Source organism: Pseudomonas sp. GL_135 (assembly GCF_057834665.1).
This window is the reverse complement of sequence record NZ_CM174408.1, coordinates 2013617-2070748: the sequence shown is the minus strand read 5'-3', so window position 1 is coordinate 2070748 and position 57132 is coordinate 2013617. Positions and strand designations below refer to the sequence as shown.

General features: G+C 61.6%; 49 protein-coding genes and 1 pseudogene (2 of these 50 only partly in view). 24 read left to right on the top strand and 26 right to left on the bottom strand.

Annotated elements, in window-relative coordinates:
- Together nagZ and AC3ISG_RS09365 are read right to left on the bottom strand one after the other, a co-directional pair.
- Window positions 1-327, bottom strand: partial view of a beta-N-acetylhexosaminidase gene (gene nagZ / locus AC3ISG_RS09370; protein WP_205902576.1) — the 5' portion only. 675 nt of this gene lie to the left of the window's left edge; 327 of the gene's 1002 nt are visible here — the first part of the coding sequence; its start codon is at window positions 325-327; its stop codon lies beyond the left edge, outside the window.
- A 105-nt stretch (window positions 328-432) separates the two neighbouring features.
- A complete protein-coding gene (locus AC3ISG_RS09365) occupies window positions 433-1143 on the bottom strand; it encodes a TetR/AcrR family transcriptional regulator (protein ID WP_122625375.1) in 711 nt (236 codons plus the stop codon).
- A 230-nt stretch (window positions 1144-1373) separates the two neighbouring features.
- Here AC3ISG_RS09365 and lexA point away from each other — a divergent pair, with 230 nt between their 5' ends.
- On the top strand, window positions 1374-1982 hold the full coding sequence (lexA, locus tag AC3ISG_RS09360) for a transcriptional repressor LexA (RefSeq protein ID WP_065988571.1): 609 nt from the start codon (window positions 1374-1376) through the stop codon (window positions 1980-1982).
- An 11-nt stretch (window positions 1983-1993) separates the two neighbouring features.
- Window positions 1994-2497 carry an SOS-induced cell division inhibitor SulA gene (gene sulA, locus AC3ISG_RS09355; RefSeq protein ID WP_489299078.1) on the top strand — a complete coding sequence of 168 codons (504 nt, stop codon included), beginning with the start codon at window positions 1994-1996 and terminating at the stop codon, window positions 2495-2497.
- 98 nt (window positions 2498-2595) lie between these two features.
- Here sulA and AC3ISG_RS09350 read toward each other — a convergent pair whose 3' ends face one another.
- The 7 genes from AC3ISG_RS09350 to AC3ISG_RS09320 all read right to left on the bottom strand — a co-directional run bounded on the left by AC3ISG_RS09350 (window position 2596) and on the right by AC3ISG_RS09320 (window position 10987).
- Window positions 2596-2832: a hypothetical protein gene (locus tag AC3ISG_RS09350; RefSeq protein WP_037011193.1), complete on the bottom strand. Its 237-nt coding sequence runs from the start codon at window positions 2830-2832 to the stop codon at window positions 2596-2598.
- A 75-nt stretch (window positions 2833-2907) separates the two neighbouring features.
- A complete protein-coding gene (locus AC3ISG_RS09345; RefSeq protein ID WP_122534500.1) occupies window positions 2908-3429 on the bottom strand; it encodes a DUF6586 family protein in 522 nt (173 codons plus the stop codon).
- A gap of 149 nt (window positions 3430-3578) precedes the next feature.
- Window positions 3579-6182 carry a type I DNA topoisomerase gene (gene topA, locus AC3ISG_RS09340; RefSeq protein WP_489299077.1) on the bottom strand — a complete coding sequence of 868 codons (2604 nt, stop codon included), beginning with the start codon at window positions 6180-6182 and terminating at the stop codon, window positions 3579-3581.
- 108 nt (window positions 6183-6290) lie between these two features.
- Window positions 6291-6527, bottom strand: coding sequence for a DUF1653 domain-containing protein (locus AC3ISG_RS09335; protein ID WP_122534789.1), 237 nt, complete (start codon window positions 6525-6527; stop codon window positions 6291-6293).
- 101 nt (window positions 6528-6628) lie between these two features.
- Entirely contained in the window at window positions 6629-7804 is a 1176-nt protein-coding gene (fadA, locus tag AC3ISG_RS09330; protein ID WP_122534498.1) for an acetyl-CoA C-acyltransferase FadA, read from the bottom strand.
- Between the two features lie 23 nt (window positions 7805-7827).
- Window positions 7828-9975 carry a fatty acid oxidation complex subunit alpha FadB gene (fadB, locus tag AC3ISG_RS09325; protein ID WP_122534497.1) on the bottom strand — a complete coding sequence of 716 codons (2148 nt, stop codon included), beginning with the start codon at window positions 9973-9975 and terminating at the stop codon, window positions 7828-7830.
- A 574-nt stretch (window positions 9976-10549) separates the two neighbouring features.
- Entirely contained in the window at window positions 10550-10987 is a 438-nt protein-coding gene (locus AC3ISG_RS09320; protein WP_489299076.1) for a hypothetical protein, read from the bottom strand.
- A 110-nt stretch (window positions 10988-11097) separates the two neighbouring features.
- Here AC3ISG_RS09320 and AC3ISG_RS09315 point away from each other — a divergent pair, with 110 nt between their 5' ends.
- The gene (locus AC3ISG_RS09315) at window positions 11098-11541 is read left to right on the top strand and encodes a universal stress protein (protein ID WP_122534788.1); all 444 of its coding nucleotides are present in this window, start codon (window positions 11098-11100) and stop codon (window positions 11539-11541) included.
- Between the two features lie 69 nt (window positions 11542-11610).
- On the opposite strand, the gene AC3ISG_RS09310 is transcribed toward AC3ISG_RS09315, so the two are convergent.
- The gene (locus AC3ISG_RS09310) at window positions 11611-13521 is read right to left on the bottom strand and encodes an ATP-binding cassette domain-containing protein (RefSeq protein ID WP_122534495.1); all 1911 of its coding nucleotides are present in this window, start codon (window positions 13519-13521) and stop codon (window positions 11611-11613) included.
- Window positions 13522-13735: 214 nt separating this feature from the next.
- Between AC3ISG_RS09310 and AC3ISG_RS09305 the strand changes: the two genes are divergently transcribed.
- Window positions 13736-15664, top strand: a complete 1929-nt coding sequence (locus tag AC3ISG_RS09305) for a transglycosylase SLT domain-containing protein (protein ID WP_489299075.1) — start codon at window positions 13736-13738, stop codon at window positions 15662-15664.
- 170 nt (window positions 15665-15834) lie between these two features.
- Here the strand turns inward: AC3ISG_RS09305 and AC3ISG_RS09300 are convergent, their stop codons facing one another.
- Both AC3ISG_RS09300 and AC3ISG_RS09295 read right to left on the bottom strand, forming a co-directional pair.
- Window positions 15835-16641 (bottom strand): MOSC domain-containing protein, encoded by an 807-nt coding sequence (locus tag AC3ISG_RS09300; RefSeq protein ID WP_489299074.1) that lies wholly within the window; start codon window positions 16639-16641, stop codon window positions 15835-15837.
- A 117-nt stretch (window positions 16642-16758) separates the two neighbouring features.
- Window positions 16759-17685: a chemotaxis protein CheV gene (locus AC3ISG_RS09295; RefSeq protein WP_122534492.1), complete on the bottom strand. Its 927-nt coding sequence runs from the start codon at window positions 17683-17685 to the stop codon at window positions 16759-16761.
- 243 nt (window positions 17686-17928) lie between these two features.
- Here AC3ISG_RS09295 and AC3ISG_RS09290 point away from each other — a divergent pair, with 243 nt between their 5' ends.
- Window positions 17929-18405 carry a hypothetical protein gene (locus tag AC3ISG_RS09290; protein ID WP_489299073.1) on the top strand — a complete coding sequence of 159 codons (477 nt, stop codon included), beginning with the start codon at window positions 17929-17931 and terminating at the stop codon, window positions 18403-18405.
- Between the two features lie 50 nt (window positions 18406-18455).
- Here the strand turns inward: AC3ISG_RS09290 and yegS are convergent, their stop codons facing one another.
- Window positions 18456-19364 carry a lipid kinase YegS gene (gene yegS / locus AC3ISG_RS09285; RefSeq protein WP_489299072.1) on the bottom strand — a complete coding sequence of 303 codons (909 nt, stop codon included), beginning with the start codon at window positions 19362-19364 and terminating at the stop codon, window positions 18456-18458.
- A gap of 455 nt (window positions 19365-19819) precedes the next feature.
- Between yegS and AC3ISG_RS09280 the strand changes: the two genes are divergently transcribed.
- Window positions 19820-21271, top strand: coding sequence for a mannose-1-phosphate guanylyltransferase/mannose-6-phosphate isomerase (locus AC3ISG_RS09280; RefSeq protein ID WP_489299071.1), 1452 nt, complete (start codon window positions 19820-19822; stop codon window positions 21269-21271).
- 967 nt (window positions 21272-22238) lie between these two features.
- On the opposite strand, the gene AC3ISG_RS09275 is transcribed toward AC3ISG_RS09280, so the two are convergent.
- Complete coding sequence (locus tag AC3ISG_RS09275) at window positions 22239-23114, bottom strand: LysR family transcriptional regulator (protein ID WP_489299070.1); 876 nt, start codon at window positions 23112-23114, stop codon at window positions 22239-22241.
- Window positions 23115-23263: 149 nt separating this feature from the next.
- On the opposite strand from AC3ISG_RS09275, the gene AC3ISG_RS09270 reads away from it, so the two are divergent.
- On the top strand, window positions 23264-24793 hold the full coding sequence (locus AC3ISG_RS09270; protein ID WP_489299069.1) for an MFS transporter: 1530 nt from the start codon (window positions 23264-23266) through the stop codon (window positions 24791-24793).
- 25 nt (window positions 24794-24818) lie between these two features.
- On the opposite strand, the gene AC3ISG_RS09265 is transcribed toward AC3ISG_RS09270, so the two are convergent.
- The gene (locus AC3ISG_RS09265) at window positions 24819-25955 is read right to left on the bottom strand and encodes a glycerate kinase (protein ID WP_489299068.1); all 1137 of its coding nucleotides are present in this window, start codon (window positions 25953-25955) and stop codon (window positions 24819-24821) included.
- Window positions 25956-26070: 115 nt separating this feature from the next.
- Window positions 26071-27156: a CdaR family transcriptional regulator gene (locus AC3ISG_RS09260; protein WP_489299067.1), complete on the bottom strand. Its 1086-nt coding sequence runs from the start codon at window positions 27154-27156 to the stop codon at window positions 26071-26073.
- 169 nt (window positions 27157-27325) lie between these two features.
- Here AC3ISG_RS09260 and AC3ISG_RS09255 point away from each other — a divergent pair, with 169 nt between their 5' ends.
- The 3 genes from AC3ISG_RS09255 (at window position 27326) to AC3ISG_RS09245 (ending at window position 29053) form a co-directional block, all read left to right on the top strand.
- Window positions 27326-27583 carry a type II toxin-antitoxin system RelE family toxin gene (locus AC3ISG_RS09255; RefSeq protein ID WP_489299066.1) on the top strand — a complete coding sequence of 86 codons (258 nt, stop codon included), beginning with the start codon at window positions 27326-27328 and terminating at the stop codon, window positions 27581-27583.
- Window positions 27564-27890 (top strand): helix-turn-helix domain-containing protein, encoded by a 327-nt coding sequence (locus AC3ISG_RS09250; RefSeq protein WP_122625390.1) that lies wholly within the window; start codon window positions 27564-27566, stop codon window positions 27888-27890. Before AC3ISG_RS09255 ends, AC3ISG_RS09250 begins: the two co-directional genes overlap by 20 nt.
- Before the next feature lie 83 nt (window positions 27891-27973).
- Window positions 27974-29053, top strand: a complete 1080-nt coding sequence (locus AC3ISG_RS09245; protein ID WP_489299486.1) for an alpha/beta hydrolase — start codon at window positions 27974-27976, stop codon at window positions 29051-29053.
- Between the two features lie 950 nt (window positions 29054-30003).
- Here the strand turns inward: AC3ISG_RS09245 and AC3ISG_RS09240 are convergent.
- Window positions 30004-30717 (bottom strand): FadR/GntR family transcriptional regulator, encoded by a 714-nt coding sequence (locus AC3ISG_RS09240; RefSeq protein WP_122534482.1) that lies wholly within the window; start codon window positions 30715-30717, stop codon window positions 30004-30006.
- Window positions 30718-31061: 344 nt separating this feature from the next.
- Between AC3ISG_RS09240 and AC3ISG_RS09235 the strand changes: the two genes are divergently transcribed.
- From AC3ISG_RS09235 to pncA, 5 genes are all read left to right on the top strand, one after another.
- Window positions 31062-32411 carry an MFS transporter gene (locus AC3ISG_RS09235; protein ID WP_065988596.1) on the top strand — a complete coding sequence of 450 codons (1350 nt, stop codon included), beginning with the start codon at window positions 31062-31064 and terminating at the stop codon, window positions 32409-32411.
- A gap of 79 nt (window positions 32412-32490) precedes the next feature.
- Window positions 32491-33834 (top strand): glucarate dehydratase, encoded by a 1344-nt coding sequence (gene gudD / locus AC3ISG_RS09230; RefSeq protein ID WP_489299065.1) that lies wholly within the window; start codon window positions 32491-32493, stop codon window positions 33832-33834.
- A gap of 182 nt (window positions 33835-34016) precedes the next feature.
- Complete coding sequence (locus AC3ISG_RS09225) at window positions 34017-34670, top strand: DUF1345 domain-containing protein (protein WP_122625392.1); 654 nt, start codon at window positions 34017-34019, stop codon at window positions 34668-34670.
- A gap of 204 nt (window positions 34671-34874) precedes the next feature.
- A complete protein-coding gene (locus tag AC3ISG_RS09220; RefSeq protein ID WP_489299064.1) occupies window positions 34875-35840 on the top strand; it encodes a D-2-hydroxyacid dehydrogenase family protein in 966 nt (321 codons plus the stop codon).
- Between the two features lie 50 nt (window positions 35841-35890).
- The gene (pncA, locus tag AC3ISG_RS09215; protein ID WP_489299063.1) at window positions 35891-36541 is read left to right on the top strand and encodes a bifunctional nicotinamidase/pyrazinamidase; all 651 of its coding nucleotides are present in this window, start codon (window positions 35891-35893) and stop codon (window positions 36539-36541) included.
- Between the two features lie 384 nt (window positions 36542-36925).
- On the opposite strand, the gene AC3ISG_RS09210 is transcribed toward pncA, so the two are convergent.
- Complete coding sequence (locus tag AC3ISG_RS09210) at window positions 36926-37411, bottom strand: GNAT family N-acetyltransferase (protein ID WP_489299062.1); 486 nt, start codon at window positions 37409-37411, stop codon at window positions 36926-36928.
- A gap of 175 nt (window positions 37412-37586) precedes the next feature.
- Here AC3ISG_RS09210 and AC3ISG_RS09205 point away from each other — a divergent pair, with 175 nt between their 5' ends.
- The 3 genes from AC3ISG_RS09205 to AC3ISG_RS09195 all read left to right on the top strand — a co-directional run bounded on the left by AC3ISG_RS09205 (window position 37587) and on the right by AC3ISG_RS09195 (window position 40964).
- A complete protein-coding gene (locus AC3ISG_RS09205) occupies window positions 37587-38510 on the top strand; it encodes a formate/nitrite transporter family protein (RefSeq protein ID WP_489299061.1) in 924 nt (307 codons plus the stop codon).
- A 401-nt stretch (window positions 38511-38911) separates the two neighbouring features.
- A complete protein-coding gene (locus tag AC3ISG_RS09200; protein ID WP_122534474.1) occupies window positions 38912-39595 on the top strand; it encodes a response regulator transcription factor in 684 nt (227 codons plus the stop codon).
- Window positions 39573-40964: a sensor histidine kinase gene (locus AC3ISG_RS09195; RefSeq protein WP_122534473.1), complete on the top strand. Its 1392-nt coding sequence runs from the start codon at window positions 39573-39575 to the stop codon at window positions 40962-40964. Before AC3ISG_RS09200 ends, AC3ISG_RS09195 begins: the two co-directional genes overlap by 23 nt.
- 78 nt (window positions 40965-41042) lie before the next feature.
- Here the strand turns inward: AC3ISG_RS09195 and AC3ISG_RS09190 are convergent, their stop codons facing one another.
- Both AC3ISG_RS09190 and AC3ISG_RS09185 read right to left on the bottom strand, forming a co-directional pair.
- Window positions 41043-41201: a hypothetical protein gene (locus tag AC3ISG_RS09190; RefSeq protein ID WP_163022190.1), complete on the bottom strand. Its 159-nt coding sequence runs from the start codon at window positions 41199-41201 to the stop codon at window positions 41043-41045.
- Entirely contained in the window at window positions 41198-41602 is a 405-nt protein-coding gene (locus AC3ISG_RS09185) for a zeta toxin family protein (RefSeq protein ID WP_489299485.1), read from the bottom strand. The genes AC3ISG_RS09190 and AC3ISG_RS09185 overlap by 4 nt, the downstream gene beginning before the upstream one ends.
- An 881-nt stretch (window positions 41603-42483) precedes the next feature.
- Between AC3ISG_RS09185 and AC3ISG_RS09180 the strand changes: the two are divergent.
- Window positions 42484-42938: pseudogene (locus AC3ISG_RS09180) on the top strand (REP-associated tyrosine transposase); the annotation flags it as partial.
- An 805-nt stretch (window positions 42939-43743) separates the two neighbouring features.
- Here the strand turns inward: AC3ISG_RS09180 and katG are convergent.
- Complete coding sequence (gene katG, locus AC3ISG_RS09175; protein ID WP_489299060.1) at window positions 43744-46014, bottom strand: catalase/peroxidase HPI; 2271 nt, start codon at window positions 46012-46014, stop codon at window positions 43744-43746.
- Between the two features lie 259 nt (window positions 46015-46273).
- Between katG and AC3ISG_RS09170 the strand changes: the two genes are divergently transcribed.
- Window positions 46274-46735: an Hsp20 family protein gene (locus AC3ISG_RS09170; protein WP_122534471.1), complete on the top strand. Its 462-nt coding sequence runs from the start codon at window positions 46274-46276 to the stop codon at window positions 46733-46735.
- Window positions 46736-46767: 32 nt separating this feature from the next.
- On the opposite strand, the gene AC3ISG_RS09165 is transcribed toward AC3ISG_RS09170, so the two are convergent.
- Genes AC3ISG_RS09165 through AC3ISG_RS09155 form a run of 3 tightly spaced genes read right to left on the bottom strand, consistent with a single transcriptional unit; the run spans window position 46768 to window position 49791 of the window.
- Entirely contained in the window at window positions 46768-47622 is an 855-nt protein-coding gene (locus AC3ISG_RS09165) for an amidohydrolase family protein (protein WP_489299059.1), read from the bottom strand.
- Window positions 47623-47677: 55 nt separating this feature from the next.
- Window positions 47678-49003, bottom strand: a complete 1326-nt coding sequence (locus AC3ISG_RS09160) for an MFS transporter (protein WP_489299484.1) — start codon at window positions 49001-49003, stop codon at window positions 47678-47680.
- Window positions 49004-49059: 56 nt separating this feature from the next.
- Complete coding sequence (locus tag AC3ISG_RS09155) at window positions 49060-49791, bottom strand: GntR family transcriptional regulator (RefSeq protein WP_489299058.1); 732 nt, start codon at window positions 49789-49791, stop codon at window positions 49060-49062.
- Window positions 49792-50682: 891 nt separating this feature from the next.
- On the opposite strand from AC3ISG_RS09155, the gene AC3ISG_RS09150 reads away from it, so the two are divergent.
- The gene (locus AC3ISG_RS09150; RefSeq protein ID WP_423573933.1) at window positions 50683-51117 is read left to right on the top strand and encodes a GNAT family N-acetyltransferase; all 435 of its coding nucleotides are present in this window, start codon (window positions 50683-50685) and stop codon (window positions 51115-51117) included.
- Window positions 51118-51134: 17 nt separating this feature from the next.
- Here the strand turns inward: AC3ISG_RS09150 and AC3ISG_RS09145 are convergent, their stop codons facing one another.
- Entirely contained in the window at window positions 51135-52022 is an 888-nt protein-coding gene (locus AC3ISG_RS09145; RefSeq protein WP_489299057.1) for a DMT family transporter, read from the bottom strand.
- Between the two features lie 532 nt (window positions 52023-52554).
- On the opposite strand from AC3ISG_RS09145, the gene AC3ISG_RS09140 reads away from it, so the two are divergent.
- Both AC3ISG_RS09140 and yghU read left to right on the top strand, forming a co-directional pair.
- On the top strand, window positions 52555-54267 hold the full coding sequence (locus AC3ISG_RS09140) for an amidase (protein ID WP_489299056.1): 1713 nt from the start codon (window positions 52555-52557) through the stop codon (window positions 54265-54267).
- Between the two features lie 72 nt (window positions 54268-54339).
- Complete coding sequence (gene yghU / locus AC3ISG_RS09135) at window positions 54340-55179, top strand: glutathione-dependent disulfide-bond oxidoreductase (protein ID WP_489299055.1); 840 nt, start codon at window positions 54340-54342, stop codon at window positions 55177-55179.
- A gap of 156 nt (window positions 55180-55335) precedes the next feature.
- Here yghU and AC3ISG_RS09130 read toward each other — a convergent pair whose 3' ends face one another.
- A complete protein-coding gene (locus AC3ISG_RS09130; RefSeq protein WP_489299054.1) occupies window positions 55336-56202 on the bottom strand; it encodes an aldo/keto reductase family oxidoreductase in 867 nt (288 codons plus the stop codon).
- A gap of 100 nt (window positions 56203-56302) precedes the next feature.
- Between AC3ISG_RS09130 and AC3ISG_RS09125 the strand changes: the two genes are divergently transcribed.
- On the top strand, window positions 56303-57132 hold the 5' portion of the coding sequence (locus AC3ISG_RS09125; RefSeq protein WP_489299053.1) for a LysR family transcriptional regulator. The gene runs 70 nt beyond the window's last position; the window shows 830 of its 900 coding nt (coding positions 1-830); the start codon lies at window positions 56303-56305; the stop codon falls past the right edge of the window.

Below are 57132 nucleotides of genomic sequence, written 5' to 3'. Positions count from 1 at the left end.
CCCCACTGCCAGCACTTCGGTTGCCATCAGCCAGCCACAATGTTCGGCGAGGTTTTCGGCATTGGGATGACCGGCAATGGCGCGCATCGGCGGCAACCGGACAAAACCCTGGCGCAGGCGCTGCACGCGGCCGCCCTCCTGGTCGACAGCCAATAACAACTCGGGACGAATGGCGCGAATGGAGGCACAGAGCTCACGCACTTGCCGTGGGCTCTCTATATTGCGCGCGAAAATGATCAGGCCGCCCACTTCGGGCTGACGCAGAAACTGACGGTCTTCGGAGGTCAGCCAGGTACCGGCGACGTCCACCATCAGGGAGCCTTGCAGGCCAGAACTCATAGGAAGATCCTTCAACAACCAATGCTCAAGCCGGCATGGTGAGGGATCGAAGGATGTGATGCAAATTACGACACCGCCAGCCGGTGACGCGCCTCAGACCTTGGCAGGCACCGGTGTAGAGGTTTTGGTCCGGGGCCTGAGTTGCGCGGTGAGCATGGCGTTATCGGTGACACCCGTCTCGGCGCGCATGCCGGCCGCCAGGAATGGCACCATCAGGCGCATGACCTGCTCGATGGACGTATTGACTCCGAAATCGGTCTCGGCAATGGCGCGCAGGGCCTTGATACCGGACATGCTGAACGCGGCAGCGCCCAACATGAAATGGACCCGCCAGAACAACTCGATGGGAGGAATGCGCGGCGCCGCTTCGTTGACCAGCAGCATGTAACGACGGAACACCTTGCCGTACATGTCTTCGAGATAACGCCGCAAGTGGCCCTGGCTCTGGCTGAATGCAAGGCCCAGCAGGCGCATGAAGATGGACAGGTCATTGTTGCTGCGCGGCTGAACCACCAGCGCCTGCTCAACCAGGATTTCAAGAAGCTCTTCAAGGGTCGGCTTGTGTTCAGGCTTGGCCTGGCGGCGCTCCAGCTCACGGTCGAGACTGACGCAGAACGGCCCGAGGAAGCGGGAGAACACCGCCTGAATGAGGGCCTTCTTGGAACCGAAGTGGTAATTCACCGCGGCCAGATTGACTGACGCCTTGCTGGTGATCAGCCGCAACGAGGTTTCGGCAAAACCCTTCTCGGCAAACAGCTGCTCGGCTGCATCGAGGATTCGTTCAACTGTTTCCGACTGAGCCATGGTTAAACGCCTGACAAACAAGTGTTTGAAACATACGTTTCATACACGGCACTGTCAACCCTGAGGACCCTGCTTTGTGCCCCGGCAGTCACGGGCATTTAACCATATAAACCGGGGCCTGTAGCCATCCATGGATGGGGCGCAATACAGGCGCGGCAAAAAGGCCCATTGCCAAGACCCAAGCACTGTATATAATCCCAGTCACTGTATAAAAAGCCAGAGCGATGCACATGATCAAACTGACGTCACGCCAAGCCGAGATTCTGGACTTCATCAAGCGCTGCCTCGAAGACAACGGCTACCCGCCCACCCGCGCTGAAATCGCTCAGGAGTTGGGGTTCAAGTCGCCCAACGCCGCCGAAGAACACTTGAAAGCACTTGCCCGCAAGGGCGCCATCGAAATGACCCCGGGTGCCTCCCGCGGGATTCGTATTCCGGGCTTCGAAGCCAAACCCGATGACAGCGGTCTGCCAATCATCGGCCGCGTTGCAGCCGGCGCGCCGATCCTGGCCCAGCAGCACATCGAAGAATCCCTCGCCATCAACCCGGCCTTCTTTCATCCGAGTGCAGATTACCTGCTGCGGGTGCACGGGATGAGCATGAAGGACGTCGGGATTCTCGACGGCGACCTGCTGGCCGTTCACACCACCCGCGAAGCACGCAACGGCCAGATCGTTGTGGCGCGCATCGGTGACGAAGTGACGGTTAAACGCTTCAAGCGTGAGGGTAACAAGGTCTGGTTGCTGGCCGAGAACGCCGACTTCGCACCGATCGAAGTGAATCTCAAAGATCAGGATCTTGTCATTGAAGGCTTGAGCGTCGGCGTGATTCGTCGATAAGGAGAACGTAAATGCAGTTCCCACAGACACCGCAACAACATGCACAGCTGCCACTGTTCGAAGCATTTATGGCGCCCGGCGTGCCCATGCTCGACGTTCCGCTGTTGCAGGTCCCGACGCTGGCAGAGATTGCAGAGTCGCCCTGGAGCAACGAACCAGAAGCCTTTAGTGAATTGTCATTGCGCGGCGCTGCCGGGAACTGCCTCAACCTGCTGGCGCCGATCCTGCGCGAGTTGAGCCAGGACACCAACGATCGCTGGCTGACGCTGATAGCACCCCCCGGCAGTGTGACCCAGGCATGGCTGCGTGACGCGGGTCTGAATCGGGAACGTATTATTCTGATGCACCCGCGCGGGACTCAGAGTGCCCTGGAACTCACCCGTGAGGTCTTGCGCCTGGGCCGGAGCCATACGGTGGTCAGCTGGATCAATTGCCTGTCAGGCAGTGCGCGCCAGCAACTGGCAAGCGCAGCACGCATCGGCGATGCGCAGAGCCTCAACATTCGTCTGGGCTGAGCACGTTCGCAAAACTATTCAGGGTATTTAGTGCGTAAAGGCGCTTCTTGCGAATCGAGAAGCGGGACGGCCTGTGGGCGAGCTGCAGATCCCGAAAATCAATGCAGCACGCGCGGCCCTTCTTCATCCTTGGTCAATTCACCTTCGGCCAGACGGCCTGCCATCTGCACACCGACGCTGAGCATCGCCTTGGCGACTTCAACGTGCTGACCCTGCAGGAACGCCTTGGCGTCTTCGGAGAAGTTCAGCGTGACGAGTGAACCTTCGTCTTCGGCGCGGCGCAATTCGATGCGGCCGTCAGGCAGTTCAACAATTTCCAGAAACGAAGTTGGCATCAGTGCAGTTCTCCACGAAAGGCCGGCATTGTAACAGCCAGAGGACTCAGTCCCTAGCCCATCGATCACTCTGCATCAGCACTCGCTCAGCCCTTCCCTGAACCGAATTGCCAGGCCTTTGAGCTGCTGGCGCCAGGCTTCCATCTCTTCACGCGTCAATGCCTGCTCAGGCTCTTCGTCCGCCCCCACCGCGATGATCAATGGCTGGGTAACGTCACCCTTGGGTTTGCGCGGCGCACGCGGCGGCATGAACAACGCGTGGTAGGACGCCAGCAGCTGCGCCAACCAGGTTTCGCGGTGCTGGGCCAGCTCGACCAGTTCGCCCATTTCCGGAATAGCGATAGCTTCCAATACTTTCGGCGACAGCAGGTCCTCGGCACGCGGGGTGCTCGCCTGTGGCAGCCGGTAGTAACCGGCAATCTCGTGGCACAGCCCGAGCAATGCGCCGTAGAGATGAAAGATCGCCGACTCACGCTCCGCCTGCTCAAGCCCCTGGGCGTTCATCGCGCGGCTGTCCCTGGCCTTGGCCATCGCTTCCAGTGCCAAGCCTGCGAAGAAGAGCTTCTGGTTGGTGCGGGTATAGAGTTCGTGAGCCATAACGGTGGCCTCTGTAGAGATGAGTGAATCGCCAGCCTGCCCGCAGCTGTTAGCCGCAGACAAAAAAATCCCTCGGAGCGCACATGCACGCCGAGGGATTCTTTTAACGCAAAGCGTCGAGGCTGACCAGTCGGATCGAGATCAAACGATCAACGCTTGTCCTCGACCTTCCACTTGCCGCCGTCGTAGAACGCACGCCAGCCGGTGGGCTTGCCGTCCACTTCGGTCTGCACGTACTGCTCCTTGGACTTGCGGCTGTAGCGGATCACCGCTGGACGACCGTCGGGGTCCTTTTTCGGCGCTTCACAGAGGAAGTGATACTTCGGATCGATCTCGTCCTTGTGCGGCGCGATCTCCATGACCAGGGGCGCACGGGTCTCGCGGTTTTTCGGGAACTGGCTGGCCGCCAGGAACAGCCCCGAAGCACCATCACGCAGGATGTAGGTGTCGTCGACCTTCTCGCATTTGAGCTCCGGCATTTTCACCGGGTCCATCTTCGGCGGTGCCGCTTCACCGCTCTTCAGCAATTTACGGGTGTTTTTGCAGTTGGTGCAGCCGAAGAACTTGCCGAAACGGCCGGTCTTGAGCTGCATCTCGCCGCCGCACTTGTCGCACTCGACGCTCGGGCCTTCATAGCCCTTGATGCGGTAGGTGCCCTCTTCGATCTCGTAACCCGAGCAATCCGGGTTGTTGCCGCAGATATGCAGCTTATGCTTCTCATCCAGCAGGTAGGCGTCCATCGCGGTGCTGCAGATCGGGCAACGGTGCTTGCCACGCAGTACGCGGGATTCGGACTCGCCCTCATCGTCATCGGCGATTTCGTCGCCCGGCGTGAGGTTGACGGTGGCCTTGCAGCGCTCTTTCGGCGGCAGGCTGTAGCCCGAGCAGCCGAGGAACACGCCGGTGGACGCCGTACGAATCTGCATCGGGCGCCCGCAGACCTTGCACGGGATGTCAGTCATCACCGGCTGATTGGCGCGCATACCGCTGTCGGGTGCTTCGGCCACTTCGAGTTTCTTCTTGAAGTCACCGTAGAACTCGTCGAGGACGTTCTTCCAGTCGCGCTGCCCGTGGGCCACGTCGTCGAGGTTCTCTTCCATGCCGGCGGTGAAGCCGTAGTCCATCAGGTTCGAGAAGCTTTCGGACAAACGCTCGGTGACGATATCGCCCATCTTTTCCGAATAGAAACGACGGTTGTGCAGGGCCACGTAACCACGGTCCTGAATCGTCGAAATGATCGCCGCATAAGTCGATGGACGACCGATGCCGCGTTTTTCCATTTCCTTGACCAGGCTCGCTTCCGAATAACGCGCGGGCGGCTTGGTGAAGTGCTGACTCGGATCAAGCTTGAGCAGCTTTAGCTTGTCGCCTTGAGCCATGTCCGGCAGGACGTCGTCATCGCCCGGTTTGCTCATTTGCGGCAGCACGCGGGTGTAGCCATCGAACTTGAGGATGCGGCCCTTGGCGCGCAGCTCGAAATCGCCAGCCGCGACGCTGACAGTGGTCGACAGGTATTGCGCAGGCGGCATCTGGCAGGCCACAAACTGGCGCCAGATCAGTTCGTACAGACGCTCGGCATCACGCTCCATGCCGGTCAGCTTGCTCGGGTGCGTGTTGACGTCGGAGGGGCGAATCGCTTCGTGAGCCTCTTGCGCGCCTTCCTTGCTGCTGTAGACGATCGGCGATTCCGGCAGGTACTTCTTGCCGAACTCGGTTTCGATGTAGGTGCGGGCCATGGCCACTGCGTCCGCCGACAAATTGGTCGAGTCCGTACGCATGTAGGTGATGTAACCGGCTTCGTACAGACGCTGGGCCATCATCATGGTTTTCTTCACGCCGTAGCCCAGGCGGTTGCTCGCCGCCTGCTGCAGCGTGGACGTGATGAAGGGTGCCGACGGCTTGCTGCTGGTCGGTTTGTCTTCACGCTTGCTGATGCTGTAGGCCGAGGCCTTGAGCTTCTCCAGTGCCGCCATGGCAGTCGCTTCGTTCAGCGGTTTGAAGGCTTCGCCTTTTTCGCGGGCAACTTCAAAGCGAACGTTGGCGCCCTTGGCGGTGCCGAGGTCCGCGTGGATCTCCCAGTACTCTTCCGGGTTGAACGCACGGATTTCACGCTCGCGCTCCACCACCAGCTTCACGGCCACGGACTGCACACGGCCGGCCGACAGACCGCGGGCGATCTTCTGCCACAGCAGCGGCGACACCATGTAGCCGACGACGCGGTCGAGGAAACGGCGTGCCTGCTGGGCATTCACGCGGTCGATGTCAAGCTCGCCCGGTTTGGAGAAGGCTTCCTGGATCGCTTTCTTGGTGATCTCGTTGAAGACCACGCGCTTGTAGCGCGCATCGTCGCCACCAATGGCTTCGCGCAGGTGCCAGGCGATGGCTTCCCCTTCGCGGTCCAAGTCCGTCGCGAGATAGATGGTGTCGGCGTCTTTGGCCAGGCGGCGCAACTCGTCGATCACCTTCTCTTTGCCGGGAAGGATTTCGTACTTGGCTTTCCAGCCGTGCTCCGGATCGACACCCATGCGCGCCACGAGCTGGCGCTTGGCCTTTTCCTTGGGCGACAGCACGGGCGCTTCGGCCACGGCCTTGCCGCGCTTGGCAGCAGGCTCTTTGGAGGCGCTAGCCGAACCGCTGGTGGGCAGGTCTCGGATATGGCCGATACTCGACTTCACCACGTACTGGTTGCCCAGGTACTTGTTGATGGTCTTGGCCTTAGCCGGGGATTCCACAATGACCAGCGATTTGCCCATGGATCGGAAAATTCCTAATGCGAGAAAAAAGACGTCAGAGCCGTCGAGGCCCCGCTATATATAGTGGCTGAAAGGTGAGGTCAAGCAATGCTGCTGCAACGTGCCGCCTCAGGGCCGGGGAAAAAGATCCGGTTCTGCCTGAACCAAAGCAAAGCGCGGCACTTGCTCGCCGTCAACCTCAACTGACTGCAGAAACATGCTCAAAGGGCGCACCCACAGGCCGAATTCGCCGTACAGCGCTTGATAGCACACCACTTCTTCTTCGGTCTCCGAATGCCGCGCGACACCGATAACACGGTATTCGGGCCCTTTGTAGTGACGGTAGAGACCTGGCTGTAGCGGCATGCGGGGGACCTCGGGTGTGACAGAAAAAAAAGTGGCGAAAATACATTTCCGTAAAAAACAAAAGCCGGGGCACCAGGCCCCGGCTCGCACACTGACACCGTTTAGACGCGTTCGAATACGGTGGTGATGCCCTGACCCAGACCGATGCACATGGTGGCAACACCCAGGGTGCCGCCATTCTGCTTCATCACGTTGAGCAAGGTGCCGGAAATCCGCGCCCCCGAGCAACCGAACGGGTGACCCAAGGCGATGGCGCCGCCGTGCAGGTTAACCTTCTCGTCCATCTTGTCGAGCACTTTCAAATCTTTCAGCACCGGCAGGGCCTGTGCTGCGAAAGCTTCGTTGAGCTCGAAGTAGTCGATATCAGCGATGCTCAGCCCTGCACGCTTAAGCGCTTTCTGGGTCGCCGGAACCGGTCCGTAACCCATGATTGCAGGGTCGACACCGGCCACGGCCATGGAGCGGATCACCGCCAGGGGCTGGATGCCGAGGTCCATGGCGCGCTGGCCGGACATGACGATCATGCACGACGCACCGTCGGTGATCTGCGACGAGGTGCCGGCGGTGACCGTACCGCCTTTCGGGTTGAACGCAGGCTTGAGGGCAGCCAGGCTTTCCAGCGTCGTCTCCGGACGAATGGTCTCGTCGAAGTCGAACATCTTCAGGAAACCGTTCTCGTCGTAGCCCTGCATCGGGATGATTTCGTCCTTGAACTTCCCTTCCAGCGTGGCCTTCTGAGCGAGCCTGTGGGAGCGAACACCGAACGCATCCTGGGCCTCACGGGTGATGCCGTGCATCTTGCCCAGCATTTCGGCGGTCAGGCCCATCATTCCGGAGGCTTTCGCTGCGTACAGCGACATGTGCGGGTTCGGGTCGACACCGTGCATCATGCCAACGTGGCCCATGTGCTCGACACCGCCGATGACGAAGACGTCACCGTTGTTGCTCATGATCGCCTGCGCCGCCGTGTGCAACGCACTCATGGACGAGCCACAGAGGCGGCTGACCGTCTGCGCCGCAGAGGTGTGCGGAATCTGGGTCATCAGCGACGCCATGCGGGCGATGTTCCAGCCCTGCTCGAGGGTCTGGTTGACGCAGCCCCAGATCACGTCCTCGACTTCCGCCGGGTCGACCTTGTTGTTGCGTTCCAGCAATTTGCTGATCAGGTGCGCCGACATGTCTTCGGCGCGGGTATTGCGGTGCATGCCACCCTTGGAGCGGCCCATCGGTGTGCGACCGAAGTCGACAATCACGACGTCTCTCGGATTCAAGCTCATATCTTCACCTGTTCGTTGGGCACTTAGCCGAAGAAGCGTTGGCCGGTCTTGGCCATTTCACGCAGCTTCGCAGTGGGGTGGTACAGAGCGCCCAGATCAGCGTATTGGTCAGCCAGGGCCACGAATTCAGCGACACCGATCGAGTCGATGTAGCGCAGCGCGCCACCGCGGAACGGAGGGAAGCCGATGCCGTAGATCAGGCCCATGTCGGCTTCCGCGGCCGTGTCGACGATGCCGTCTTCCAGGCAACGAACGGTCTCGAGGCAGAGCGGGATCATCATCCAGTTGATGATGTCTTCGTCGCTGACTTCACGCTGCTCGTAAATCACCGGCTTGAGCACTTCCAGCACGGAAGCGTCGACCACTTTTTTCGGCTTGCCCTGCTTGTCCGTCTCGTAAACGTAGAAGCCCTTGCCGTTCTTCTGGCCGAGGCGATTGGCGTCGTACAAGGCGTCGACGGCAGTGCGACGATCGTCCTTCATGCGGTCCGGGAAGCCTTCAGCCATGACGTCGCGACCGTGGTGGCCGGTGTCGATGCCGACCACGTCCATCAGGTACGCCGGGCCCATTGGCCAGCCGAATTTTTCCATGACCTTGTCGATGCGCACGAAGTCGACACCGGCGCTGACCAGCTTGGCGAAACCGCCGAAGTACGGGAACAGGATGCGGTTGACCAGGAAGCCCGGGCAGTCGTTGACCACGATCGGGTTCTTGCCCATCTTCTTGGCGTAGGCCACGGTGGTCGCCACGGCGACTTCGCTGGACTTCTCGCCACGGATGACTTCAACCAGCGGCATCATGTGCACCGGATTGAAGAAGTGCATGCCGACGAAGTTCTCCGGACGCTTGAGGGCCTTGGCCAGCAAGCTGATGGAAATCGTTGAGGTGTTCGAAGCGAGAATGGTGTTTTCACCCACCTGCCCTTCCACTTCGGCCAGCACGGCTTGCTTCACCTTCGGGTTCTCGACCACGGCTTCGACAACGAGGTCGACGGTGCCGAAATCGCCGTAGGACAGCGTAGGACGAATCGCGTTAAGCGCTTCGGCCATCTTCGCGGAGGTCAGACGGCCTTTTTCGACGCGCTTGCCCAACAGCTTCGATGCTTCGCCCAGGCCCAGCGCGATGGCTTCCTCGCGGATGTCTTTCATCAGGATCGGCGTGCCTTTGACAGCCGACTGATAGGCGATGCCGCCGCCCATGATGCCGGCGCCCAATACAGCGGCCTGCTTCACGTCTTTGGCGACTTCGTCGTAGACCTTGGCTTTCTTCTTCAGCTCCTGATCGTTCAGGAACAGGCCGATCAGGCTCGCGGCGGCCGAGGTCTTGGCCATCTTCACGAAACCGGCGGCTTCCACTTCAAGGGCTTTGTCGCGACCGAAATTGGCGGCTTTCTGAATGGTCTTGATGGCTTCAACAGGTGCCGGGTAGTTCGGGCCGGCCTGACCTGCCACGAAACCCTTGGCGGTTTCGAAGGCCATCATTTGCTCGATGGCGTTGAGCTTGAGCTTGTCCAGCTTCGGCTGACGCTTGGCCTTGAAATCGAACTCGCCGGAGATGGCGCGCTTGATCAGGTCCAGTGCGGCTTCCTGCAGCTTGCCCGGAGCGACCACTGCATCGACGGCGCCCACTTTCAGTGCGTCTTCAGCGCTGTTGTCTTTGCCGGACGCGATCCACTCAACGGCGTTATCGACACCGATCAGGCGTGGCAGGCGGACGGTGCCGCCGAAGCCCGGGTAGATGCCGAGTTTGACTTCCGGCAGGCCGACCTTGGCGGTGGCGGACATGACGCGGAAGTCAGCGGCCAGGCACATTTCCAGACCACCGCCCAGCGCGATGCCGTTAATGGCGGCGAGGGTCGGTACGTTGAGGTCTTCGAAGGCGCTGAAGATTTTGTTGGCTTCGAGGTTGCCGGCGACGAGTTCAGCGTCCGGCAGCTTGAAGTTATCGACGAATTCGGTGATGTCCGCGCCGACGATGAACACGTCCTTGGCGCTGGTGACAATGACGCCCTTGATCGAGCTGTCGGCCTTGATGGCATCGATGGCCTGACTGAGGTCGTTGAGGGTGAGACGGTTGAACTTGTTGACGGACTCACCCTTGAGGTCGAACTGCAATTCGACGATGCCACTTTCAAGAGCCTTAACCGTGATGGCTTTACCTTCGTAAATCATCAACTGATCTCCACGATATGGAAGCTGAACATTACGCGTCAGACGCTGAGATCCGGCGCTGTGCACGACGTTGCCGTCGAGGCGAAACACCAGACGCCAGTCACCCCGGCGACGCGATTCGAGCGTCTGTAAGAGCGTTCCTGCGGCAAACGCTCAATTCATACGCCCGTTTGATTTGGGTGCGGCTACCTTCTGCCATATTCCGGCAATTGTCAATTGAGCAGACAGCGGGCAAAACCGGCAAATCACAGGTTAAACGCGCGCCTGATACGGGGCCATTCAAACCAATGATCACAGGAGCAGCAAACAGTCGGTAGTCGACGAAGGCGGCAGGAAACGCCGTCAACATGAAGAATGAAATAAACATCGGCGCAGCAGACAAATGCACCATTAAGGTCTACATTCAGCGCACTGCGCATCAAGACGGGTCATATAACCGGTGGCCAACAAGTAGTATGTGACCCGGCGAGCGGCATTGCACCGCACCGCACCTGAATTACGGCCTGCCTGGCCAACCCCGGCCCGATGTTGTTATCGGGCTTTTTAATGCCCGTCATTCGGGCATCGGGGCGGGTTACGCCAAGGCCTTCAGCACCGCTGCAATGTGCTGCAATACGTCGGGCTCGCCACGCTCGGCCCAGTACAGGGCAATCAGCTGCTTGCCCGCTTCCACCTTGTAGACGTCCGCCGGCAGCGCCGTGAACTGCTCGAGCAGGCGCAGATCTTCACACGGCTCGCGCCACTGGTTGACCCACACGCCCGGCTCCCTCTGCCAATACACCCAGACGTCAGGCTCCCGCGCAGTACGCGGCCGGTGGTACTGCGGGCACGGACTCGGTGGCTCGGTCGGCAGCCAGTGCGGCCACTCCTGAGGAATCAGCTGCATGGCCAGCCCCATACGTCGCGCCTGCATGCGCATGGCCATCCTGCCGCTCTGCGAGCGCGACGGGCGCAGCCAGACCAGCGGACTTAAAACCACCGCAATGATTGACAGGATGATCCACACCGTCATATTTGTACGCCCCCCGCGGCAGCAAGCGGCGGGTGGACCACATCGGCGTGCCAGAGGCGCGTGAAAAGAGCCATAATCAAAACCATCGCAAACCTCAGAAGGAACACCCCATGTCCTATGAACATATCCTGGTAGCCGTGGACCTCACTGAAGAGTGCGATCCGGTTATCAAAAAAGCCATGGCGCTGGCGTTGGCCGGGCACTCCAAGCTTTCGCTGGTGCACATCGTCGAACCCATGGCCATGGCGTTCGGTGGCGATGTTCCGATGGACCTGTCGCAGCTGCAGCAACAGCAGTTCGATCAGGCCAAGGAAAAACTGGAAAAGCTGAAACTGAAATACCCTGACGTAAAAACCGGCGACAGCCATCTGACCTACGGCCAGCCGCGTCAGGAAATCCACAACCTGGCGAAGGAACACCACGTCGACCTGATCGTGGTCGGTAGCCACGGCCGTCACGGTCTCTCTTTGCTGCTCGGCTCGACCGCCAATGACGTTCTGCACGGCGCACCCTGCGACGTGCTGGCCGTACGACTGGTCAAGCGCGTCGACTGATCCAGGCCCGCAAACAAAAGCCCGGCCCTTGAAAAAGGGCCGGGCTTTTTTATGGCTACAGGTTACCGATCACTCGTCCAGCTCAGCCCAACGCTCAAGCAAGCCGTCCAGTTCGCCTTGCAGGCTTTCCAGCTGCGCCATGACAGCTGTCGTTTGCTCCGCTGGACGCTGATAGAAACCAGCCTCGGCCATCTCGGCACTGAGCGCAGCCATTTGCGCTTCAACAGCGTCGATCTGCGCGGGCAGCGCTTCCAGCTCGCGTTGCAGCTTATAACTGAGCTTCTTTTTCGCGACCGGCATTTCTGCCGCTGCGACGGGTGCCGCCTGAACTACGGCGGTGGCCAGTTCGGACTTGCCGGACTTGCTGTCGGTGACGCCCAGCAGACGCGGCGAGCCGCCCTGGCGAATCCAGTCCTGATAGCCACCGACGAATTCGCGGACCTTGCCCTCGCCTTCGAACACCAGGGTACTGGTGACGACGTTATCGAGAAATGCCCGGTCGTGGCTGACCATCAGCACGGTGCCCTTGAAGGTCAGCAGCACTTCTTCAAGGAGCTCAAGGGTCTCGACGTCCAGATCGTTGGTCGGTTCGTCGAGGACCAGCAGGTTGGCCGGTTTGCTGAACAGTTTGGCGAGCAGCAAGCGCGCACGCTCACCGCCCGACAACGCCTTGACCGGCGTCCGCGCCCGCTGCGGGCTGAACAGGAAATCGCCCAGGTAACTGAGGACATGGCGGCTCTGGCCGTCGATGTCGATGAAGTCGCGCCCTTCGGCCACGTTGTCGATCACGGTCTTTTCCAGATCGAGCTGGTGACGCAGCTGGTCGAAGTAGGCGACGTCCAGACGGGTGCCGACTTCCACCTTGCCGCTGGTGGGCTGAAGGTTGTCGAGCATCAGCTTGAGCAGCGTGGTCTTGCCAGTACCGTTTGCGCCGAGCAGACCGATGCGGTCTTCACGCTGCAGGACCATGGAGAAGTCCTTGATCAGCATCGGGCCGCCCGGGTGAGCGAAGCTGACGTTGTCGAGCACCATCACCTGCTTGCCGGATTTGTCTGCGGTGTCGAGCTGAATGTTGGCTTTGCCGGTGCGTTCGCGACGGTCACTGCGCTCAACGCGCAATGCCTTCAGGGCGCGTACGCGGCCTTCGTTACGGGTACGACGGGCCTTAATGCCCTGACGGATCCACACTTCTTCCTGGGCCAGACGCTTGTCGAACAGCGCGTTGGCGGTTTCTTCCGCCGCGAGCATGGCCTCCTTGTGCACCAGGAAGCTGGCGTAGTCGCCGTCCCAGTCGATCAGGCCGCCACGGTCGAGTTCAAGAATGCGGGTCGCGAGGTTCTGCAGGAAGGAACGGTCGTGGGTGATGAACAACACCGCGCCCTGGAATTCCTTCAATGCTTCTTCAAGCCAGGCGATTGCGCCGATGTCCAGGTGGTTGGTCGGTTCGTCGAGCATCAGCAGATCAGGCTCGGACACCAGGGCCTGGGCCAGCAACACACGACGACGCCAGCCGCCGGACAGTTCGGCGAGGGTCTTGTCGGCCGGCAGTTGCAGACGGCTGAGGGTGCTGTCCACCAGCTGCTGCAGGCGCCAGCCGTCACGGGCTTCGAGGTCCGACTGCACGTGCATCAGCTTGTCGAGGTCTTCGGCGGTGACGATGTTCTGGCTGAGGTGGTGATACTGAGCGAGCAGCTCGCCCACGCCATCCAGGCCTTCGGCAACGACGTCGAATACGGTACGGCCGTCAGCGACCGGCAACTCCTGGGGCAGCTCGCCAATCTTCAGGCCCGGCGCACGCCAGACATTGCCGTCATCGGGCATCTGGATGCCCTTGACGAGCTTCAACATGCTGGATTTGCCAGTGCCGTTGCGGCCGATGATGCAGACCCGCTCACCACGGGCGATCTGCCAGGACACCTTGTCCAACAACGGCATGGCGCCGAACGCAAGGGACACATCGCTGAATTTGAGCAGGGTCATGAGCTTCTCCAAAAACCGGGCGCGCATTCTACCTGAGATAACCCGGCAGAGGGGCGGCTAATCGATGACAGGACGTCGTCCGGACCCGGTGGCCGGCCGATTGTAGGCCGGGGTATGTTTCCATCTATCACGACGGGCAAGGCAGCGCTTCAACCCGCGCGGGCAACAGGCTAAGCTAGCCGCACTTTTCACGATGCATCTGCACGGAAGTCTCATGCGCAGTCGTTTCTTCAGCCTTTTGTCCTGCCTGCTTCTGTCGGCCACCGCTGCCCAATCCGTCCAAGCGGTCGATCTCACCACCCAGCGTCAGTATTACGATGAGGCCAAACGGGCGTTGGCCAAGGGCGACAGCGGCCCTTATCGCACCTATGCCGCCGCGTTGGCGGATTACCCCCTCGAGCCCTACCTGGCCTACGACGAACTCACCGCACGCCTGAACAGCGCGAGTGATGAGGAAGTCGAGAAATTCTTCGCCGAGCATGGCGACCTGCCGCAAGCCAACTACATGAAGCTGCGCTGGCTACGATTGCTCGCCTCGCGCGGTGACTGGCAGCCCTTCGTCAAGTACTACGACCCCAAGCTGAATTTCGTCGAGCTCGACTGTTTGTATGGCTCGTACCAGCTCAGCCACAACCAGCGCTCGGAAGGCTATGCCAACGCCGAGAAGACCTGGATGACCGGCAAAACGCTGCCGGCGGCCTGCGATACGTTCTTTACTCAATGGGCGGTCGAAGGTCAGTTGACCGAGCAGAAACGCTGGCAGCGCGCCAAGCTCGCCGCGCAGGTGCGCAACTACGCGCTGGCCAATCAACTGGTCAACAGCATGACCACCCTCGCGCCCCAGGGCCGTTTGCTGATCGCTGTCGCGCAAAAGCCCGAAATGGTCAACAACCAGGGCCAGTTCATGCCGGCCGACGAGGCGATGTCCGATGTGGTCGGGCTGGGGCTGCGTCGCCTGGCCAAGCAGGACCCGCAGCGGGCCATGGAACTGATCGACAGCTACGCGCCGGTGCTGCATTTCTCACACGAAGAACAGGTGCAGATCGCCAAGGAAATCGGCCTGACCCTGGCTCGCAGCTACGACGGTCGGGCCCTTGAGGTCATGACCAAGTACGACCCGGACCTGCGCGACAACACCGTCACCGAATGGCGCCTGCGCCTGTTGCTGCGGCTCGGTCGCTGGAGCGATGCGTACGAGCTGACCCGTCGCTTGCCGCAAGACCTCGCGACCACGAACCGCTGGCGTTACTGGCAGGCCCGCTCTCTCGAGCTTGCTCAGCCCAACAGCCCGTTGCTTCCGGGGCTGTACAAGGCGGTCGCGAAGGAGCGTGATTTCTACGGCTTCCTTGCCGCCGACCGCACCCAGACGCCGTACATGCTCAACAACAAGCCGCTGGTGATGAGCCAGGCGCTCATGACCAAGGTGCACAACACACCGGGCGTGCGCCGCGCGCTGGAGTTCTATGATCGCGGGCAGATCGTCGACGGCCGCCGCGAGTGGTACCACGTCACCCGTCGCTTCAGCCGGGACGAAATGGTTGCCCAGGCCAAACTGGCGTACGACATGCACTGGTACTTCCCGGCCATTCGCACCATCAGTCAGGCGCAGTACTGGGACGATCTCGACATCCGCTTCCCGATGGCCCACCGCGACACCCTGGTGCGTGAAGCGCAGGTTCGCGGGCTGCATTCAAGCTGGGTGTTTGCGATCACCCGTCAGGAAAGCGCGTTCATGGATGACGCCCGCTCTGGCGTCGGTGCCGCAGGTCTGATGCAACTGATGCCTGCGACCGCCAAAGAGACCGCGCGCAAATTCAGCATTCCCCTGGCCTCGCCGGCCCAGGTGCTCGATCCGGACAAGAACATTCAGCTCGGCGCCGCTTATCTGAGTCAGGTCCATGCGCAGTTCAACGGCAACCGGGTACTGGCTTCGGCGGCGTACAACGCAGGTCCGGGACGTGTGCGTCAGTGGTTGAGGGGCGCCAACCATCTGGCCTTCGACGTCTGGGTCGAGAGCATTCCGTTCGACGAGACCCGCCAGTACGTGCAGAACGTGCTGTCGTATGCCGTGATCTACGGCCAGAAGTTGAATTCACCGCAGCCGCTGGTGGACTGGCATGAACGGTTTTTTGATGATTTGTGAGGCTGCGCGGTCGTAGGACCGGCTTTAGCCGGGAAGACGCCGGAGTGAGCGCCGTCGATTTTGCGGTGTCATCACTGGCCTATTCCCGGCTGAAGCCGGTCCCACTATGCGAATCGCATACAGTCAGTGGGACCGGCTTTAGCCGGGAAGACATTCCAGCAGACGCTTAATCACTCGAGCACTTCGACTTCCATCCCCACCTCGACAACCCCCGGCCCATCGCTCACCAGGTTCTGGCCAAACCAGATATCCCCTTCCCGCTCGCGATAGGTCTTGAGCGTCGTCATCGGTTCGCGATCCGCGCTGCGCTCACCGGTTGCCGGGTCGATTGTCGTCATAATGCAGCGCGAGCAGGGCTTCAACACCCGCAACTCAACCCCGCCAATCCGAATCCGCTTCCAGCCATCCTCCGCAAACGCGTCGGCGCCGGTCACCACCAGGTTCGGGCGAAACCGCAGCATCTCCAGGGGGCGCCCGACCTTGCTCGACAAATCATCCAGGGACGACTGACCGATCAACAACAGCGGAAAACCGTCAGCAAACCCGACCCTGTCTTCACTCGCCCCATAGCCGGAGGGCAACCAGCGAGCGCGCTCTTTCGGCACATGCACCAGCCGCGTCGGCTTGCCCACCAGGGCGCTGACCCACCGCGCCGCCTCCTCGCCCGCGTCCGGCACCCGAAACGTGTCGCGCCAGATCGTGATGCCGCGCAGATTGGCCTCTTCATCGCTCGGCACCGGCACATCCAGACTGCCCAGACCCGGCGCCGACAGTGTTACGCCATCGCCCTTCCACAGCACCGACAGCTGCGACATCTGCGGCAGCGCACGCTGGCTGTAAAAGCGCCCGTTGGCTTCATCCACCAGCATCCAGCGACGATCGCCACTCATGCCCAACTCATCGAAACGGGCCTGCTGCAATGACTCGGCCATGCAGGATTTGAGGGGGTACCGATACAGTGCGCTGAGGTGAAACATGTACGCGTCCTTATGCCAGAGCGGAAAGCCACCACTCTATACGAGACGCCAGGAAACCAAGCGGTACAGATGCAAAAAAGCCCCTCCATACAGCAAGGGGCTTGAAACAGAACCGGATCAGTTGTCGAGCATGAGCCGCTCGCGGACCACGTCGACCAGCTTGTCCGGCTGGAATTTGGAGAGGAAGTTGTCGCAGCCGACCTTCTTGACCATGGACTCGTTAAAGCTGCCGGACAACGAAGTGTGCAGCACGACGTATAGACCGCGCAGACGAGGGTCGTTACGGATTTCCGTGGTCAGGCGGTAGCCGTCCATTTCCGGCATTTCGGCGTCGGTAAAGACCATCAGCAGCTTGTCGGTCATTACTTCGCCGGTATCCGCCCAGCCCTTGAGCATGTTCAGGGCTTTCAGCCCGTCACGGGCGACGTGCATTTTCACGCCGAGCTGACCCAGGGTGTCGCGCAACTGCGAAAGCGCCACGTTGGAATCGTCCACCAGCAACACTTCGCGGCCGATGGCCCGGGCGAGGACCGGATCGTCCAGCTTGTCGCGGGAGACCTTGGCGCTGTACGGCACGATCTCGGCGAGGACTTTCTCCACGTCGATGATCTCCACCAGCTGGTCATCGACCTTGCTGATGGCGGTCAGGTAGTGCTGCCGCCCGGCGCTGGTCGGCGGCGGAAGGATCGCCTCCCAGTTCATGTTGACAATGCGGTCGACGCCGCCCACCAGGAACGCCTGAACCGAGCGGTTGTATTCGGTGACGATGATCGTGCTCGAAGGCCCCGGCACCAGCGGACGCATGCCGATGGCCTGGGACAGGTCAATCACCGGCAGGGTCTGGCCGCGCAGGTTGACCACGCCGCAGACGAACGGATGACGCTGGGGCATCAGCGTCAGCTTGGGCAGCTGCAGGACTTCCTGAACCTTGAATACGTTGATCGCGAACAACTGTCGGCCGGCCAGGCGGAACATGAGGATTTCCAGGCGGTTCTCACCTACCAGCTGTGTACGTTGGTCTACTGTGTCGAGAATGCCAGCCATCTGTTGCTCCTGGAGCAGGGTTCAAGTAAGTCCGCCTACCCTGTATCGGCAGCGCCGTGGCAGACCTTAATCGGGATAACGGCGCAGATAGACGTTTCACCCGTTCCGCCGATCAGCGTCCTCTGCCCCCCATTCGCAACAATCAGAAACGGCCTACAGACTTTCAAGTGCGCTCAACATTAACTTTGGGCGACTCGCCCCCACGCGACCCGACATCTCATTGAGAGAAGGTGGAGATTGCACATGCTGAATGGCCACGAATGGCAGCAGTTGCACGCAGCGTTTCTCAGCAACAGCCAGACACTGATGTGCCGCGCCGACGAATGCCTCAGTCATCTGGAATTGATCAGTGATGATCGTGACGCGATGGAATGCCTGCTCTCCACATTGCAACATCTCGCCCGTGAGGCCGACGCCCACGGCATTGCAACTGTTTGCGGGTTCGCCCGGCAACTGCATGACCTTCTTGACTCCGCCACCGCCGCCCGACAATTGCCGCCCAAGGCACTGCCCGCTCTTAAACGCTGCTTCGTGTTGATGTCATGGCAACTGGAACTCATCGATCCGCGCAGTGGTTCGCTGACGCTGGACGACAGCGAAGAGCGCGACCTACTGAACGCCTTCGCTGGCCAGTGCGGGCTCGGCGCCCGGAAAGAAAACCGGGGCATCCCGCCGAGCTGGCACGTCAACCCTGAGCAGTGCGACGTGCCCCTGACTTGATGTGCCGAGCGGAGCTCAGTTCAGTGTGCTCCGGGCAATGCTTGCGGGGATCAGGCGATGTGCCGCGTCTGCCCCAGCAACGGCGAATGCGATGGCAAGTGCACGCGCAGCGCCCCTGCTCGGGCTTCGAAACGGGTGGCCTCCCCGCTCAGGGGTTCGCCGTCAAGGTTGATGGTCAGCCCCTGGGCCGATTTGAGTTCGACCCACGGCAACCGCGCGCGGACGAACATGTTGTCCAGCCCAAGCCCGCCTTCGAGCAGACTCCTCAGGGTGCTCACCACTTCCTGGGGCGCTGGCAAGATGCTGATGTCCAGCAGACCGTCGTCGGCCAGGGCTTCGGGGCACAGCGGATGCCCCCCGCCAGCTTGACGGCCGTTGCCGATGCCCAGCGCCAGCATCTCGCCCTTCCAGTGAAAATCCGGGCCGTTGAATTCGCCGTACGCGGCTTTCAACTCGCTGAAGCGTGTGAGACCGGTGAACAGATACGCCGCACCGCCGAGGATCTTCTTCAAGTCTTCAGAAGTATTGGCCGTGACCTGACTGCCAAAGCCGCCGGTGGCCATGTTGAGGAACATCTGGCCGCCCACCGCCCCCATATCGACGGCGCGCGCCGGTACGTCCAGCAGGTCAAGGGCCTGGTCGGGTTCCAGCGGCACCCCTGCGGAACGGGCAAAATCGTTGGCCGTCCCCAGCGGCATGATCACCAGGCTGGCGTTGACTTCAGACAGCGCCAACGCCTCGGCAATATCGCGCAGGGTGCCATCGCCACCGCCGGCGATGATCTGCCGATGACCGGCCTCCAGACCCTCACGCACCAGGCGCTGGGCATCGCCTGCTTCCCAGGTCACGCGAACGTCCAGTTCCCAGCCGTGTTTGCGCTTGCGCTCCACTGCCTCGCGGACATCCTCATTGAGCGCCTGCTTGCCGTGAAGAATCAGTAATGCCCTGCGCGCTGTCATATCCCTTCCTTTTGCGTGTTCGAGTTGATGCGTGATGTGTTGACCGCGCGCGCTGCGAAAAAAGCCCGGAGGAGGAAAATCTTTTAAACCGACGTCCTTGGTTAGAGATCTCGTCAGACGCCATCCCCGAAAGACATTGTACGGGGCGTGATGGCGGTCGGTGATGGCAAAAAGCCTTGAGCGGCGGGGACTTACGTGTGCAGTCCTTGCCAGCACGCGACATTCATCTCCGTGCACGCCCATGAGGTTGCCGCCTTGCGTGCCGTAATTAGGGGACGAGAGGCGTTACTTCTGCGTTACAGCCCCTTGAAAACCACGGGCGGAAAGCGCTTAATCGACAAATAATTGGCTAATTTGCACAGGACTCACTTAAAAGTCAGTAAATTGACTTTTAATGTGATCGCCTGGATTGCGGCCCTGTCATTGATTCACGGATCGAAAAGGCGAAAACCCACATGCAACTGATTCCCTGCATTATTGCTGGCGGCGCCGGCACCCGGCTATGGCCCGTTTCACGGGAGGCGATGCCCAAACCCTTCATGCGCTTGCCGGACGGCGAAAGCCTGCTGCAAAAGACGTTCAACCGCGCCAGCCAGCTGGACGGTGTCGAAAGCGTGCTCACCGTCACCAACCGGGACGTGTATTTCCGCACCGTGGATGACTACCGGCTGCTGAACAAACGGCAGCGTTCGCTGGAGTTTCTGCTCGAACCGTTCGGCCGCAACACGGCCCCTGCCATCGCGGCCGCAGCGCTGCATGTTCAGGCGCGTTACGGCGATGACGCGCAGCTGTTGATTCTGCCGGCGGATCAGTTGATCACTGACGTTGCCGCCTTCGAGACCGCCGTGCAGAGCGCACGCAAGCTGGCCGACCAGGGCTGGCTGGTGACGTTCGGGCTGGTTCCCTCCCGCGCCGAAACCGGCTTTGGCTACATCGAGAAAGGCCAGGCCCTCAGCGGCGAGGCCTATCAGGTGGCGCGTTTCGTCGAGAAACCCGATGCCGTCACCGCCCAGAACTATGTCGAGGGTGGGCTGCATTTGTGGAACGCTGGCATGTTCTGCATGCGCGTCGATGTGCTGCTGGCCGAGCTGGAAAGTCATGCACCGGCGCTTCTGGCCGCGGTGCGCGATTGCCTGGCGCAGTGCAGCAGCAAGGAAGGCCGCAACGAACTGCAGATCGAGCTGGACAGCACGACCTTCGCCCTGGCGCCGGACATTTCCATCGACTACGCGTTGATGGAGCGCTCGCAAAAGGTCGCGGTGGTGCCGTGCGAGATGGGCTGGAGCGACATCGGTTCGTGGCAGGCCATTCGCGAGCTGAGTGCGGCCGATGAAAATGGCAACCGATGCAACGGCGAGGTGGTGTTGCACGACGTGACCAACTGCTACATCGACTCGAAGAAGCGACTGGTGGGTGCGGTGGGTCTGGACAACTTGATCATCATCGACACCCCGGACGCTTTGTTGATCGCCGATGCAGATCGCAGTCAGGAAGTGAAGGTCATCGCCCAGGAGCTCAAGCGTCAGGGCCATCCGGCGTACCTGCTGCACAACACCGTGACCAGACCGTGGGGCACTTACACGGTGCTGGAGGAAGGCAAGCGCTTCAAGATCAAGCGCATCGTGGTGAAACCGCAGGCGTCTTTGTCGCTGCAGATGCATCACCACCGCAGCGAGCACTGGATTGTTGTCAGCGGCATGGCTCGGGTCACTAACGGGGAAGATGAGTTTATGCTCGACACCAATGAGTCGACGTTCATCAAACCGGGGCATACCCATCGGCTGGTCAACCCGGGGGTGATTGATCTGGTGATGATCGAGGTGCAGAGCGGTGAGTATCTGGGAGAAGACGACATCGTACGGTTTACCGATGTTTATGGGCGGGTGCCTGAGCCTGCGAAGGCTTAGGCGTTGCCTGATTAGATCAAGATCTAGATCTAGATCAGAATCAAGATCAAGGGCGTCTGCCTGGGGGCAGACTGTTTCGGCTTCGCCGAGTTATTTGGAAAAGTCGAAAGTCGCACCATCCCCAAGTAACCAAGGGTGCTTGCTCCTGGTTGGGCCCCTCGTTCCTCGGGGTTCCTTCACTCCGGTCCCGCTCCGTGGGCCCGCCGCCATCCGCCATCCATGGCGGGGGGCGGCTCTCGCGGCATCCATGCCGCTCGGCCCACTCCGCGAAACCTGCGCTCAGCCTGCACCCAAGTCGCGATTTGTGGTGTCTGGGTTTTTTGCGTATGAAGAGCAAGAGCAGATCAGAAGCAGATCAAGAGCTTCCCGGCTAAAGCCGGTCCTACGAGTACCCGCCGTTTGATCGTTCCCACGCTCCGCGTGGGAGTGCATCCCGTGACGCTCCGCGTCACCTCACCCGGCCTGAATGCGCGTCGTCTGCGGGACGCGGAGCGTCCGGGGCGGCGTTACCACGCGGAGCGTGGGAACGATCAGAATTGATGGTGAAAAAACCGGCCCCTTCCCGGCTAAAGCCGGTCCCACTAACAGACCGCGCACCCCCGTAGGACTGGCTTTAGCCGGGAAGCCTTTGTTTTTGCCCTCGATTTTGCTTTTGGTCTTCGTACGCAAGAAGTCCAGACGCCGCGAATCGCGACTTGGGTGCAGGCTGAACGCAGGTCTCGCGCAGTGGGCCGAGCCGCAGGGATGCGGCGAGAGCGCCGTCAGGACATGGATGTCCGTTCGGCGCGGGCCCATGGAGCGGGACCGGAGTGAAGGAACCCTGACGAAGGAAGGGCCCAACCAGGAGCACAAGCCCTTGGTTACTTGGGGCTTTATCAAGTAACTCGCCAAAGGCGAAACAGCCTGCCCCCAGGCAGACGCTCTTGATCTCCTCTCAGCCGCACCACGCAATCGTGCGCGATTGAGTCTAAGGCGCGCGCGCGCCTTTGACGTACTCAACAAACCTGATCACCGCCGGGGCCTTTTCGTGGCGTCGGTGGATCAGCGACAACGACGAGCTCGGCTGACAATCCTCAATCCGCCGATACACCACATTCGGCAAACGAATGTGATCCACCACCGACTCCGGCACCACCGCCACCCCCTGGCCAAGACTCACCAGCGCAATCACCGACACCAGCCCTCCCGGCTGCGGACCCAGCGTCGGCGCGAAACCGCCATGGGCCGCCACCTCCAGCGTGCCGGAAATCTGCTCGGGGAGGATGAACGTCTCGTTCTGCAGGTTCACCGTGTTGATCACCTTCAGTTTACAAAGCCATGAGCTGTCCGACAGTGCCAGGGCAAAACCCTCCGTCAGCAACGACACGGCGCTCAAGGAATCGGGCAACTGCATGGGCGAGCGGATGAAACCCACGTCCAGCCGCCCCTCCTCGATCAGCCGCGGCAGTGTCGGCATCAGGTGCTCGTTGATGTTGAATTCAATGTCCGCATAGCGCTGACGAAACTGACTGACGTGCTGCTGCAACACGCCGGAGAACACCGCCGAAGCGACGTAGCCCAACTCGATCCGGCCGGCCTCGCCACGGCCGGCGCGCTGGACGTTGTACTGGGCGGTCTCAAACTGACGCACCGCCAGTTCGGCCTCGATCTGCAACGCGCGTCCTGCTTCCGTCAGCCTCACCTCTCGCTGTTCACGGAGAAACAACCGGGTGCCCAGCGCGTTTTCCAGGTCCTGGATCTGCCGCGTCAGCGTGGGCGGCGCGATGCCCAGTTGCTCGGCGGCGCGAGTGAAATGCCGATGACGGGCGACGGCCAGAAAGTAGCGAAAGTGGCGGATTTCCATGGAGCGTTACCTGGCAGGTAATCAAAACGCGGGGCGCGGGTAACAGAGCATAGGGCATATCCGCTTACTCTGTTCCGGCGAAGAACCGCCCCACCCAATGTAGTCACCACCTGTGTTAGCCAGCACCTAACAGCCACCGGAGCCCTTAAATGTCTCGACCCAGCCCTCGCATGACCCTGCTCACGGCCTCCGGCGTGTGCGCGTTGATCGTGCTCGACACCAACATTGTCGCCGTGACCCTGCCGAGCATCGCGCGTGATCTGGGTGCCGGGTTTGCCGACATCGAGTGGGTGGTCAGCGCCTACATGCTGGCCTTCGCAGCGCTGTTGCTGCCGGCGGGCAGCCTGGCCGATCGTTTTGGGCGCAAGCGCATGCTGATCAGCGGGCTGGTGCTGTTCATCCTGGCGTCGCTGGGCTGCGGGGCGGCGCCGGACATTCTATTTCTCGACATTGCCCGTGCGCTCAAGGGCGTGGGCGCGGCCTTGCTGCTGACCTCGGCGCTGGCGACCATCGGCCACGTTTTCCATGATGAAGCCGAGCGCGCCAAAGCCTGGGCGTTCTGGGGAGCCTGTATGGGCGTGGCCATGACTGCAGCGCCCACGGTCGGCGGGCTGATCGCCGAACTGGTCGGCTGGCGCTGGATTTTCTACCTCAACCTGCCGGTGGGTCTGGGGCTGCTGGTGATGGTCATGGGTAACATTGAGGAATCGCGCAACGAGCAGTCAGCGCGGCTTGATCCGTGGGGCAGCCTGTTTTTCAGTGCCAGCCTGCTGAGCCTGATCTGGGGCCTGATCGAAGCCAACCGAATCGGCTGGGACCACCCGCTCACCTCCATGCGTCTGGCCGCCGGGGCGGTGCTGCTCGCGCTGTTCGTCATCGCCGAGCGCCTGCAACGCCGGCCGATGGTCGACTTGCAGCTGTTCAAATACCCGCGCTTCATCGGTGCCCTGCTCGGCATGTTCGCGTACGCCGGCTGCGCCCAGGTGATGATGACCCTGCTGCCGTTTTACCTGCAGAACGGCCTGGGCTTCAGCGCCATCGGCTCGGGGCTGGGCATGCTGCCGTTCGCAATCACCATGCTGCTGTTGCCGCGCTTCGGGCCGACAATCTCACGTCATCTTTCGCCGGCCGCCATGATGGCGCTGGGCCTGACCCTTGTGGGCATCGGCAACGTGCTGTGCGCCTGGGCCACCGGAATGGGCGGCTACCCGGCATTCGCTGCGGCGATGGCGGTGACCGGTGCGGGGGCGGGCTTGCTCAATGGCGACACCCAGAAAAACATCATGGCCTGCGTACCCCGCGAACGCACCGGCATGGCATCGGGGATGAGCACAACCATGCGGTTCAGCGCGATCATGCTGGCGATCGGCGTCTACGGCGCGCTGCTCGCCAGTCACACGCTCGGGTCGCTGAAAGACACACTGGCGACCGCTGCGCCCGACCTCCTCGATCAGGCCGAGCACATCGCCTCCCGTGCGGTGGCCGGGGACATGAACGCTGCGCTGCAAACGATCGATGCCAGCGCCCGCGGAATGATTCAGCCGCTGGCCCGGGAGGCCTTTGTCTCGGGCTTCGGCTCGGTGCTGTGGGTGTCGGGCCTGATCGCACTGTTGGCCGCGGTGCTGGTGGGCACACTGATGCGCAAGCCCATTCCGCTGATGCAGCTGAAAACCGCCTGATCGAGGCGACCGCTCAGGCGAATCTTTAGCGGGCTGCGAGGGCCCACACCCGGGCGATATCCCGCGCGCGATCATGGAGCAGGGCCGCCGCATTGGCGCAGGCTAACTCCAGCGTCATCGGCCCGCTGGTCACGGCGAACGCGGCGCTGATGCCGTGGGCATACAGGTCGGCGTAGCCCTCCCCCAGTGTCCCGGCCAGCACGATGACCGGCACGTTGTTGCGCTGCGCCATCCGGGCGACGCCGAAGGGGGTTTTGCCGCGCAGGGTCTGGGCGTCGAAGCGGCCTTCGCCCGTGATCACCAGGTCGGCGCACTGCAGTGCCTCGGCCAGCCCGGTCAGGTCAGCGACCACCTCCACGCCGGGACGGAACGATGCATTCAGATAGGCCTTGGCGGCGAACCCCATGCCGCCTGCCGCGCCGCTTCCCGGGTATTCGCTGTCGTCCCGACCCAGTGCCTGAGCCGAGTGCTCGGCGAAATGCCCCAGGGCGGTGTCCAGCGCCAGCACCTGTTCGGGGGACGCGCCCTTCTGCGGGCCAAAGATGTGCGAAGCGCCTTGCAGGCCGCACAGGGGATTGTTGACGTCGGCGGCGACCTCGAACTGCACGCTGTTCAAGCGCGGGTCGAGCCCGGTCAGCTCGATGCGCGCCAGTTGCGCCAGCGACAGACCGCCGGCCGGGAGAGGCTGGTCGTCGCGGTCAAGGAAGCGCGCACCCAGCGCCGAGAGCATGCCGGTGCCGGCATCATTGGTCGCGCTGCCGCCGATGGCCAGAATCACCCGCTCGGCGCCGGCATCCAGCGCGGCCTTGATCAGCTCGCCGGTACCAAACGTACTGGTAATGGTTGCGTCGCGCTGGTCCAGGCTCAGCAGTTGCAGACCGCTGGCCATGGCCATTTCGATGATCGCCGTGCGCGTATCCGCCAGCCAGCCCCACTGCGCCTGCACCGGGTGAGCAAGCGGTCCGCGGACCTGATTGCTCATCCACTCACCGTCGCAGGCGGCCAGTACCGCTTCGATGGTGCCCTCGCCGCCATCGGCCATCGGGCACTCAATCAATTGCGCGTCCGGCCAGACATCGATGAGCCCGGCGGCGATGGCGTGGGCGACACTTTGGGCGCTGAGGCTGTCTTTGAACGAGTCCGGGGCGATGACGATTTTCATATTGTTCTCCTTGTCTGATGGCCGATCTTCGCACCCTGAAGAAACTTTACCGCCTTACGCTTGCACAACAGACGGCTGGCTCGGTTGTTCATACGAACAACGCTGAGCCAGCGCCTTACCTGGCCACCATCTGCGCGCCAAGGTACAGGCGCAGGAGGTCTTCGGTCTGGTAGGGGTCGCACCCGGTCAGTTCGGTGATTTTCTCGAGCCGGTAACGCAGGCTGTTGCGATGGATGCCCAGCGCATCGGCGCAGGCCTGGCTTTCGCCACTGTAATCGAACCAGGCGCGCAGGGTGTCGAGCAGCTGCGGGTTGTCGTGCAGGCGCTTGATGGGTTCTGCGATGCCTTCGGCCAACCAGTCGTGGCGATTGCGCCAGAACAGCAGCGCGACGCGATGGCTGGCCAGACGCAGCAGTTTGACGGCTGGTCGCAGGTGACGTGCGTAATCGAGCAGGTCGCGAGCGGCGGTGCAGGCGGCGCGCAGGGAGGCCAGATCAGATGAAGGCTCGACGGTCGCCATGCGCTGTACGGGCCAGTCTTGTTCGTCGAAAAGCTCCAGCAGCAAGGCGTCGTCGCGGTCCCTTCCTAGGGCGCGGCACCAGTAGATCAACCCCGGCTCACAGGGCAGACACCAGCTGTTGGCGTATCGCCCCATCAGCCACGCACTCATCACACCGGCATAGGTCGCGGCTTCGGGGAGCTCAAGCAGCACGGCCTGACGCGGCAACTGCGGCTGCAAGCCCAACTGCTCAGCCTCGGCGACCAGATGGGCAGCACTTTCGCCGAGCAACAGCCGCGACAGCAGGTCTTCACTGCGCTGATGCCGCCACTGTTGATCGGCCTGCTGACGTCGGTGCTCCATGAGCATCTCGGCGGTCATCTTCACCAGCTCCGCGTAGACCCGCACCTCATCAGGCTCGCCGGTGATGCCGAGCACGCCGATCAGTTTCTGATCCAGCATCAACGGCAAATTCACCCCCGGCCGCACGCCATCGAGCTGGCGGGCCGTGTGCGAATCGATCTCCACCACGCGGCTGTTGGCAAGCACCAGCTGCGCCCCTTCGTGTCGGGTGTACAACCGCTCTGCCTCGCCGCTGCCGATGATGATGCCCAGGTAATCCATGACGTTGACGTTGCACGGCAAAATCGCCATCGCCCGGTCGACGATGTCCTGGGCCAGGGCGTGATCAAGGGCGAACATGAGGGGTGTCTGCACAGCGAAGGGATTGAGGGTTCATACACATCAGGTCTTGTTTTTGTGGGTGGAGGGAGTCTGCCTGAATCTTGGTCCCGGCGCGATTGGCCGCTAGCATGGGATTTCAACTATAAGTAATATCCAGGCCAGACTTATGGAAGTCTTATAAGGACGCATGAATACGATCGCATGGACAAGGAAGGCCGTGAAACAACTCCTCAAGTTGCAACTAAGGCATCAGGTGCAAATCAGGGACGCTGTAAGCAAGCTGGAGTCGATGCCGGACGTCACCCACGTTAAATCTCTCGCTGGCCATAGCTGCGGCTACCGCCTGAGAGTTGGCGACTATCGTGTTCTGTTCGACTGGGACGGCGGGGTCAAAATTGTCAGTGTTCAGGAGGTCAAAAAAAGCGATGAGCGCACCTACTCATAACATCCAGATCATCAACGGCCCGGACGGCAAGCCCGCCTTCGTGGTCATCCCTTATGAAGAGTACGTCAGCCAGCACGGTGTGGATGATCTAATCCCTCATGAGGTCGTCAGCCGGATCGTTGACGGTTCAACGCCGATTCGGGCGTGGCGCGAGTATCTGGATCTGACCCAAGAGCTTGTCGCCGGAAGACTCGGTATCTCCCAACCCGCCTACGCCCAGCAGGAATCCGTGGCGCGTCCCCGCAAGCAGACCCGAGAAAGAATCGCCCAGGCATTCGGCATTCGGCCCGATCAACTGGACATCTGAACACGCGAGAACTCAATTTGGCCTTGCACCGTCTCACCCTCCTCCTCTCCGCCCTGACCCTTCAGGCCTGCGCCTCCACCGAGATGCCTTTGGGGCAGGCGAGTTTTGCCCAGTATCGCCAGCAGACCATCGCCTGGATGGAGCAGAACCGGACTTTTCAGACGCCTGATCACCCGGCCGAGATCGAGTGGAACGCACCTCGGGAATGGCGACCCAGCGGGCCAGCCACACGGGGGATTCTGCTGGTCCATGGCCTCGGCGACTCTCCTTGGTCGTTCAATGACGTCGGCGAGGCGCTCGCCGCGCAGGGGTTTCTGGTGCGCACGGTGTTGCTGCCGGGGCATGGCAGCAAGCCGGCGGACATGCTGGATGTGACGCTCAGACAGTGGCAGCAGGTGGTGCGTGAGCAGACGCAGATGCTTGAGCGGGAGGTGCCGACGGTGTATTTGGGCGGGTTTTCCACCGGGGCGAACCTGGTGCTGGATTACGCCTACGAGCACCCGACTATCGCCGGCCTGGTGCTGTTTTCTCCGGCCTTCAAACCGGCAAACACCTACGCCTGGGTCACTCAGTACATCGGCTGGTTCCGCCCATGGCTGGCGAAACCGGACGATGGCGTGCGCCCGATGCAGACGCCGGTGCGCTACCTGAACGTGCCCACCAACGGTTTCGCTCAGTTTTATCGCAGCGCTTTGTTGGCCCAGAAGCACCTCGACAAAGGGGTCTATGACAAACCGGTGTTTGTCGCCATCACCGAGCACGATTCGGTGCTGGATACCGGTTATGTGCTGGACACCTTCAACGCGCGCTTCACCCACCCGCTCAGCCGGCTGATCTGGTACGGCAACGAACCGGCGCCGGCGCAGAAAAACCAGAGAGTGCGGGTGCGCAACGATTTCCTGCCGGAATACCGGATCGCCCAGTTCTCGCACATGGGGTTGATGTTCTCGCCTGCAAACCCGTTGTATGGGGTGAATGGCAGCCAGCGGATCTGCTGGAACGGCCAGTCCTCCGCCGACATGCAGATATGCCTGAACGGCGAGCCGGTATGGTATTCGGATTGGGGTCATCGTGAACCGGGCAAGGCCTTCGCGCGACTGACGTTCAACCCGTATTTCGAGTGGCAATCGGAGGTGATGATGGAAGTGTTGGCATACCCATAATGGGACCGCGCACGCAGTAGGACCGGCTTCAGCCGGGAAGAGGCCAGCCCGAGCACCACACATCTCGCGGTGTCACACCCGACGCATTCCCGGCTAAAGCCAGTCCCACAGGAGCACCGCATTCAAATAGTGGGACCGGCTTCAGCCGGGAAGAGGCCCGTGTGAGCAACACACATTTAGCGGTGTGACGCCCGACGCATTCCCGGCTAAAGCCAGTCCCACAGGATGACCGCGTTCAAATAGTGGGACCGGCTTTAGCCGGAAAGAGGCCAGCTTGAGCACCACACATCTCGAGGTGTGACGCCCGACGCATTCCCGGCTAAAGCCAGTCCCACAGGAACACCGCATTCAAATAGTGGGACCGGCTTCAGCCGGAAAGAGGCCAGCTTGAGCACCACACATCTCGCGGTGTCACACCCGAAGCATTCTCGGCTAAAGCCAGTCCCACAGGAGCACCGCATTCAAATAGTGGGACCGGCTTCAGCCGGGAAGAGGCCCGTGTGAGCAACACACATTTAGCGGTGTAACGCCCGACGCTTTCCCGGCTAAAGCCAGTCCCACAGGAACACCGCATTCAAATAGTGGGACCGGCTTCAGCCGGGAAGAGGCCCGTGTGAGCAACACACATTTAGCGGTATGACGCACGACGCATTCCCGGCTAAAGCCAGTCCCACAGGATGACCGCGTTCAAATAGTGGGACCGGCTTTAGCCGGGAAGAGGCCAGCTTGAGCACCCCCAGATTTGCGGTGTGACGCACGACGCATTCCCGGCTAAAGCCAGTCCCACAGGAAGACCGCGTTCAAATAGTGGGACCGGATTCAGCCGGGAAGAGGCCAGCTTGAGCACCACACATCTCGCGGTGTAACGCCCGACGCTTTCCCGGCTAGAGCCGGTCCACTATTGGCCGCAGTCGTTCTCATTTGCTGCAGCCCCCAACAATCCCCTGCCATCACTCCACCGGCGCCAGCCGCTCCCGGCTGTTGCTCAGGTGAGTCCACATTGCGGCGCGGGCGGCGTCGGGGTCCTGGCGGCGGATGGCGGCGAGGATGGCTTCGTGCTCGAGGTTGGCCAGATACGCACTGTGGGTGAGGCTTGACCCGGCCCGTTCGCTGGTGGCGATGCGGCTGCGAGGTATCACGGCGATGCCGAGGTTCTGCAGGATCTCCACGAAATAAGGATTGCCGGTGGCCTCGGCGATCAGCAGATGAAAGCGCCGGTCCGCTTCGACGCAGCTGTCCTCTTTGGCCAGCAGGTCCTGATAATCATCCAGCGCGGCGCGCATCGCCGTCAGCTGCGCCTGACTCCGGCGTTGCGCAGCCAGGGCGACGGCCTGGGTTTCCAGGCCCATGCGCAGCTCGATGATATGCCGCACGCTGAACGCGGTTTCTACCTTCAGGTGCAGACCGCTCTGCTCGGAGCGCGCCAGCACGTAGGTGCCTTTGCCCTGATGGGTTTCGACCAGCCCAGACGCCTGCAATTTGGAAATCGCCTCGCGCACCACGGTGCGGCTCACGCCATGCTCGCGGACGATTTCGCTCTCCGAGGGCAACTTCGCACCGGGCGCAATGGTGCCCATCAGGATTCGCTGGCTGAGGTCGGTGACCAGGTCCGTCGCCAGGCTGTGCTGGCGTCGCTTGGGTGGCAAGGGTCCGGTGCTGTTCAAAAAGGTCGTCCTGTAAGTACTGAAAAGAACGGCGGCCGCTAAGGCCTGCCCTCCACTTGTATTTTCCTGACGGTGAAGTCTCGATGCACGCCCCCACTCACCTGCTTGATGCACAACCAACACCGGCCAAAGCCCCGAAAACAGAGCCACCCAGCAGCGCACCCCCACTCATTCAACTTGTCAGACAGGCGAGCCTAGCCCGACGAAATACTTCCCGCAACACCTGTAAATCCGGTTGCCATAGCAATCGTTACTTGTATGATGACTGGCAACAGGGCTACACACCTTGTCACACACAACGTGCTTAACCACCCGCATAAAAATAATCAGTGGGAGTTACCAGAGTGAACACATCCTCATCACGGGCGGATGACGCCACCGATTCCGTCCTGCAATCGGCGGTCTCGAAAGTCAAACGACACATCCTGCCGCTGTTCGTCATCATGTTCATCGTCAACTACATCGACCGGGTCAACATCGGCTTCGTACGTAGTCACATGGAACATGATCTGGGTATCGGCGCAGCCGCCTACGGCTTCGGTGCCGGCCTGTTCTTCATCGCGTATGCGATGTTCGAAGTCCCCTCCAACATCCTCTTGCAGAAAGTCGGCGCGCGCATCTGGCTGACCCGCATCATGCTGACCTGGGGCATCGTTGCCGCCTGCATGGCGTTCATCCAGACTGAAACCCACTTCTATATCCTGCGCTTCTTGCTGGGCGTGGCCGAAGCCGGGTTCTTCCCGGGCGTCATCTACTACTTCACTCGCTGGTTGCCCGGGGTCGAGCGTGGCAAGGCTATCGCCATCTTCCTCAGCGGTTCGGCCTTTGCGTCGGTGATCTCCGGCCCGCTCTCCGGCCTGCTGTTGCAGATTGATGCATTGGGCTTCCACGGCTGGCAGTGGATGTACTTCATCGAAGGCATGTTCTCCGTCGGCCTGTGCTTCTTCGTCTGGTTCTGGCTCGACTCCAAGCCCCACGACGCCAAATGGCTGACCGAGGCCGAGAAAGACGCGCTGGTCAACACCATCGACGCCGAACAAAAGGCTCGCGAAGCGGCCAACCCGGTCAAGCTGTCCATCGGCAAGTTGCTCAAGGACCCGCAGATCATCCTGTTCTGCCTGATGTACTTCTTCATCCAGCTGACGATTTACGCGGCGACGTTCTGGCTGCCGAGCATCATCAAGAAGATGGGCGACCTCACCGACTTCCAGGTCGGCCTGTTCAACTCGATTCCGTGGTTCATCGCCATCGTCTGCATGTACGGTTTTGCCTCGCTGTCGGCCAAGTGGAAACACCAGCAGGCGTGGGTCGCCGTGGCCTTGTTGATCGCGGCAGCAGGGATGTTCATGTCGACCACGGGCGGTCCGGTGTTCGCCTTCGTCGCCATCTGCTTCGCGGCGATGGGCTTCAAGTCGGCGTCGTCGCTGTTCTGGCCGATCCCCCAGGGCTATCTGGATGCTCGGATCGCTGCGGGTGTCATCGCGCTGATCAACTCGGTGGGCAACCTGGGCGGTTTTGTTGCGCCGACCACCTTCGGCATCCTCGAACAGCAGACCGGTTCGATCCAGGGCGGCCTGTATGGCCTGACGGTCACCTCGATCATCGCCGCGATTCTGGTGTTCACCGTGCGCACGACGCCCAAGCCCGGCGCGGTGCCAGTGGCCAAGGTCGACGTGACGCCCAGCCACACCTGAGCCAGGCGATCTGAACCCTAAGCTCTGAACCCGTAAAGACAGCGCCCCCGCCGCGCTGGGTACTCACAAGGATTTAGCGATGAACACACAGACTTCCGGCAGCACCCCCGTCATCACCGACATGCAGGTCATTCCGGTGGCCGGCCACGACGACATGCTGCTTAACCTCAGCGGCGCCCACGGCCCGTATTTCACCCGCAACATCGTCATCCTCAAGGACAACGCCGGGCACACCGGCGTGGGTGAAATTCCCGGCGGCGAGAAAATCCGCCAGACCCTCGAAGACGCACGCACGCTGGTGGTCGGCAGCAGCATCGGCAACTACCAGAAGATACTCAACGACGTGCGTCGCACCTTTGCTGAACGCGATGCCGGCGGGCGCGGCCTGCAGACCTTCGACCTGCGCATTACCATCCACGCAGTCACCGGTATTGAAGCAGCGGTGCTGGATTTGCTCGGTCAGCACCTGGAAGTGCCAGTCGCCGCGCTGCTCGGCGAAGGCCAGCAGCGTGATGAAGTGAAGATGCTGGGCTACCTGTTTTACATCGGTGACCAGACGAAAACCAACCTGCCCTATCGCACCGAAGCTGACGCGGACAACGAGTGGTTTCGCGTTCGTCACGAAGAAGCGCTGACCCCGGAAGCGGTGGTGCGTCTGGCCGAGGCGGCTTACGCTCAATACGGTTTCGAGGACTTCAAGCTCAAGGGCGGCGTGCTCAGCGGCGATGCGGAAATCGAAGCCGTCACGGCGCTGGCCGAACGCTTCCCGAAAGCGCGCATTACCCTCGACCCCAACGGCGCCTGGTCGCTGAAAGAAGCAGTGCGTCTGTGCCGCGATCAACACAAAGTGCTGGCTTATGCCGAAGATCCGTGTGGCGCCGAGAACGGTTATTCGGGCCGCGAAGTCATGGCTGAATTCCGTCGCGCCACCGGCCTGCGCACGGCCACCAACATGATCGCCACCGACTGGCGCGAAATGGGTCATGCCATCCAGCTCCAATCGGTGGACATCCCGCTGGCCGACCCGCACTTCTGGACCATGCAAGGTTCGGTGCGCGTCGCCCAGATGTGCAACGAGTGGGGCCTGACCTGGGGTTCGCACTCCAATAACCACTTCGATATTTCCCTGGCGATGTTCACCCACGCGGCCGCCGCTGCGCCGGGCAACATCACCGCCATCGACACCCACTGGATCTGGCAAGACGGCCAGCGTCTGACCAAGGCGCCGCTGCAGATCATCGGCGGCAATGTGCAGGTGCCGAATAAGCCCGGGCTGGGCGTCGAGATCGACATGGATCAGGTCGCCAAAGCCCATGAGCTGTACAAAGGCATGGGCCTTGGCGCGCGGGATGACAGCGTGGCGATGCAGTTTCTGGTGCCGAACTGGACGTTCAACAACAAGCAGCCGTGTCTGGTTCGCTGATCCCGTGATTTACACCGGTCAACCCTGCCGCTTGAGAAACGGCTGGACAGGGCGACCGGGCAGGTTCACCTAAACTGCCAAATGGCGACCGGCGCGTAACCCCTTGCGCGCCGTTTTTCTTCATCATCTGCTGTAGCGGCCGCGTGCTACTGTTCGCGCATCACACTGCCGTGAAGTCCTCCATGTCCCGCCTTGCCAAGACCCACCCTCGCCTGACCATTGCCACCCTTGTCGGCGTCGCTGCCGGTATCGCCAGCGCGTTCGTCGCCCCCGACATTTCGGTGATCAGCAAATGCCTGATCGGCTGGAACGTCGCCGGCTGGCTGTACATGGCGATGATCATGCGCCGCACCTTCAAATCCAGCGCGGATGACGTGCGCCGAGTCGCCGAGATCGAGGACGAGAACGCCGGCACAGTGCTGTTCGTCGTCTGCGTGGCGGCGATTGCCAGCCTGGCGGCGATCATCCTGGAACTCGCGGGTATCCAGGACATGAAGGACGCCGACAAAGCGCTGCATTACGCCTTCACCGGCTTCACCATCCTTGGCTCGTGGCTGCTGATCGGCGTGGTCTTCAGCCTGCACTACGCCCGGGTTTTCTACACCTGGCGCGGCGACAAGCCGGCGCTGCGCTTTGCCGATGGCGAAGAGAACCCGGACTACTGGGACTTTCTGTATTTCTCCTTCACCTTGAGCGTCGCCGTTCAGACTTCCGACGTTGGCGTCGCCACCCGCGGCCTGCGCAAGGTGGTGCTGGCGCAGTCGCTGATCGGCTTTGTATTCAATACGTCGATTCTGGGGTTCTCGATCAACATCGCGGCGGGGTTGTTTAACTGACATTTAGCGCAGGTACTGGCATCTTCGCGAGCAAGCTCGCTCCCACAGGATCCGGATACCACGCCGCTGAACCCTGTGGGAGCACCCCCGGTCGCTCCCACAAAGAAGCCCATTCCACGAGGTTTCAGGCTTCCAGAGCCGTGCGGGCAGGCGTACTGTGAGCGCCACAAAATCCAACATCGCTGCTGAACGAGGCCTCGCTCAATGACCCAGGATTCCGGGCTGAAGATTGCCGTACTCGACGACTGGCAATCGGTTGCCGAAAACGTTGTGGACTGGACCGTGTTGCAACCGATCGGTGAGGTCAGTTTTCTGCATGACTACCCTGCTGACACAGACGCCATGGTCGCCCGCCTCAAGGACTTTCACATCCTTTGCGTGATGCGCGAGCGCACGGTTTTCGATGACGCCCTGCTCAGTCAGCTGCCAAACCTGAAGCTGCTGGTCACCGGCGGCATGCGCAACGCGGCGCTGGACCTCAAGGCCGCCGCGCGCCTGGGCATCACCGTGGTCGGCACCGACAGCTACAAGTACGCGGCGCCGGAACTGACCTGGGCGCTGATCATGGGCGTGACCCGCAACCTGGTGGACGAAGCCAACTCCCTGCGCGCGGGCGACTGGCAGATCGGCATCGGCAGCGACCTGTATGGCAAGACCCTGGGCATCGTCGGGCTGGGCAGCATCGGCCAGAAGATCGCCCGCTACGGCAAGGCCTTTGACATGAAGGTGATTGCCTGGAGCGAGAACCTCACCGCTGAACGCGCGGCCGAGCATGGCGTGACGTACGTCAGCAAACAGGCACTGTTCGAGCAATCGGACGTGGTGTCGGTGAATCTGGTGCTCAGCGAGCGCAGCCGCGGGCTGGTCGATGCCGAGTCGCTGAACCGGATGAAGCCGACGGCGTATCTGGTGAACACCGCCCGCGGGCCGATCGTCGACGAAGACGCGCTGATCGAGGTGCTCAGGCATAAGAAAATCGCTGGCGCCGCGCTGGATGTTTACAGCGTCGAGCCGTTGCCGGCCGATCACCCGTTCCGCACGCTGCCGAACGTCCTGGCCACGCCCCACGTGGGCTACGTGACCGAGAACAACTACCGGATGTTCTTCAGCCAGATGATCGAGGACATTCAGGCCTGGCATGCTGGCGCGCCGATCCGCGTGTTTGCCTGATCGCGAACCGACTCATTGCCTCAGGACTCATTGCAACAAGGACTCAAATGATGACCACGCCGCTTTCCCGATTGCCCTCCGACCCGCGCGCCGCGTTGCTGGTGATCGACATGCAATATGACTTCATGCCCGGCGGCGCGTTGGCGGTGGCCGAAGGCGACGCGCTGGTGCCACTGATCAACCGCCTCGGCGCGCAGTTTCGCACCGTGGTCATGGCCCAGGACTGGCACCCGCGCGGGCATGTGTCGTTTGCGTCGAGCCATGCCGGGCGGGCGCCGTTCGACAGCCTCACCCTGCCCTACGGCGCGCAGACACTGTGGCCCGATCACTGCGTGCAAGGCAGCCACGGTGCTCAGTTGCATGCCGATCTGGACATCCCCCACGCGCAGTTGATCCTGCGCAAGGGCTGCAACGCAGGCATCGACAGCTATTCAGCGTTCGTCGAAGCCGACCGCACGACGCGCACCGGGCTGGCCGGTTATCTGAGCGAGCGTGGCATCGACAGCGTCTTCGTGGTCGGTCTGGCCCTGGATTTCTGCGTGGCCTGGACCGCGCTGGACGCCCGGGCGGCGGGTTTCAACACCTGGGTGATCGCCGATGCGTGCAAGGCCATTGACCTGAACGGCTCGCTGGACCAGGCGTGGAAAGACATGGCCCTCGCGGGGGTCAACCGGATCGAAAGCGCGGAGCTCACTGAATAAACACACAGCCCCTGTGGGAGTGGCCGGGTGGCGCTCCACCTCGATCACGAAGAGGCCGGGACATTCAGCCACTTTCTTTGGCGGCCAAAAGTAAGTCTTCGCGAGCAAGGTGGAGCGCCACCCCGGTCACTCCCACGGGATAGTGGACTGACTCTATATTTCGGCCAGTTCGTAGGACCTGTGGGAGTGAGCTTGCTCGCGAAGAGGCCGGGTCATTCAGCCACTTTCTGGCGGCTGAAAGTCAGTCTTCGCGCGCAAGCTCGACTCCCACGGGATAGTGGACTGACTCTATATTTCGGCCAGTTCGGAGGACCTGTGGGAGTGGTCAGCAGATGCATCTGCGGGGTATCCGCATCCGCATTCAAGCTTTTACAACAAACCGCGCTAACCCTCCCTCAGCGCAAAGCGCTCCAACCCTTCCCCCTCCATCCGGTAGCGCACCCACTCGTCCTGGGGCTCGGCGCCGATGGATTTGTAGAAGTCGATCGCCGGCTGGTTCCAGTCCAGCACGCTCCATTCAAGACGGCCGCAGCCGCTGTCGTGGGCGATCCGGGCCAGATGGCGCAGCAGCTTCTTGCCGGCGCCGACGCCCCGTTGGGCGGCGGACACGTACAAATCCTCGAGGTACAGGCCCTTGCGGCCCAGCCAGGTGGAGTAGCTGAGGAAATACACCGCGAAACCAATAGGCTGGCCGTCCAGCAGGCAGATCAGCGCCTTGGCCGGCGAGGTTTCGTCGAACAGGCTGCGCTCGATGTCGGCGACGCTGGCCTTTACCTCGTGCTCGGCTTTTTCATAGATCGCAAGCTCGGTGATGAAGCCCAGGATGACGGCGGCGTCGGCACGGGTAGCGTCGCGAATGTGAAGGGTCAAATGAGGATCTCCCACGTCAGTGAAAAGGCTACCGCCGTTGGCGAACGACAGGTAACGGATTGTGTCTCAAGCAGCAGTGTCGCGCAGCAAGCATGTGCAAGCCAGCCGCCGCCTCCCTCGAACGTCTCAAACAGAATGCTCTGCCAAAGAGCACTGAATCACCCAAAGGATCACCATGGAAAACCAACCAGACGGCAAGACCCCCGGTCTGACGCCGGAAGAAGAACGCGATATCGACGAAAATCAGCCACCTCGCGCTGCCGTCCTCCACGAGACGATCCGCATGCAGGGCGATCAGGAACTGGAACGCAACGTCGCTGCGCTGTTCTGGTCGGCCCTCGCAGCCGGGTTGACCATGGGCCTGTCACTGATGGCGATGGGGTTGTTGAACTCGCGGCTGCCCGATGCCGAGGGCTTTAAGGTCATAGCCAGCCTCGGCTACTGCGCAGGCTTTCTGGCGGTGATTCTTGCCCGGCAGCAGCTGTTCACCGAAAACACCCTGACCGCCGTGTTGCCGGTGATGAGCAAGCCGACGCTGAACAATGTCGTGCGTCTGTTGCGGCTGTGGACCGTGGTGCTGGTGGGCAACCTGTGCGGCACATTGCTGGTGGCCTACGTCATGCTGCACCTGCCGATCTTCGACACCAAGACCGATCAGGCCTTCCTCGAAATCGGCCGCAAGGTGATGGAGAACGACACCTGGCAAATGTTCTCCAAAGGCATCATTTCCGGCTGGATGATCGCCACCATGGTGTGGATGATCCCGTCCATGGAATCGGCCAAGGTCGCCATCATCGTGATGATCACCTACCTGATGGCATTGGGGGATTTCACCCATATCGTGGTTGGCTCGGCGGAAGTCTCGTACCTGGTGTTCGCCGGCGAACTGCCGTGGAAAGATTTCTGGCTCACATTTGCAGGCCCGACCCTGGGTGGCAACATCATTGGGGGCAGCTTCATCTTCGCGTTGATCAGCCATGCGCAGATCCGCAGCGAAGGCGAAACGCCGGAAAAGAAGGGCAAAAAGAAAGCGCTGGACGAAAAGCTGAAGCAAGAGCTGCGTCAGCCAGACGCTGAATCCGATCGCAAAGGCGTTTGAAGCGGCAGGAAATGTGACAGTGACCGGTGTGCCTGTAGTCTGACACGGGTCATGTGGGGGTGACCGGTGTACCTGAGTCTGACACAGGTCATGTGGGAGTGAGCTTGCTCACGAAGGCGTCGGACCTGACAGTCAAGGGTCGCCTGGTACAACGCATTCGCGAGCAAGCTCGCTCCCACAATGTTTTGCGTCAGTCCCAGAAACCGAAGTTGATAGAGGACCTTTGGGAGCGCTTGCTCGCGAAGGCAGACGGCCCGAAATCAACGGTGGCCCCCTCCCCCCGGCGCGCTGGCTAGCACCAAAAAGCCCCTCATGCCCTTCTTAAATTATTTTTAAGAAATCCCGACTACGTTTAAAGGCAAAATGCAGGCTTCTGTCCTCTCACGTGGTCCTGACCTCACATGACGCGAATTCTGACAATCGAAGACGACGCCGTCACCGCGAAGGAGATCGTTGCCGAACTGAGCAGCCACGGTCTCCAGGTGGACTGGGTCGACAACGGTCGCGAGGGCCTGGTCCGCGCGGTCAGCGGCGATTACGACCTGATCACCCTTGATCGCATGCTGCCGGAAGTCGACGGCCTGGCGATTGTCACCACCATGCGCGCCCTGGGCATCGCCACGCCGATCCTGATGATCAGCGCGCTGTCGGACGTCGATGAGCGTGTGCGCGGGTTGCGCGCCGGTGGGGACGACTATCTGTCCAAACCCTTCGCCTCCGACGAAATGGCCGCGCGCGTGGAAGTCCTGCTGCGCCGCAGCAACCCGGGGACCCAGGCCGAGACCATGCTCAAGGTTGCCGACCTTGAACTCAATCTGATCACCCGTGAAGCCACCCGCGCCGGTCAACCGCTGAACCTGCTGCCCACCGAGTACAAGCTGCTCGAATTCCTGATGCGCAACTGCGGGCAGATCATCACCCGCATGATGATTTTCGAAGAAGTCTGGGGCTACCACTTCGACCCCGGCACCAACCTGATCGACGTACACATCGGTCGCTTGCGCAAGAAAATCGATCCCCCTACCCTGACGCCGCTGATACGTACCGTTCGAGGCTCAGGTTATGTCATTGCCGAACCCGTCTAAGGGCTGGCGCTCCTCCAGCAGCCGGCTGCTGGCGCTGTACAGTTTTCTGTTTGTGGCCTGGAGCAGCATCCTCATGGGGGTGCTGTACTGGGAAGTCACCAGCTACCTCAACACCCTCGCACGCCACTCGCTGATGCAGCGTCAGCAGCTGTTCTCGCGCTTTGAAGGCGCGCAGCTGGACGACGCGTTGCGCTCCAGCGACAAATTCGACATACGCTCGGTCGACGCGTACGGCTTGTTCGACAAGGACATGAAGCCCATCAGCGGCCCGATCCAGAGCGTTCCCGACGGCCTCAAGCTGACCGGGGAGATCCAGGAGCTGGACACCTGCATCGACTCCGACGACCCGGACCTGCCCAGCTCGGGCTGCGACGCCGTGGCCATTCATACGCTCGATGATCGCTGGCTGATTCTGGTGCGCGACAACGGTTCGCTGTTCGCCGTGACCACGCTGATTCTGCGCGCGCTGCTGTGGGGCATTTCGCTGACGATCATTCCGGGCATCGCCGGCTGGCACTTGCTGGGGCGCCGCCCGCTGCGACGCATCCGGGCGATTCAGGCCAGCGCAGAGGCCATCGTGACCGGTGACCTGGCCCGCCGCCTGCCGGTGTCGGACCGTCGCGATGAGTTGGACATGCTCGCCGACATCGTCAACGCCATGCTGGACCGCATCGAGCGCCTGATGAACGAGGTCAAGGGCGTCTGCGACAACATCGCCCACGACCTGCGCACCCCACTGACCCGGCTGCGCGCACAGCTGTACCGGATTCAGCAGCAGTCCCCGGAAGATTCGGCGCTGGGCGAGCAAATGGCCCAGGTGATCGCCGACGCCGACACGCTGATGGCGCGCTTTCGCGGGCTGCTGCGGATTTCAGAGCTGGAAGATCACCAGCGGCGTTCGGCTTTCGGTCAGCTCGATCCGCAGCCGCTGTTGCAGGAGCTGCACGATTTCTACCTGCCGCTGGCCGAAGAAGGCCGCGTCTCCCTGCAGCTGAAAGTCGCCGAGCACCTGCCGCCGCTGGTGGGTGACCGCGCGCTGCTGTTCGAGGCGCTGTCGAACCTGCTCAGCAACTCGATCAAATTCACCCCACCGGGCGGCCAAGTGCTGCTCATCGCCCGCGCCGAAGGTGACACCACGTTCATCGAAGTCCAGGACACCGGCCCCGGCATCCCCGACGCCGAACGCGACGCCGTGTTCAAGCGCTTCTATCGCAGCGAGACCGGTAATCAGCAAAGCGGCTTCGGCCTGGGATTGTCCATCGTCGCCGCGATCGTCAACCTGCACGGCTTCAAACTGCGCATCGGCAGCAGCCCGTCCGGGGGCGCGAGTCTGGTGCTGGAGTGTCGACGGGTGCTGGCATTGGGGTGAAGGGGTGGGGCTTTGGGCTGCAAGCTGCAAGCAAAAACGACAAAGCCGCCTCAAGGGCGGCTTTGTTATTGGGGGGCGTTACATTTTCCGGGCTTGTTCGATGATCTTTTCCTGCCGCGCCCAGGCTTTCTCCATGACCTCCAGATAAACCCGTTCCTTCTCCTCGAAGGTGGCGTTGCGGACGAAGTCGGAAAGGGTCCTTTTCAGTTTTGGTAAAGGCTTGTCAGACGAACTCATTTCAATCCCTTGTGTGCATTCAGCATCCTTAGTAGTGACGCTGGATCGTAGTTTTCAGGGATGTGGTCGTCAACACGCTGAACATTTTCCTGATACAACCGAGTGCCGCCCTTGTCATTTTTGAGAAGCACATCAACGGTGACCGCATGACCGAACTCGCTTTTGATCCGGTTTACTGCGTCCCTTGCGCTGAAGTATTGCCTGACAAATTCCCTTAGCGGGATGTTGCGCCCCTCGACTTGCTCTCTTGCGGTGACGAATCTCCAGGCCAGTGCAGGGTCCTGATACACGTAGATGATGAGCACAAATCTTCCGCGCCCAACGAACCTACGGATGTTCCGCGCGACAATATCGAAATTCGCTGACGTCCCATCCAGTAGAAATGACTGCTTTTGCTTCAGTGCCTGTGGGAGTGAGCTTGCTCACGAAGAGGCCGGGGCATTCAGCCACTTTCTCGGGGACTGAAAGTCAGCCTTCGCGAGCAAGCTTGCTCCCACGGGATCGTGGGCTGCCTCGATAGTTCGGCCAGTTCGGAATACCTGTGGGAGTGAGCTTGCTCACGAAAAGACCGGAACATTCAGCCGCGTTCGCGAGTGGCTGAAAGTCAGCCTTCGCGAGCGAGCTCGCTCCCACGGGACCGTGACCTGCCTCGATATTTCGGCCAGTTCGGAGGACCTGTGGGAGTGAGCTTGCTCACGAAAAGGCCGGGGTATTCAGTCACTTTCTCGGGGACTGAAAGTCAGCCTTCGCGAGCAAGCTCGCTCCCACGGGACCGTGGGCTGCCTCGATAGTTCGGCCAGTTCGGAGGACTTGTGGGAGTGAGCTTGCTCACGAAGAGGCCGGGGCATTCAGCCACTTTCTCGGGGACTGAAAGTCAGCCTTCGCGAGCAAGCTCGCTCCCACGGGATCGTGGGCTGCCTCGATATTTCGGCCAGTTCGGAGGACCTGTGGGAGTGAGCTTGCTCACGAAAAGGCCGGGGTATTCAGTCACTTTCTCGGGGACTGAAAGTCAGCCTTCGCGAGCAAGCTTGCTCCCACGGGACCGTGGGCTGCCTCGATATTTCGGCCAGTTCGGAGGACCTGTGGGAGTGAGCTTGCTCACGAAGAGGCCGGGACATTCAGCCACTTTCTCGGGGACTGAAAGTCAGCCTTCGCGAGCAAGCTCGCTCCCACGTTCGGGTTATCACGCGGGCCAACAGAACACACCGCGTAATACACCCCTCTCCCCGTGGTTTATGAAGAGGCTAGCGTGGTGTGTACACCCAAAGCCGAGGTAAACAGCATGGCCACGAAAGCTCGTTCCCATAGCTTGCGCACAGGGCGGTATTCAGAGAAAGGGAGGGTCTATCTGGTGACCTCCCGGCTCGACCGTATGAGAAATGACTTCAGGGACTGGCGAGTAGGCCGGCTGCTCGTCAAGGAAATGCGAGAAATGGATAAGTGCGGACTCACAAGAACGCTGGCATGGGTGGTGATGCCCGACCACTTTCACTGGTTAATAAACTTCAACATGGCTCGCTTGCGGGCATTGTTCAGCGGGTCAAGTCCAAGACCGCCATTTCAGTGAACAGGCTCACCGGCAAACAGGGTCGACTTTGGCAGTGTGGATATCACGATGCCGCTGCACGCCATGAGGATGATCTCATTCACTTCGCCCGCTACATCGTGGCCAATCCACTGCGCGCAGGGTTGGCGAGTCGGGTAGGAGATTATCCGCTGTGGGACGCGACTTGGTTGCCAGGTTCTGGCGTAGAGTTCGGAGAGTCTGGAAATGAATTGTTTGATGTGCTGCCAACATCTAACAATGACCTGCCTGATTCATTGCCCATCAGGCAGCCTTCGTGAGCAAGCTCACCCCCCAGGGGCCGGTGGCTAGGCTCGGGATTTTCAGCTCTCGCAGCACGTGTGGGAGTTAACTTGCTCACGAAGAGGCCGGGGCATTCAGTCACTTCTCGGGGACTGAAAGTCAGCCTTCGCGAGCAAGCTCGCTCCCACGGGATCGTGGGCTGCCTCGATAGTTCGGCCAGTTCGGAAGACCTGTGGGAGTGAGCTTGCTCACGAAGGGGTTGGGACATCCAGTCACTTCTCGGGGACTGAAAGTCAGCCTTCGCGAGCAAGCTCGCCCCCACGGGACCGTGGGCTGCCTCGATGTTTCGGCCAGTTCGGAGGACCTGTGGGAGTGAGCTTGCTCACGAAGAGGCCGGGACATCCAGCCGCGTGCTCGGGGACTGAAAGTCAGCCTCCGCGAGCAAGCTCGCTCCCACGGGATCGTGGGCTGCCTCGATATTTCGGCCAGTTCGGAGGACCTGTGGGAGTGAGCTTGCTCACGAAGAGGCCGGGGCATTCAGCCACTTTCTCTGGCGGCTGAAAGTCAGCCTTCGCGAGCAAGCTCGCTCCCACGGGATCGTGGGCTGCCTCGATATTTCCGCCAGGTCTCTGGATTTTCGGGACCGGGTTGGTGGCAGCTAGCCCCTGCACAACAAAAACGCCTCCACAAGGGAGGCGTTGTCTATTGCAGCTTGAGGGCTAAGAGGCACGCGCCTCAGGCAAGATCAAAGCGGTCCAGCTCCATCACTTTGGTCCAGGCCGAAACGAAGTCCGCGACGAATTTCTCTTGCCCGTCCGCACTGGCGTAGACCTCCGCCACGGCCCGCAATTGGGCGTGTGAGCTGAACACCAGATCAACCCGGGTGCCGGTCCATTTGACGGCGCCGGTGTTGCGGTCGCGGGCTTCGAACAGCTGGTCGCCGCCCGACACCCCTTTCCATTCGACGCCCATGTCCAACAGGTTTTTGAAGAAGTCATTGCTCAGCGTGCCCGGCCTTTCGGTCAGGACGCCGTGCTGGCTGTGCCCGACATTGATATCCAGAACGCGCAAGCCGCCGATGAGAACGGTCATCTGCGGTGCCGTCAGGTTCAGCAACTGCGCCTTGTCGACCAGCAGCTTCTCTGCCGAGACGCGGTAATGGCCCTTGAGGTAATTGCGGAAACCATCAGCGATGGGTTCAAGGAAGCCGAACGACTCGACGTCGGTCTGCTCCTGAGAAGCATCCATACGGCCTGGAGTGAACGGCACAGTGACGTGATGACCGGCATTTTTCGCCGCCTGCTCGATACCCGCGCTGCCGCCGAGAACGATCAGATCAGCCAGCGAAATCTGCTTGCCGCCGGATTGGCCGCCGTTGAATTCATCGCGGACACGCTCCAGGGTTTGCAGCACGCCAGCCAGATTGGCCGGCTGGTTGACCGCCCAGTCTTTCTGCGGGGCCAGACGCAGACGGCCGCCATTGGCACCGCCGCGTTTGTCGGAACCACGGAAGGTGGACGCCGCCGCCCAGGCAGTGGAGACCAGTTGCGAAACCGACAGACCGGACGCAACGATTTTGTCTTTCAGCGCAGCAATGTCGTTGTCGTCCACCAGCGGGTGGTTGACCTCGGGGATCGGGTCCTGCCAGAGCAGTTCTTCAGCGGGCATTTCCGGGCCGAGGTAACGGGCCAGTGGCCCCATGTCCCGGTGGGTCAATTTGAACCAGGCGCGGGCGAAGGCATCGGCCAATTGATCAGGGTTTTCCAGGAAGCGTCGGGAGACCTGCTCGTAGGCCGGGTCCACGCGCAGCGCCAGATCGGACGTCAGCATCCGCGGTTCCTGGCGCTTGGCCGGGTCGTGGGCATGGGGGATTTTGCCCGCGCCCTCGCCATTCTTCGGCCTCCACTGATGGGCGCCGGCCGGGCTCTTGGTTAGCTCCCATTCGAAGCCAAACAGGTTTTCAAGGTACTCGTTGCTCCACTGGGTCGGGGTCGACGTCCAGGTCACTTCAAGACCACTGGTGATGGCATCGCCGGCCTTGCCGGAGCCATAAGTACTGCGCCAGCCCAGCCCTTGTGCCTCTAGGCCCGCCGCTTCCGGCTCAGGCCCGACGTTGTCAGCGGGACCGGCACCGTGGGTCTTGCCGAAAGCGTGGCCGCCGGCAATCAGGGCAACGGTTTCTTCATCGTTCATGGCCATGCGGCCGAACGTCTCGCGAATGTCCCGCGCCGAGGCCGCCGGGTCAGGCACGCCTTCCGGACCTTCGGGGTTTACATAGATCAACCCCATCTGCACGGCGGCCAACGGGTTTTCGAGATTGCGCTCGCCATTGGCAGTGCGAGTCTGTTCTTCGCTGTGGTGCTCGGGTTCGGCAACCAGCGTGCCCTCGCCGGGCTGTTGCATGTCCTTGTGCGCGCCGTAGCGGTCTTCACCGCCGAGCCAGGTGGTTTCGGCGCCCCAGTACACGGCCTCGTCCGGTTCCCAGACATCGGCGCGTCCACCAGAGAAGCCAAACGTTTTAAAGCCCATGGATTCCAGCGCGACGTTGCCGGTCAGAACGATCAGGTCAGCCCAGGAAATCTTGCTGCCGTACTTTTGCTTCACCGGCCAGATCAGGCGCCGAGCCTTGTCGAGGTTGACGTTGTCCGGCCAGCTGTTGAGCGGTGCAAAACGCTGCTGCCCGGCCCCTGCGCCGCCACGGCCGTCAGCAGTGCGGTAGGTCCCGGCGCTGTGCCAGGCCATGCGAATGAACAGCGGACCGTAGTGACCGAAATCGGCTGGCCACCATTCCTGGGATTGAGTCATCACTTCCAGCAGGTCGCGTTTGACGGCGGCAAAGTCGAGGCTTTTGAATTCTTTGGCGTAGTCGAAGCCCTCGCCCATCGGATCAGTCAACGGCGAGTGCTGGTGCAGGATTTTGAGGTTCAGCTGGTTCGGCCACCAGTCACGGTTCGTGGTTCCGCCCCCGGCTGCGTGGTTGATCGGGCATTTCGATTCGGTCGACATGGTCTACTCACCTTCTTGTTTACTTATGTGGCCGTCCACAAGACAGCCCAGGCTAGCACTCGCACAAGACTAGACGACTCAGGCCAGCCGTCTAATAGGCAAATGTTTGGGCGACGATAGAAGGGTTCTGTTAGCGGAGTATTTAACGGAGGTGCTTGTATTTTCTGGCGCTTGAGCCTAACTCTAAAAGCAGCATCGAGCGCAGAGCCGGCGTTGACCGGCGTCTTGATCACCGTGGCAATCTCCAGGAGATTCAGGCATGGCCACCACCGCTTCACTGGCCCCGCTGTTCCGGCAATCAGTGGGCTTTGATCGTTTCAACGATTTTTTTGAATCTGCCTTGCACAGCGAAATAAACGCCAGCGGCCCCCCTCACAATGTCGAACGATACGGCACTGACCATTACCGAATCGTGATCGCCACAGCCGGGCTTGCAGCCGCCGACCTTGAGCTAACCCTGGAAAGAAACGTGCTGACCGTTTGCGGGGGTGAAGCCCACACCGATGGCGGCGTGACGTACCTGCACCAGGGCATCGCCCATGGCCCGTTCCGGCTGGTCTTCCATCTGGCCGATCACATTGAGGTACAGGGCGCGACCTTCAAGAATGGTTTGCTGATCGTCTTCTTGCTGCGGGTCGAACCCCAGGGGTCCAAGGCGAGACGGATCAGCATTCAGAGTCCGGGGGACGATCCCGACCGGCCGCACATCAGCCGGCCTTGATCAACGGAGAGAAACGCGCGGCTTCAGCCGGATCAGGCCTCGGTCGGCGGGAAATCAAACAGCACCTGGGGTGCTTCGATCAGCAGGGAGCGCATCAGTTGCCCGCTGCAGCCCAGCGCCTGCAGCTGCTCGACCACCGAGCCGTAGCTGACACTGTGTTCATGCTGGGTGTGCGGCCAATCACTGCCCCAGACCAGCCGCTGCGGGCCGAACGTTTCCACCAGTAACGACAGCGCCTCACGGGCGAAATCAAGGTTTTCCCGAGCACTGCCTTCCAGACGGTAAATGCCCGAAACCTTCATCCACAGCTGTCCGCTCCGGCCCAGCTCCAACATCTGGAGAAAGCCGGGCTGGTCGAGGCCCAGCCGGGCGTCAGGCCGACCGAAGTGGTCGATCACGATTTTCACGCCGAACGGCATCAGACCGGCCAGCAGTGCCGGCATGTCAGCGACCTGGCGGTGCACTTCCACGTGCCAGTCAAGCGCCGCGATGTGGCCGAGAAACACCTGCCACTGCGGCTCGGAAAAGTCCGGCAGCGCCTTGCCCATAAGGTTCAAACGCACGCCGACGACGCCCAGCCGATCCATCTCCTCAAGGGCCGCCCGGCTGATGTCGCGCTCAACCACCACCACGCCCCGCAGCTGATCCGGCGCCTGCTCAAGGGCATCGAGCAAATAGCGGTTATCGGTCCCGAGGAAGCTCGGTTGCACCAGCACGCCATGAGTCAGGCCATGCCGATGAAGTTGATCCTGGTACATCGCCAGCGTGGCGTCGTAGTCCGGTGAATAGCGTCGTACCGAGGTCTGGTCCAGCTCCCTGCTGAAGATGTGTGCGTGACCGTCGATGCCAGGGATCGACGCGGGGGAGACGGAAAAGAGGTCGGACATGGATCTCATCTATCAAAAGGTGCGCGACGCAACAGGCGCCGCGCGGAAGGGGAAATCAGGCGCGGGCGGTTTCGCTGCGTGTGTCTGCGACGGCGCCGGCAGTAGGGCTGGCTTCCAGGCTGCGACCGCGGGTTTCCGGCAGGCACAATGCGGCAATCACGGCGACGCCATAGGCGATCCCGGCGTCGATGCCAATGGCGGAACCCAGCGACATCGATTCACTCATGTGGCCCACCAGAAACGGGAAGACCGAGGACAGCACGCGGCCGAAGTTGTAGCAGAAGCCCACCCCTGCCCCGCGCACGTCGGCCGGATACAGCTCGTTGAACAGCGCGCCGAGGCTGGCCGGAATGCCGGCGGCGAAGAAGCCCAGCGGGAAACCGAGGAACAGCATCTGTGTGTTGGTCAGCGGCAGGAACACGTAGCACTGCACGGTGATGACGCAGCACAGGGCGAACAGCACGATGTTCAGTCGGCGGCCGATGCGGTCGATCAGAAAGCCGCTGGCGATGCAGCCACACCAGAACGCGACGATGATCACCGCCAGGTAGCCGCCGGAGTTGAGCACAGACAGGTTGCGTTCGGTTTTCAGGAAGGTCGGCAGCCAAGTCATCACGGCGTGGTAGCCGCCGTGGGCACCCAGGCCGAGCAAGCCGCCGAGCAGCGTCACGCGGATCAGTTCCGGGCGGAAGATGCCGGCCAGTGATTTGAAAAAGCTCTGCGGGATGGCATTGGCTTTTTGCAGGCGCTGGAAGCTGTCCGGCTCCTCGACGTTGCGGCGCACCCAGATGATCAGCAGCGACGGCAGCAGCCCGACCAGAAACATCACCCGCCAGGCCATGTCCTGGGGCACGAAGGAATAGATCAAGGTAAACACGCCGACCGCCAGGCCCCAGCCCACCGCCCACGCGCTCTGCACGGTGCCCATGACCTTGCCACGGTATTTCGGGTTGATGGTTTCGGCCATCAGCACCGCGCCTGCCGCCCACTCGCCACCGATGCCGAAACCCTGCAGCGCCTTGACGATCAGCAGCGAGCTGAAGCCGGTGACGAACGCCGACAGGAAGGTGAAGAACGAGAACCAGAGGATCATCCATTGCAGCGTGCGCACTCGGCCGTAGCGGTCCGACAGCGTACCGCCCACCCAGCCGCCCAGGGCCGAGGTGATCAGCGTCACGCCACTGATCAGGCCGGCGTCGCCTTTGGTCAAGGCGAACGCGGCGATCAGCGCCGGAATCGCGAGACCAAACATCTGAACTTCGAGGGCGTCCAGCGACCACCCGCCGAAGCAGGCCCAGAAGGTTTTGCGCTCCCGAGGAGTGACTTGGCGATACCAGTTGAACATGTTTTTGTCCTTATGAAGTGACGCGACAGGTGGTATAGAGCCCGTTCTGAGTGACGGGCTTGGGTGCAGAATTCGGGCTTCTCAGGCGGGGTTCAGCGGATGTCGACGCTGTAGCGGAAGTGGCTGGCATGACCCCGCGAGCGGCGCCATTCCAGCGGCTCGCCGGCGTAATTGCGCGCAAGGCGCTCGATCACCACCACCGGGCTATTGACCGGCACTTGCAGCAGCCGAGCGTGGGTCTCGTTGATGGCTTCGGCGGTCAGGGTTTCTTCGGCGTAGGCCACGACCTGGCCGCATTGCTCTTCGTAGATCGGGTAGAGCAGCGGGCCCAGGCGGCTGAGGTCGATTTCCAGCAGGGTCTGAAACTGCACCTGGGGCAGCCAGATTTCTTCGGCGAGGACAGGCTGAGCGTCGAGCAGACGCAGGCGGATCAGGCGAATCACTGGCGCGTCCAACGGCAGACCAAGGGCGTGTGAAACGGCCGAGGGCGCGGTGACGGCTTCAATGGAGAGGATGCGACTTTCCGGTACTTGGCGTTCGCCGGAGACGCTTTGAAAGCGGAAGAAGCGGAACAGCGAGGACTGGAACTGCGGCCGGCGAATGAAGGTGCCGCGGCCCTGTTGGCGTTCGAGGATGTTTTCGTTGACCAGCATGTCAATGGCTTTGCGCACGGTGCCGGTGGACAGGCAGTACTCGCTGGACAGGGCCGCTTCGGTGGGAATGGCTTCGCCCGGCCGCCAGCGGTTGTTGGCGATCTGTTCGGCGAGCTGGTCGCGCAGGCGTTGGTAGAGCGGCAGGCGGACATCGCTGGAGAGTCGGTTCATGTAAGCGCTTCGCTGTTGTAGTTATGTAGTCATCTATATGAATCTGCGCTGAGTATTGTCCCGTTACAAATAGGCGTCAAGGGTGGGGATTGGGGTTGGCGGATGAATGGCGTTTGGGGGTTTTGGGCTTAAAGTTTTTCAGGGCAACGCGGAAACGGCAGAACTTGTGTCTGCCGTCAGGTTGCGGGGAGCGCGGTGGGTGTCAGGCCGGGATCAGGTCGGGGAGATTGTGGCGAGCGCACCGATCATGAGGGTCAGGGCGAGAAAGCCGAACAGGAAGATGGCGAGCTTGGCCATGGGATTCTCCTACGCAAGTGAGTAGTACTGAGGATTCGAGCCGGATGATGGGGACCGGTCGGGCTTGATCGGTCTGCCGGGAGTGAGGTGATTTTGGGGTTTGCATCTGTTTCAGTACAGATTCAGGTATGGCTTATAAATACGGTTCAGATGAGGGGTCGCAGACGTCAGAATCAAGAGCATCTGCCTAACGGCAGATCGTTTCGCCTTCGGCGAGTTACTTGGAAAAGCACCCCAAGTAACCAAGGGTGCTTGCTCCTGGTTGGGTTCCTCCTTCGTCGGAATACCCTCACTCCGCGTCGTCTGCGTTCGGCCTGCACCCAAGTCGCGTTTTGTGGTGTTTGAGCTTTTTGCGTAGGAAGATCAAAGGCAAAAGCTTCCCGGCTGAAGCCGGTCCTACTAAACACCGCGTGCTTTTAGTGGGACCGGCTTCAGCCGGGAAGAGGACGGCATGAGCGTCACAAGATGTCCGATCGTTCCCATGCTCCGCGTGGGAATGCATCCTGTGACGCTCCGCGTCACCTAGCGGCTGACATGACACCCCACCAATCGCGCTGCTACGCTCCCTGCCCTCTCTCCACATAGGCGCCCACCATGCCCACCATCCGCCCCATGACCCTGGACGATTACGACGCCATCACCCAACTCATGCGCGACACGCCGGGTATTTCCTTGCGTGACGCGGACTCCCGCGAGTCCACCGAGCGGTATCTGCTGCGCAACCCCGGACTGAGTTTTGTGGCGGAGGACGGTTCACTTATCTGCGGCTGTGTGATGTCGGGCCATGATGGCCGGCGCGGGTATCTGCAGCATTTGCTGGTGCTGCCTGAGTATCGGCGGCAGGGAATCGGGCAGGCGCTGGTCGAGCGCTGTCTGGTCAGTCTGGAGGCGGAAGGCATTCACAAATGCCATATCGACGTACTCAAGACCAACCCGGCCGCAGCAACCTATTGGGCGAATCAGGGCTGGCAGTTGCGGGTCGATATCCACCGCTTTTCCTTCACCCGTCCCGGCAATGAAAACGCCTGAAGCCCAGATATCCCTGCTCACGTTTGGCTGACAGGCGCCACGGGTTGGCGTCTGGCGTAAACCATCAGGCCGCTGAGGAAGATAAGCCCGATGCCGAACATCGACGCTGTCCCCGGGTAGTTGCCGAACAGCAGGATTCCGTAAGCGACCGCGAAGATGATCTGCAGATAGCCCAATGGCGCAAGCACGGACGAGGACGCGTAGCGATAAGACTTGGCCATCAGAAAGTGCGCGCACAAACCCAGACCGCCCAGCACCAGCAACAAGCCCAACTGCAGCCAATCGGGATCGGCCCAGTAGAACGGCACGATGGCGCTGAGAATCAGCGTGCAGAACACGCCCACGTAAAAGCTGCACACCGAGGGGCTGTCGGTCTCCCCCGCCAGTTGCGTCAGCAGTTGATACAGCGCGAAGAACAGCGCGGTCGCCAGGGGAAACAGCATCCACAGTGAGAAGGCATCGCTGGCCGGGTTGATGATCACCAGCACGCCGATGAAGCCCAGCACCACCGACAGCCACTGCCAGCGATCGGCCTTGATGCCGAACATCAGAGGCGACAGGATCGTGACGAATGCCGGGGCAAGGAAAACCAGCGCCGTAGACTCGGCAATCGGCACGTGGGTCAGGCCGAACAGGAACGAGAGGCTGTCGGCGAGCAGGACCACCGCGCGCAGCAAATGCAGCCAAGGCCGCCGGGTATGGAAGACTTTCGCGCCGCCATTGCGCAGCAGCGCGGTGGTCACCAGTGTCGAGTGGACGAGGTAGCGGGCCCACGCGACGAAGATCACCGGCAGGGAATAGATCAGCGTCTTGGAAATCGCATCATGACTGGCGAACATCAGCGCCACGCCCGCCATCAACCACATGCCGATGACTTGCCGGTGCGCGCCGTGATGGGGAGTCATTGCAAAACCTGCCACAGAAAAAATGATGCGCAGGAGTTAACCACAGAAGTCGTGCCAAGCGGCCAGCGCACTTTCCTGCGGCCAATAAAAAACCCGCCTGAGCGGGTTCTTTTCTATCAACACCATTCCAACATCCTGTCAGTAGCCGTCCCGGCAAATGGTGGATCATCCATGACCTGCGAAGCACATCCAGCGCCTCGGTTGATGGATCCAAGGTTGCGCTTGTGGCGCTTCGCTGTACAGGGCGACATTGCCCGACGACGTGTAAGCCTTTCGCCATAGCGCGTGTCCGACGACCGTCGCACGTCCCTGCGTGGCCAGGGTCATTAGCCCCAGCGCACGCCTCGCGACAAACACATGACGTAGGCATAATGTGCGTCACACGAATACGCCTGCCGACCTGAGCCGCGTTGCCCACCCACGCCTCAGTCGGCTAAAAACCAGTCCGGCCCTGCCGCGCAACGGGAAGCGATATGCCAACTCTTGTTCACACGCCCTGCTCTCTACTCACCGGCTTACGGTCGTCGCAGTCATGATCGAAGTCACCGAAGTCTCTATCGCGCAATTGCGCGCAGCCCTGAAAACGGGCCAGACCACTGCCGTCGAACTGGTTCAAGCGTATCTCGCCCGAATCGATGCCTATGACGGCGCGGACACCGCCACCGCCCTCAACGCCGTGGTCGTGCGCAATCCCCAGACCCTGGAAGAAGCGCAGGCATCCGATGACCGTCGTGCGCGTGGCGAAACCCTCGGCCCCCTCGACGGCATTCCTTACACCGCCAAAGACAGCTACCTGGTCAAAGGCCTTACGGCCGCGTCGGGCAGCCCGGCGTTTGCCGAACTGGTCGCCCATCGCGACGCCTTCACCATCGAGCGACTGCGTGGCGCCGGCGCGGTCTGTCTGGGCAAGACCAACATGCCGCCGATGGCCAATGGCGGCATGCAGCGCGGCGTGTACGGCCGCGCCGAAAGCCCCTACAACGCAGATTTTCTGACAGCGCCTTTTGCCTCCGGATCGTCCAACGGCGCCGGCACTGCAACGGCGGCGAGTTTCGCGGCGTTCGGCCTGGCTGAAGAAACCTGGTCGAGCGGCCGCGGCCCTGCGTCGAACAACGGTCTGTGCGCCTACACGCCGTCGCGCGGGGTGATTTCGGTGCGCGGCAACTGGCCGCTGACGCCGACCATGGACGTCGTCGTGCCCTTCGCCAGGACCATGGGCGACCTGCTTGAAGTGCTGGACGTGGTGGTCGCCGAAGACCCCGACACCCGCGGCGACCTGTGGCGCTTGCAGCCGTGGGTGCCGATTCCCTCGGTCGATTCGGTGCGCCCGGCGTCCTACGCCGAGCTCGCCGCCAGCCCGCAAACACTGGCGGGCAAACGCTTTGGCGTGCCGCGCATGTACATCAATGCCGACCCTGAAGCGGGTACGTCCGAAGCGCCCGGCATTGGCGGCCCTACCGGCCAGCGCATCATCACCCGCGCGTCGGTGATCGACCTGTGGGAACAGGCGCGCCGGGCACTCGAAGCCCAGGGCGCTGAAGTCATCGAGGTGGATTTCCCGCTGGTGTCCAACTGCGAGGGCGATCGCCCCGGTGCGCCGACGGTGTACAACCGCGGCATCGTCTCCAAAGAGTTTCTGCACCACGAACTGTGGGACCTGACTGCCTGGGCCTTCGATGATTTCCTGCAGGCCAACGGCGACCCGAAACTGAACCGCCTGGCCGAGGTCAACGGCCCGCTGATCTTCCCCCACGACCCCGGCACCCTGCCCAACCGCGAGGGCGATCTCGCCGCCGGCATGGACGAATACGTGAAGATGGCCCAGCGCGGCATCACGCCGTGGGACCGGATCGACACACTGGCCGACGGCCTGCGCGGGCTGGAACATACGCGCCGCACTGACCTCGAAGACTGGATGCAGCAGCTTGGGCTGGATGCGGTGCTGTTCCCGACCGTGGCCGACGTGGCCCCGGCCGATGCCGATGTCAACCCGGTCTCGGCGGACATTGCCTGGAGTAACGGCGTCTGGGTGGCTAACGGCAACCTCGCGATCCGCCACCTTGGCGTGCCCACCGTCACTGTGCCAATGGGCGTGATGGCCGACATTGGCATGCCCGTCGGCCTGACCTTCGCCGGCCGGGCGTACGACGATTCCGCCCTGCTGCGTTTCGCTTCAGCGTTCGAAGCCATCGGCAGCCGGCGCCAGATTCCGCCGCGCACGCCGCCGTTGTCTTCTGCTCGATAAACAGTGTTAAAGGGTCGAGGTCAGCGCGCCTCGATTCTTCCCGCTAAAACTGACCCTCAGGAGAAGTGTTCAATGAGCAAGGCACCTTACGTCCCGCCTACCGTGTGGAAGCACGAAGCGCCCTCCGGCGGCCAGTTCGCCAGCATCAACCGCCCGACGGCCGGGCCGACCCACGAAAAGGTCCTGCCGGTCGGCAAGCATCCGCTGCAGCTCTATTCGCTGGCCACGCCCAACGGCGTCAAGGTGACAATTCTGCTTGAGGAGCTGCTTGCCCTCGGCCACAGCGGCGCCGAATACGACGCCTGGCTGATTCGTATTGGCGAGGGGGATCAGTTCGGCAGCGGCTTCGTCGACATCAACCCCAATTCCAAGATTCCGGCGCTGCTGGACTGCAGCGTTGAACCGGGCATTCGCGTGTTCGAGTCCGGCTCGATCCTGCTGTACCTGGCGGAGAAGTTTGGCGAGTTGCTGCCCAAGGACCTGGCCGGCCGCACCGAAACCCTGAACTGGCTGTTCTGGCAGATGGGCGCTGCGCCCTATCTCGGCGGCGGCTTCGGGCACTTTTATGTGTACGCACCGGAAAAGTTCGAATACGCGATCGACCGCTTCACCATGGAAGCCAAGCGTCAGCTGGACGTGCTGAATCGGCGCCTGAGCGAAAGCGCCTATCTGGCCGGCGACAGCTACACGATTGCGGACATCGCTGTGTGGTCGTGGTACGGGCAAGTGGTGCGCAACACCGTATACGGCGCCGCCGAATTCCTCGCCGCCCACGAATACACCCACGTGCAACGCTGGGCCGAAACCATTGCACAACGGCCGGCGGTCATTCGCGGCATGCGCGTCAACCGCACCTGGGGCGATGAAGCCACGCAAGTGCCGGAACGGCATGATGCGTCCGACCTGGATTGATACGCTGCTAATCCCTGTAGGACCGGCTTTAGCCGGGAAGGCGTCGGTCGTCACACTTCAAGATTGATGGCGTTCACACTGGCCTCTTCCCGGCTAAAGCCGGTCCCACTGACAGCATGCATTCCTCCTATAGGACCGGCCTCAGCCGGGAAGGCGTCAGTCGCCCTGCTGTTCCAGTTCGGCGAGCATGTCTTGCGGGATTACCAGCTCGGCGGCGGTGAGGTTTTCGTGCAAGTGCGCCACCGACGAGGTGCCCGGGATCAGCAGCAGGTTGGGCGCACGCTGCAGCAGCCACGCCAGCGCGACGCACATCGGCGAAGTTTCAAGGCGCTTGGCGACATCTGACAGGGTCTGCGACTGCAACGGCGTAAATCCACCCAATGGAAAGAACGGCACGTAAGCGATTCCCTGTTTGCCAAGCTCGGCGATCAGCGGCTCGTCATCCCGGTGCGCCAGGTTGTAATGGTTCTGCACGCAGACCACCTGGGCAATGCGCTGCGCCTCGGTGACCTGTTTTGCACTGACGTTGCTCAGGCCCAGATGCTGAATCAGCCCCTGACGCTGCAACTCGGCCAGCGCGCTGAACGGTTCGGCAATCGATGCTTCATCCGGTGAATGCCCGGTGCCCCACGCCCTGAAGTTCACCACGTGCAACGCATCCACGCCGAGATTGCGCAGATTGTCGTGCACCGCGCTCACCAACTCCGCCGGGCTGTTGGCGGCATTCCATGAAGCGTCGGAGCCTCGGGAGGCGCCGACCTTGGTGACAATCAACAGCTCGTTGGCATACGGGTACAGGGCTTCGCGGATCAGCCGGTTGGTGACGTGAGGGCCATAGAAGTCGGCCGTATCAATGTGGTTAACCCCGGAAGCGACCGCTTCGCGCAACACGGCAATCGCGGCCCCGTGATCTTTCGGCGGTCCGTATACGCCCGGTCCCGCCAGCTGCATGGCGCCGTAGCCGATACGGTTGACGGTGCGACCGCCGAATGAAAACTGTCCTGCCTTGCTGGCCTGGCTCATGGGTGACGCCTCGTGATCAAGTGTGTGCAGCGACTATAGGCGTTGACCGATGCGCTGATAATCAGGTGCAATCGGCACGGGTTGTACGAGTGAGCGGACAATGGCGACAGACATTCAGGATTTGCTGGCCTTCGTGGCCGTGGTCAACGCAGGCGGCTTTCGTGAAGGGGCGCGGTTGAGTGGGAAGTCAGCATCCAGCCTCAGCGACGCCGTTCGACGCATGGAGTCGCGCCTGGGCGTGCGCCTGCTCAACCGCACCACCCGCAGCGTCGTGCCGACGGAAGCCGGCGCGCGGCTGATGGAACGGATTGTCCCGGCCCTTGGGGAAGTCGAATCGGCACTGGACGTGGTCAATGATTTCCGCGACCGCCCTTCCGGCACGCTCAGGCTCAACGTACCGGTCAGCGCAGCCCGCTTGATATTGCCAGGGATCATCACGCCGTTCCTGCAAGCGCACCCGGACATCCGCATGGAAGTGATCACAGAGGAAAGCTTCGTCGACATGCTCGCCGCCGGCTGCGACGCTGGCATCCGCTACGACGACCGCCTGGAGCAGGACATGATCGCCGTGCCCATCGGCCCGCGCGTTCAGCGTTTCGCGACCGCCGCCTCGCCGGCTTACCTCGACGCCCGGGGCCGGCCCGAGCATCCGCGGGATCTCCTCAATCACAGTTGCCTGCGTGGCAAATTCCCCAGCGGGTCGGTACCGCTGTGGGAGTACGAGTGCGACGGCGAAAACCTTCGTGTCGACCCGACCGGCCCATTGACCGTTCGGATTGGTGGCGCAGTCGATCTTGCCGTGCAGACTGCCATCGACGGCCTGGGCATCGTCTCGTTGTTCGAAGACTGGTTGCGGCCCCATCTGGACAGCGGCGCGCTGGAGCCGGTGCTCGAAATATGGTGGCCAAGTTTCAGCGGACCATTCCTGTA

Excerpts from the sequence above, each read along its gene's own strand:
- AC3ISG_RS09295 (WP_122534492.1), bottom strand. The coding sequence starts at position 17,685 with ATGGCTGGCATTCTCGACACAGTAGACCAACGTACACAGCTGGTAGGT.
- AC3ISG_RS09130 (WP_489299054.1), bottom strand. The coding sequence starts at position 56,202 with ATGAGCCAGGCCAGCAAGGCAGGACAGTTTTCATTCGGCGGTCGCACC.
- AC3ISG_RS09145 (WP_489299057.1), bottom strand. The coding sequence starts at position 52,022 with ATGACTCCCCATCACGGCGCGCACCGGCAAGTCATCGGCATGTGGTTG.
- AC3ISG_RS09310 (WP_122534495.1), bottom strand. The coding sequence starts at position 13,521 with ATGACCCTGCTCAAATTCAGCGATGTGTCCCTTGCGTTCGGCGCCATG.
- AC3ISG_RS09200 (WP_122534474.1), top strand. The coding sequence starts at position 38,912 with ATGACGCGAATTCTGACAATCGAAGACGACGCCGTCACCGCGAAGGAG.
- AC3ISG_RS09165 (WP_489299059.1), bottom strand. The coding sequence starts at position 47,622 with ATGTCCGACCTCTTTTCCGTCTCCCCCGCGTCGATCCCTGGCATCGAC.
- AC3ISG_RS09265 (WP_489299068.1), bottom strand. The coding sequence starts at position 25,955 with ATGAAAATCGTCATCGCCCCGGACTCGTTCAAAGACAGCCTCAGCGCC.
- AC3ISG_RS09195 (WP_122534473.1), top strand. The coding sequence starts at position 39,573 with ATGTCATTGCCGAACCCGTCTAAGGGCTGGCGCTCCTCCAGCAGCCGG.
- AC3ISG_RS09205 (WP_489299061.1), top strand. The coding sequence starts at position 37,587 with ATGGAAAACCAACCAGACGGCAAGACCCCCGGTCTGACGCCGGAAGAA.
- sulA (WP_489299078.1), top strand. The coding sequence starts at position 1,994 with ATGCAGTTCCCACAGACACCGCAACAACATGCACAGCTGCCACTGTTC.
- AC3ISG_RS09335 (WP_122534789.1), bottom strand. The coding sequence starts at position 6,527 with ATGCCGCTACAGCCAGGTCTCTACCGTCACTACAAAGGGCCCGAATAC.
- AC3ISG_RS09190 (WP_163022190.1), bottom strand. The coding sequence starts at position 41,201 with ATGAGTTCGTCTGACAAGCCTTTACCAAAACTGAAAAGGACCCTTTCC.
- AC3ISG_RS09280 (WP_489299071.1), top strand. The coding sequence starts at position 19,820 with ATGCAACTGATTCCCTGCATTATTGCTGGCGGCGCCGGCACCCGGCTA.
- AC3ISG_RS09255 (WP_489299066.1), top strand. The coding sequence starts at position 27,326 with ATGAATACGATCGCATGGACAAGGAAGGCCGTGAAACAACTCCTCAAG.
- AC3ISG_RS09150 (WP_423573933.1), top strand. The coding sequence starts at position 50,683 with ATGCCCACCATCCGCCCCATGACCCTGGACGATTACGACGCCATCACC.
- AC3ISG_RS09315 (WP_122534788.1), top strand. The coding sequence starts at position 11,098 with ATGTCCTATGAACATATCCTGGTAGCCGTGGACCTCACTGAAGAGTGC.
- AC3ISG_RS09245 (WP_489299486.1), top strand. The coding sequence starts at position 27,974 with ATGCCTTTGGGGCAGGCGAGTTTTGCCCAGTATCGCCAGCAGACCATC.
- AC3ISG_RS09350 (WP_037011193.1), bottom strand. The coding sequence starts at position 2,832 with ATGCCAACTTCGTTTCTGGAAATTGTTGAACTGCCTGACGGCCGCATC.
- katG (WP_489299060.1), bottom strand. The coding sequence starts at position 46,014 with ATGTCGACCGAATCGAAATGCCCGATCAACCACGCAGCCGGGGGCGGA.
- pncA (WP_489299063.1), top strand. The coding sequence starts at position 35,891 with ATGACCACGCCGCTTTCCCGATTGCCCTCCGACCCGCGCGCCGCGTTG.
- fadB (WP_122534497.1), bottom strand. The coding sequence starts at position 9,975 with ATGATTTACGAAGGTAAAGCCATCACGGTTAAGGCTCTTGAAAGTGGC.
- AC3ISG_RS09250 (WP_122625390.1), top strand. The coding sequence starts at position 27,564 with ATGAGCGCACCTACTCATAACATCCAGATCATCAACGGCCCGGACGGC.
- topA (WP_489299077.1), bottom strand. The coding sequence starts at position 6,182 with ATGGGCAAATCGCTGGTCATTGTGGAATCCCCGGCTAAGGCCAAGACC.
- fadA (WP_122534498.1), bottom strand. The coding sequence starts at position 7,804 with ATGAGCTTGAATCCGAGAGACGTCGTGATTGTCGACTTCGGTCGCACA.
- AC3ISG_RS09220 (WP_489299064.1), top strand. The coding sequence starts at position 34,875 with ATGACCCAGGATTCCGGGCTGAAGATTGCCGTACTCGACGACTGGCAA.
- AC3ISG_RS09305 (WP_489299075.1), top strand. The coding sequence starts at position 13,736 with ATGCGCAGTCGTTTCTTCAGCCTTTTGTCCTGCCTGCTTCTGTCGGCC.
- yegS (WP_489299072.1), bottom strand. The coding sequence starts at position 19,364 with ATGACAGCGCGCAGGGCATTACTGATTCTTCACGGCAAGCAGGCGCTC.
- yghU (WP_489299055.1), top strand. The coding sequence starts at position 54,340 with ATGAGCAAGGCACCTTACGTCCCGCCTACCGTGTGGAAGCACGAAGCG.
- AC3ISG_RS09260 (WP_489299067.1), bottom strand. The coding sequence starts at position 27,156 with ATGTTCGCCCTTGATCACGCCCTGGCCCAGGACATCGTCGACCGGGCG.
- AC3ISG_RS09345 (WP_122534500.1), bottom strand. The coding sequence starts at position 3,429 with ATGGCTCACGAACTCTATACCCGCACCAACCAGAAGCTCTTCTTCGCA.
- AC3ISG_RS09225 (WP_122625392.1), top strand. The coding sequence starts at position 34,017 with ATGTCCCGCCTTGCCAAGACCCACCCTCGCCTGACCATTGCCACCCTT.
- AC3ISG_RS09365 (WP_122625375.1), bottom strand. The coding sequence starts at position 1,143 with ATGGCTCAGTCGGAAACAGTTGAACGAATCCTCGATGCAGCCGAGCAG.
- gudD (WP_489299065.1), top strand. The coding sequence starts at position 32,491 with ATGAACACACAGACTTCCGGCAGCACCCCCGTCATCACCGACATGCAG.
- AC3ISG_RS09155 (WP_489299058.1), bottom strand. The coding sequence starts at position 49,791 with ATGAACCGACTCTCCAGCGATGTCCGCCTGCCGCTCTACCAACGCCTG.
- lexA (WP_065988571.1), top strand. The coding sequence starts at position 1,374 with ATGATCAAACTGACGTCACGCCAAGCCGAGATTCTGGACTTCATCAAG.
- AC3ISG_RS09170 (WP_122534471.1), top strand. The coding sequence starts at position 46,274 with ATGGCCACCACCGCTTCACTGGCCCCGCTGTTCCGGCAATCAGTGGGC.
- AC3ISG_RS09275 (WP_489299070.1), bottom strand. The coding sequence starts at position 23,114 with ATGGAAATCCGCCACTTTCGCTACTTTCTGGCCGTCGCCCGTCATCGG.
- AC3ISG_RS09300 (WP_489299074.1), bottom strand. The coding sequence starts at position 16,641 with ATGTTTCACCTCAGCGCACTGTATCGGTACCCCCTCAAATCCTGCATG.
- AC3ISG_RS09320 (WP_489299076.1), bottom strand. The coding sequence starts at position 10,987 with ATGACGGTGTGGATCATCCTGTCAATCATTGCGGTGGTTTTAAGTCCG.
- AC3ISG_RS09290 (WP_489299073.1), top strand. The coding sequence starts at position 17,929 with ATGCTGAATGGCCACGAATGGCAGCAGTTGCACGCAGCGTTTCTCAGC.
- AC3ISG_RS09270 (WP_489299069.1), top strand. The coding sequence starts at position 23,264 with ATGTCTCGACCCAGCCCTCGCATGACCCTGCTCACGGCCTCCGGCGTG.
- AC3ISG_RS09140 (WP_489299056.1), top strand. The coding sequence starts at position 52,555 with ATGATCGAAGTCACCGAAGTCTCTATCGCGCAATTGCGCGCAGCCCTG.